57 protein-coding genes and 2 tRNA genes (2 of these 59 cut by a window edge) are annotated in these 55789 nt (G+C 64.0%); 27 read left to right on the top strand and 32 right to left on the bottom strand.

The window, feature by feature from the left end; all coding sequences use genetic code 11:
* Positions 1-37: the 3' portion of a hypothetical protein gene (locus QQS38_RS14775; protein WP_479646113.1), read on the top strand. The gene continues 200 nt to the left of window position 1, outside the view; the window shows 37 of its 237 coding nt (coding positions 201-237); its start codon lies beyond the left edge, outside the window; it ends in the stop codon at positions 35-37.
* Between the two features lie 71 nt (positions 38-108).
* Here QQS38_RS14775 and QQS38_RS14770 read toward each other — a convergent pair whose 3' ends face one another.
* Entirely contained in the window at positions 109-843 is a 735-nt protein-coding gene (locus tag QQS38_RS14770) for a Crp/Fnr family transcriptional regulator (protein WP_479646112.1), read from the bottom strand.
* 1129 nt (positions 844-1972) lie between these two features.
* Here QQS38_RS14770 and QQS38_RS14765 point away from each other — a divergent pair.
* The 3 genes from QQS38_RS14765 to lepB all read left to right on the top strand — a co-directional run bounded on the left by QQS38_RS14765 (position 1973) and on the right by lepB (position 4732).
* Complete coding sequence (locus QQS38_RS14765; RefSeq protein ID WP_479646111.1) at positions 1973-2689, top strand: FadR/GntR family transcriptional regulator; 717 nt, start codon at positions 1973-1975, stop codon at positions 2687-2689.
* Between the two features lie 242 nt (positions 2690-2931).
* Complete coding sequence (locus QQS38_RS14760; protein ID WP_479646110.1) at positions 2932-3909, top strand: Gfo/Idh/MocA family protein; 978 nt, start codon at positions 2932-2934, stop codon at positions 3907-3909.
* Between the two features lie 127 nt (positions 3910-4036).
* Positions 4037-4732 (top strand): signal peptidase I, encoded by a 696-nt coding sequence (lepB, locus tag QQS38_RS14755; protein WP_479646109.1) that lies wholly within the window; start codon positions 4037-4039, stop codon positions 4730-4732.
* Positions 4733-4782: 50 nt separating this feature from the next.
* Here lepB and QQS38_RS14750 read toward each other — a convergent pair whose 3' ends face one another.
* From QQS38_RS14750 to QQS38_RS14710, 9 genes are all read right to left on the bottom strand, one after another.
* Complete coding sequence (locus QQS38_RS14750; RefSeq protein ID WP_479646108.1) at positions 4783-5442, bottom strand: amino acid ABC transporter permease; 660 nt, start codon at positions 5440-5442, stop codon at positions 4783-4785.
* Between the two features lie 190 nt (positions 5443-5632).
* Positions 5633-6433, bottom strand: a complete 801-nt coding sequence (locus QQS38_RS14745; RefSeq protein ID WP_479646107.1) for a transporter substrate-binding domain-containing protein — start codon at positions 6431-6433, stop codon at positions 5633-5635.
* A gap of 97 nt (positions 6434-6530) precedes the next feature.
* On the bottom strand, positions 6531-7568 hold the full coding sequence (locus QQS38_RS14740; protein WP_479646106.1) for a quinone-dependent dihydroorotate dehydrogenase: 1038 nt from the start codon (positions 7566-7568) through the stop codon (positions 6531-6533).
* Positions 7569-7710: 142 nt separating this feature from the next.
* Positions 7711-8496, bottom strand: a complete 786-nt coding sequence (locus QQS38_RS14735) for an arginyltransferase (protein WP_479646105.1) — start codon at positions 8494-8496, stop codon at positions 7711-7713.
* A 67-nt stretch (positions 8497-8563) separates the two neighbouring features.
* Entirely contained in the window at positions 8564-9301 is a 738-nt protein-coding gene (gene aat, locus QQS38_RS14730) for a leucyl/phenylalanyl-tRNA--protein transferase (protein ID WP_479646104.1), read from the bottom strand.
* A gap of 19 nt (positions 9302-9320) precedes the next feature.
* Positions 9321-9866 (bottom strand): NUDIX hydrolase, encoded by a 546-nt coding sequence (locus QQS38_RS14725; RefSeq protein ID WP_479646103.1) that lies wholly within the window; start codon positions 9864-9866, stop codon positions 9321-9323.
* A gap of 151 nt (positions 9867-10017) precedes the next feature.
* A complete protein-coding gene (locus tag QQS38_RS14720; protein ID WP_479646102.1) occupies positions 10018-10149 on the bottom strand; it encodes an MFS transporter small subunit in 132 nt (43 codons plus the stop codon).
* Positions 10150-10158: 9 nt separating this feature from the next.
* Positions 10159-11559 carry an L-lactate MFS transporter gene (locus tag QQS38_RS14715; protein ID WP_479646101.1) on the bottom strand — a complete coding sequence of 467 codons (1401 nt, stop codon included), beginning with the start codon at positions 11557-11559 and terminating at the stop codon, positions 10159-10161.
* A 425-nt stretch (positions 11560-11984) separates the two neighbouring features.
* Positions 11985-12061, bottom strand: a tRNA-Met gene (locus QQS38_RS14710).
* Between the two features lie 294 nt (positions 12062-12355).
* Between QQS38_RS14710 and QQS38_RS14705 the strand changes: the two genes are divergently transcribed.
* The 3 genes from QQS38_RS14705 (at position 12356) to QQS38_RS14695 (ending at position 14450) form a co-directional block, all read left to right on the top strand.
* Complete coding sequence (locus tag QQS38_RS14705) at positions 12356-12853, top strand: heme-degrading domain-containing protein (protein ID WP_479646100.1); 498 nt, start codon at positions 12356-12358, stop codon at positions 12851-12853.
* Between the two features lie 3 nt (positions 12854-12856).
* Positions 12857-13195, top strand: a complete 339-nt coding sequence (locus tag QQS38_RS14700; protein WP_479646099.1) for a DMT family transporter — start codon at positions 12857-12859, stop codon at positions 13193-13195.
* A 94-nt stretch (positions 13196-13289) separates the two neighbouring features.
* Positions 13290-14450: an enoyl-CoA hydratase/isomerase family protein gene (locus tag QQS38_RS14695; RefSeq protein WP_479646098.1), complete on the top strand. Its 1161-nt coding sequence runs from the start codon at positions 13290-13292 to the stop codon at positions 14448-14450.
* Positions 14451-14473: 23 nt separating this feature from the next.
* On the opposite strand, the gene QQS38_RS14690 is transcribed toward QQS38_RS14695, so the two are convergent.
* A complete protein-coding gene (locus QQS38_RS14690; protein ID WP_479646097.1) occupies positions 14474-14902 on the bottom strand; it encodes a hypothetical protein in 429 nt (142 codons plus the stop codon).
* A gap of 222 nt (positions 14903-15124) precedes the next feature.
* Here QQS38_RS14690 and QQS38_RS14685 point away from each other — a divergent pair, with 222 nt between their 5' ends.
* Positions 15125-15322 (top strand): hypothetical protein, encoded by a 198-nt coding sequence (locus tag QQS38_RS14685; RefSeq protein ID WP_479646096.1) that lies wholly within the window; start codon positions 15125-15127, stop codon positions 15320-15322.
* A gap of 45 nt (positions 15323-15367) precedes the next feature.
* Positions 15368-15628 carry a hypothetical protein gene (locus QQS38_RS14680; RefSeq protein ID WP_479646095.1) on the top strand — a complete coding sequence of 87 codons (261 nt, stop codon included), beginning with the start codon at positions 15368-15370 and terminating at the stop codon, positions 15626-15628.
* A gap of 102 nt (positions 15629-15730) precedes the next feature.
* Here QQS38_RS14680 and QQS38_RS14675 read toward each other — a convergent pair whose 3' ends face one another.
* Both QQS38_RS14675 and QQS38_RS14670 read right to left on the bottom strand, forming a co-directional pair.
* Positions 15731-16978, bottom strand: coding sequence for an MFS transporter (locus QQS38_RS14675; RefSeq protein ID WP_479646094.1), 1248 nt, complete (start codon positions 16976-16978; stop codon positions 15731-15733).
* Between the two features lie 11 nt (positions 16979-16989).
* Positions 16990-17967: a PRC-barrel domain-containing protein gene (locus QQS38_RS14670; RefSeq protein WP_479646093.1), complete on the bottom strand. Its 978-nt coding sequence runs from the start codon at positions 17965-17967 to the stop codon at positions 16990-16992.
* A 237-nt stretch (positions 17968-18204) separates the two neighbouring features.
* On the opposite strand from QQS38_RS14670, the gene dusA reads away from it, so the two are divergent.
* The 4 genes from dusA to QQS38_RS14650 all read left to right on the top strand — a co-directional run bounded on the left by dusA (position 18205) and on the right by QQS38_RS14650 (position 21128).
* Positions 18205-19203 carry a tRNA dihydrouridine(20/20a) synthase DusA gene (gene dusA / locus QQS38_RS14665; protein WP_479646092.1) on the top strand — a complete coding sequence of 333 codons (999 nt, stop codon included), beginning with the start codon at positions 18205-18207 and terminating at the stop codon, positions 19201-19203.
* 82 nt (positions 19204-19285) lie between these two features.
* Positions 19286-19361, top strand: a tRNA-His gene (locus QQS38_RS14660).
* Positions 19362-19534: 173 nt separating this feature from the next.
* The gene (locus tag QQS38_RS14655; RefSeq protein WP_479646091.1) at positions 19535-20566 is read left to right on the top strand and encodes a hypothetical protein; all 1032 of its coding nucleotides are present in this window, start codon (positions 19535-19537) and stop codon (positions 20564-20566) included.
* A gap of 139 nt (positions 20567-20705) precedes the next feature.
* Positions 20706-21128 (top strand): hypothetical protein, encoded by a 423-nt coding sequence (locus QQS38_RS14650; RefSeq protein WP_479646090.1) that lies wholly within the window; start codon positions 20706-20708, stop codon positions 21126-21128.
* A 48-nt stretch (positions 21129-21176) separates the two neighbouring features.
* Here the strand turns inward: QQS38_RS14650 and QQS38_RS14645 are convergent, their stop codons facing one another.
* On the bottom strand, positions 21177-22022 hold the full coding sequence (locus tag QQS38_RS14645) for an ABC transporter permease (RefSeq protein WP_479646089.1): 846 nt from the start codon (positions 22020-22022) through the stop codon (positions 21177-21179).
* A gap of 136 nt (positions 22023-22158) precedes the next feature.
* Positions 22159-23073, bottom strand: a complete 915-nt coding sequence (nodI, locus tag QQS38_RS14640; protein ID WP_479646088.1) for a nodulation factor ABC transporter ATP-binding protein NodI — start codon at positions 23071-23073, stop codon at positions 22159-22161.
* Between the two features lie 248 nt (positions 23074-23321).
* On the opposite strand from nodI, the gene QQS38_RS14635 reads away from it, so the two are divergent.
* Positions 23322-23816, top strand: coding sequence for a universal stress protein (locus tag QQS38_RS14635; RefSeq protein ID WP_479646087.1), 495 nt, complete (start codon positions 23322-23324; stop codon positions 23814-23816).
* A 125-nt stretch (positions 23817-23941) separates the two neighbouring features.
* Here QQS38_RS14635 and QQS38_RS14630 read toward each other — a convergent pair whose 3' ends face one another.
* From QQS38_RS14630 to lexA, 3 genes are all read right to left on the bottom strand, one after another.
* Positions 23942-24583 carry a DUF2939 domain-containing protein gene (locus QQS38_RS14630; protein WP_479646086.1) on the bottom strand — a complete coding sequence of 214 codons (642 nt, stop codon included), beginning with the start codon at positions 24581-24583 and terminating at the stop codon, positions 23942-23944.
* Positions 24584-24677: 94 nt separating this feature from the next.
* Positions 24678-25007, bottom strand: coding sequence for a hypothetical protein (locus QQS38_RS14625; RefSeq protein ID WP_479646085.1), 330 nt, complete (start codon positions 25005-25007; stop codon positions 24678-24680).
* A 31-nt stretch (positions 25008-25038) separates the two neighbouring features.
* Positions 25039-25686 (bottom strand): transcriptional repressor LexA, encoded by a 648-nt coding sequence (gene lexA, locus QQS38_RS14620; protein ID WP_479646084.1) that lies wholly within the window; start codon positions 25684-25686, stop codon positions 25039-25041.
* A 388-nt stretch (positions 25687-26074) separates the two neighbouring features.
* On the opposite strand from lexA, the gene QQS38_RS14615 reads away from it, so the two are divergent.
* Complete coding sequence (locus QQS38_RS14615; RefSeq protein ID WP_479646083.1) at positions 26075-27001, top strand: CysB family HTH-type transcriptional regulator; 927 nt, start codon at positions 26075-26077, stop codon at positions 26999-27001.
* 105 nt (positions 27002-27106) lie between these two features.
* Positions 27107-28138, top strand: coding sequence for an asparaginase (locus QQS38_RS14610; protein WP_479646082.1), 1032 nt, complete (start codon positions 27107-27109; stop codon positions 28136-28138).
* A gap of 483 nt (positions 28139-28621) precedes the next feature.
* On the opposite strand, the gene QQS38_RS14605 is transcribed toward QQS38_RS14610, so the two are convergent.
* From QQS38_RS14605 to gcl, 3 genes are all read right to left on the bottom strand, one after another.
* The gene (locus tag QQS38_RS14605) at positions 28622-29539 is read right to left on the bottom strand and encodes a 2-hydroxy-3-oxopropionate reductase (RefSeq protein WP_479646081.1); all 918 of its coding nucleotides are present in this window, start codon (positions 29537-29539) and stop codon (positions 28622-28624) included.
* A 79-nt stretch (positions 29540-29618) separates the two neighbouring features.
* The gene (gene hyi / locus QQS38_RS14600; RefSeq protein WP_479646080.1) at positions 29619-30413 is read right to left on the bottom strand and encodes a hydroxypyruvate isomerase; all 795 of its coding nucleotides are present in this window, start codon (positions 30411-30413) and stop codon (positions 29619-29621) included.
* A gap of 113 nt (positions 30414-30526) precedes the next feature.
* A complete protein-coding gene (gene gcl / locus QQS38_RS14595) occupies positions 30527-32302 on the bottom strand; it encodes a glyoxylate carboligase (protein WP_479646079.1) in 1776 nt (591 codons plus the stop codon).
* A 241-nt stretch (positions 32303-32543) separates the two neighbouring features.
* On the opposite strand from gcl, the gene QQS38_RS14590 reads away from it, so the two are divergent.
* From QQS38_RS14590 to QQS38_RS14555, 8 genes are all read left to right on the top strand, one after another.
* Positions 32544-33455, top strand: a complete 912-nt coding sequence (locus QQS38_RS14590) for a substrate binding domain-containing protein (RefSeq protein ID WP_479646078.1) — start codon at positions 32544-32546, stop codon at positions 33453-33455.
* A gap of 220 nt (positions 33456-33675) precedes the next feature.
* Positions 33676-34053, top strand: a complete 378-nt coding sequence (gene rpsF, locus QQS38_RS14585) for a 30S ribosomal protein S6 (RefSeq protein ID WP_277426961.1) — start codon at positions 33676-33678, stop codon at positions 34051-34053.
* A gap of 47 nt (positions 34054-34100) precedes the next feature.
* Entirely contained in the window at positions 34101-34400 is a 300-nt protein-coding gene (priB, locus tag QQS38_RS14580) for a primosomal replication protein N (RefSeq protein ID WP_277426962.1), read from the top strand.
* A gap of 2 nt (positions 34401-34402) precedes the next feature.
* Positions 34403-34678, top strand: coding sequence for a 30S ribosomal protein S18 (gene rpsR / locus QQS38_RS14575; protein WP_277426963.1), 276 nt, complete (start codon positions 34403-34405; stop codon positions 34676-34678).
* A gap of 27 nt (positions 34679-34705) precedes the next feature.
* Entirely contained in the window at positions 34706-35158 is a 453-nt protein-coding gene (gene rplI, locus QQS38_RS14570; RefSeq protein ID WP_479646077.1) for a 50S ribosomal protein L9, read from the top strand.
* Positions 35159-35315: 157 nt separating this feature from the next.
* Positions 35316-37751, top strand: a complete 2436-nt coding sequence (gene dnaB / locus QQS38_RS14565; RefSeq protein WP_479646076.1) for a replicative DNA helicase — start codon at positions 35316-35318, stop codon at positions 37749-37751.
* A 223-nt stretch (positions 37752-37974) separates the two neighbouring features.
* Positions 37975-38601, top strand: a complete 627-nt coding sequence (locus QQS38_RS14560) for a DUF47 domain-containing protein (RefSeq protein WP_277426966.1) — start codon at positions 37975-37977, stop codon at positions 38599-38601.
* 18 nt (positions 38602-38619) lie between these two features.
* Complete coding sequence (locus QQS38_RS14555; protein WP_479646075.1) at positions 38620-39630, top strand: inorganic phosphate transporter; 1011 nt, start codon at positions 38620-38622, stop codon at positions 39628-39630.
* Between the two features lie 98 nt (positions 39631-39728).
* Here QQS38_RS14555 and QQS38_RS14550 read toward each other — a convergent pair whose 3' ends face one another.
* The 11 genes from QQS38_RS14550 to QQS38_RS14500 all read right to left on the bottom strand — a co-directional run bounded on the left by QQS38_RS14550 (position 39729) and on the right by QQS38_RS14500 (position 51844).
* Complete coding sequence (locus QQS38_RS14550; RefSeq protein WP_479646203.1) at positions 39729-40856, bottom strand: C40 family peptidase; 1128 nt, start codon at positions 40854-40856, stop codon at positions 39729-39731.
* A 334-nt stretch (positions 40857-41190) separates the two neighbouring features.
* Positions 41191-42999 (bottom strand): PhoH family protein, encoded by a 1809-nt coding sequence (locus QQS38_RS14545; RefSeq protein ID WP_479646074.1) that lies wholly within the window; start codon positions 42997-42999, stop codon positions 41191-41193.
* Positions 43000-43329: 330 nt separating this feature from the next.
* Positions 43330-43791 (bottom strand): peroxiredoxin, encoded by a 462-nt coding sequence (locus QQS38_RS14540; RefSeq protein ID WP_479646073.1) that lies wholly within the window; start codon positions 43789-43791, stop codon positions 43330-43332.
* A 96-nt stretch (positions 43792-43887) separates the two neighbouring features.
* The gene (locus tag QQS38_RS14535; RefSeq protein ID WP_479646072.1) at positions 43888-44784 is read right to left on the bottom strand and encodes a polysaccharide deacetylase family protein; all 897 of its coding nucleotides are present in this window, start codon (positions 44782-44784) and stop codon (positions 43888-43890) included.
* 42 nt (positions 44785-44826) lie between these two features.
* A complete protein-coding gene (locus QQS38_RS14530) occupies positions 44827-45903 on the bottom strand; it encodes a bifunctional UDP-4-keto-pentose/UDP-xylose synthase (protein ID WP_479646071.1) in 1077 nt (358 codons plus the stop codon).
* Positions 45900-46847 carry a formyltransferase gene (locus QQS38_RS14525; protein ID WP_479646070.1) on the bottom strand — a complete coding sequence of 316 codons (948 nt, stop codon included), beginning with the start codon at positions 46845-46847 and terminating at the stop codon, positions 45900-45902. Before QQS38_RS14525 ends, QQS38_RS14530 begins: the two co-directional genes overlap by 4 nt.
* Positions 46844-47893, bottom strand: coding sequence for a glycosyltransferase (locus QQS38_RS14520; protein ID WP_479646069.1), 1050 nt, complete (start codon positions 47891-47893; stop codon positions 46844-46846). Before QQS38_RS14520 ends, QQS38_RS14525 begins: the two co-directional genes overlap by 4 nt.
* Before the next feature lie 6 nt (positions 47894-47899).
* Positions 47900-49054: a DegT/DnrJ/EryC1/StrS family aminotransferase gene (locus QQS38_RS14515; RefSeq protein WP_479646068.1), complete on the bottom strand. Its 1155-nt coding sequence runs from the start codon at positions 49052-49054 to the stop codon at positions 47900-47902.
* 122 nt (positions 49055-49176) lie between these two features.
* A complete protein-coding gene (locus QQS38_RS14510) occupies positions 49177-49548 on the bottom strand; it encodes an SMR family transporter (protein ID WP_479646067.1) in 372 nt (123 codons plus the stop codon).
* Positions 49549-49598: 50 nt separating this feature from the next.
* Complete coding sequence (locus tag QQS38_RS14505) at positions 49599-51227, bottom strand: glycosyltransferase family 39 protein (protein WP_479646202.1); 1629 nt, start codon at positions 51225-51227, stop codon at positions 49599-49601.
* Positions 51228-51469: 242 nt separating this feature from the next.
* Positions 51470-51844: an Mth938-like domain-containing protein gene (locus tag QQS38_RS14500; protein ID WP_479646066.1), complete on the bottom strand. Its 375-nt coding sequence runs from the start codon at positions 51842-51844 to the stop codon at positions 51470-51472.
* 347 nt (positions 51845-52191) lie between these two features.
* Here QQS38_RS14500 and QQS38_RS14495 point away from each other — a divergent pair, with 347 nt between their 5' ends.
* From QQS38_RS14495 to thrC, 3 genes are all read left to right on the top strand, one after another.
* Positions 52192-53439: a pyridoxal phosphate-dependent aminotransferase gene (locus QQS38_RS14495; RefSeq protein WP_479646065.1), complete on the top strand. Its 1248-nt coding sequence runs from the start codon at positions 52192-52194 to the stop codon at positions 53437-53439.
* An 83-nt stretch (positions 53440-53522) separates the two neighbouring features.
* Positions 53523-54848 carry a homoserine dehydrogenase gene (locus tag QQS38_RS14490; protein ID WP_479646064.1) on the top strand — a complete coding sequence of 442 codons (1326 nt, stop codon included), beginning with the start codon at positions 53523-53525 and terminating at the stop codon, positions 54846-54848.
* Between the two features lie 34 nt (positions 54849-54882).
* Positions 54883-55789, top strand: partial view of a threonine synthase gene (gene thrC / locus QQS38_RS14485; RefSeq protein WP_479646063.1) — the 5' portion only. 545 nt of this gene lie beyond the right edge of the window; 907 of the gene's 1452 nt are visible here — the first part of the coding sequence; its start codon is at positions 54883-54885; its stop codon lies beyond the right edge, outside the window.

Here is a 55789-nt window from a genome sequence, read left to right as displayed (position 1 = left end):
CCGAGCGCGAATAAGAAGCGAACTGAACGCCCGCTGAAGTCGATCGGGCGGAAAATGCTTAGTTGTCCGAAGCATTCGGCGCTCGCCCGCGCCGAATGAGCGCCGCGTTCAACTGATCGAATGGGTCTGGCGTAGGCTCGGCAACAGGCGGTCGAACTCGCGCTTCACGAGCCCGTAGCACTCGCAGGCGCGCGATTCGAGACCCTTGCGATCGAGCACCTTGATATGGCCGCGGCTGTGGTGGATCAACCCTTGATCGTGCAGCCTGCCCGCGGCTTCCGTGATGCCTTCGCGGCGCACCCCGAGCATGTCGGCGATCAGTTGTTGCGTGACGGCCAGATCGTCCGTCGCTGCGCGATCGATTTCGATCAAGAGCCACCGGCACAACTGCTTGCTGAGCGAATGATGGCGGTTGCATGCAGCCGTTTGCGCGACTTGCGTCAGCAGCGCTTGCATATAGAGCAACATCAAGCGGCGCAGCAAGTCCGAGCGCGCGATCTCTTGCTTGAGCTGCTGCGCGCTCATCCGATAGGCGAAGCCCGAGCATTGCACTTGCACGCGGCTTGGCATCGTCTCGCCGCCCGTCAGCACTTGAACGCCCGTCATGCCTTCGCGCCCGACTGCGGCGAGCTCGACCGAGCCGCCGTCTTCCATCATCGAGAGCACGGAGATGATGGCGGTTGTCGGGAAGTAGACGTGGTGGATTTTGTGGCCGCAATCGCAGAGCAATTGTTCGGTGCGCAGATGGACCAACTCGAGGTGCGGGGTCAGCGCTTGCCATTCGTGCGGCGGCAATGCACCGAGCAAGTGATTGCCGTGGAGGTCGGATTGTAGCGTCAACATGATCGGTCCTCGTTTGGTTGCCGCGTCGTGCGATGCTCGCGCGACCTGTTGCGGCTTTTCGTTGCTGGGCCGGTTATCTCTTGCATCGACATGAGGTACGGATACCCGATGCTTCACTCGTCGTGGTCTCGATGCAGCGTCCCGGCGTCGTCTTGGTCCTTCTCCCTGGCCGTGGCAGCTTCTGTGCGGAAGCGCTCGGTTGCGCCCAACACTGCGAGGATCATGCCAAGCGCTGTTGCGTGGGGCCTTGACGCCGCCCGTTCCGTGTTGCAGCGCACTTGCTTTGCGCCACCTCATCTTTTTGTTTCAAATCTGCAAAATCTAATGTGCCCTCGCACTCCTTTCGAATCACTTTCAAATGTTCGCTTTAACTCATTGATCGAGTTGGCGTTTGGGCGGGAGGAGGCACTCTGACCGCACGTGCGTGCTCACGCTGAACGACGCGTCGCTAGCTTGCGGCGTTGCGGGAAATCGATTCAATTGTGTTGCACGCTGGGTTGTGCGCGCTCGCGCTGTCTTGTCCGGGGCGCCCCGCTGTCGCCCAACGGCGGCGGGTTCGCGGCACAGAGCGTTTAAAACGGAACGCTTGCCTGGGCCGCGAGAGGCCGATGACATCGCGGCGATACCGGCCTCTCGGCTTTCCGGTCGCGAGCACAAAGCAAGCTTGTCGAAAATGACTCATTGTTGAGACATCGCCGCGCGCGCGTACCGCTGAGTAGTTACCCCAACGTCGCGTGAACACTTCAGCCTCGGTGCGATGCCGAACAGTCATACCGTTGCGCGCGACGTACCGTGCATCCATGGCGATTCGTCGTACGTTGTTTCGGACACCGAAACGATTCGCTCATGGTCGAAGCAATACGAAGTGCGGTGCTGTACGGGTCGTAAGCGGCGTTCGTATGAAATTGCGTAGGCGTCCAAAGCAATTGCCGGCGGTCGGCAAGCGCTGGGCGGGCGGCCATACGTGCGCGAAGCTCGCATCCGTTTCATCAGAGGGATAACCCTGTTCAGGCGTTTCCCAATGGCGCGCCGCGGCGGAACCAAGCACCGTATCGTTTGCCGGCTGCGGTTGGCGGGCGGTGCGCAATGAAACAGGCAAAGGAGCGTCGGACGGCGCATCGGGGGAGTTATGGAGCAGGGCAAAGACCGTTCGCTGGTGAGCAAGGTGATGGATGGGCTCGTTAGCGGCATCGTCGAAGAGAAGTACGGCGCGATTCTGCCGCCGCAAGACGTGCTGTCCAAGGAGTTCGACGTCAGCCGCACGGTCATGCGCGAAGCGCTTTCCATGCTGCTTGCCCGCGACATGCTCGATGTCAGGCCGAAGGTGGGCACCCGCATCAGGCCGATGCGCGACTGGCGCATGATCGACGAGGACGTCGTCAACTGGCGCTTTCGAGCCAAGGCCGATCCGCAGTTCATGCGCGACGTGATCGAGTTCCGGATGCTGATCGAGCCGCGCGCGGCTGCGCAGGCGGCAGCGCGCGCCAGCGTGTCGGAAGTGGCAGCGATTCGCGAGGCCTTCGAGGTGTTTAAAACGCTGGCGCCGGGCGATGCAGGCTATCAAGCGGCCGACGAAATGTTGCATACGCGCATCGTTCACGCAAGCGGCAACCAATTCTTCCAGCAGATGGCCGCGATCATTCGCGGCGCATTGGCGGCCACTCACCCAATGCTCAGTCAAAAGCCGGGCGCCTGGGAGATCTCGGTGCGCACGCACGAGCGGCTCGTCGAAGCCATCGAGCGCCGCGATCCCAAGGAGGCGGAAGCTGCAGCGCTAGCGGTCATCGACTTCGCCGCCGACGAGATCAGCCGGGAGTTTTCGGTGGAAATGCCCAACCGCCGGTAACGAGGCGTTCATCGGATGAAAGAGCCGGCGGCATGATCGCGCCGGTATTTGCATTCGATGGAAGGAATGCGCCGATGATTTCGCCGCCCACACATTTTCATCCATTGCCTCCGCACTTCGAGCATGTAGTGCGAACCGAACGCATTTCTCCGCGCGGCGTCTTATGATCGCGGGAGATCGATCGCACCTAACGTCGGCCGCGATCGATTTCTCTCTCCGTCACGTCGACAAGGAATGCGGCCATGAATGAGCTGGGAACCATCGGCTGGGGCATCGTGGGCGCGGGGCATATCGCGCGCCGCTTTGCCCAAGGCTTGATGCACGTGCGCGATGCACGGATCGTGCGGACGTGGTCGCGGCGTCCCGAGAGCGTCGATGCGTTCGTGCAGCGCTTTGGCGGCGCCGCGTGCGCTACCTTCGAGCAAGTGCTGGCCAGCGATGTCGATGCGATCTACATCGCCACCCTCAACGATACTCACGCTCAGTTCGCTCGTGCGGCGCTCGCGGCGGGCAAGCACGTTCTCTGCGAAAAGCCGGCGACGTTGAACGTGCGCGAGCTCGACGCGGTGCTCGCGACGGCGCGCGCCGCCGGGCGGCTCTTCATGGAGGCGATGAAGCCTCCTTTCTTCCCGCTCTATCGCAAGCTGCGCGAACATCTCGCGAGCGACCCGATCGGTCCGGTGGGCCTCGTGCGTGCCGGTTGTTCGGTTGCCAACGTGCCGGCCGATCATCCGTCGTTCTCGTTGGCGCAAGGCGGCGGCGCGTTGCTCGATATCGGCATCTACGAAATGTTCCTCGCCGTCGACTGGCTCGGCGCGCCGCTGGAGGTCCAAACCTTCGGGCGCCTCGGCGCTTCGGGCGTCGATACGTTCGCGAGCGTGCATAGCCGTCACGAGGCGGGCATCGCACAGCTTTTTTGCGGGCTGGACTTGGATGGCAAAGGCGACGCATTGCTGGCGGGACCGCTCGGACACGTCACGATTCACGAGAAATGGTGGAATCCCGTGCGTGCGATCGTCAGTTATAGCGATGGCCGCGTGGTCGAATTGCACGAGCCGTTCGAAGGCGGCGGGCTGAACTACGAGACCGAGCACTTTTGCCAATTGATACGCGAGGGCACGCTCGAAAGCCCGATCATGACGCACGCGAAGTCGCGCCAAATGATCTCGATGACCGATGCGGCGCGCGCCTCGCTTGGGCTGAAGTTCCCGGGCGAGTAGCGGCCGCAGTGTTACGATGCGGCGTTGCGCCGAAGGCAGCGCGCCCGAGTGCGGCGGCGTCGGGTGTCACCGCGGCACGGCTGCCCGCGGCGACAGGTGCAAGATCGTCCAATGAGGAGCGGCTCGTATGTCCAAGCATCTCGCCAGCCTATGGCGCTCGAACAAGAACCTGGTGGCGTTTTTGTTTTTGATGGTGCTGTTTCGCAGCGCCATCGCCGATTGGAATGTCGTTCCGACCGGTTCGATGTTGCCGACGATCCGCATCGGCGATCGCATCTTCGTCGACAAGATGGCGTATGACCTGCGCGTGCCGCTCACGCACATCGCCATCGCGCATCTGGGCGACCCGCAGCGCGGCGACATCGTCACGATCGATTCTGCCGCCGCGCACGAACTGCTCGTCAAGCGCGTGGTCGGCGTGCCCGGCGATACCGTCGCCTTGCGCGAGAACGTGTTGTATGTCAACGGCGTGCGGGCCGACTATCGACCTCTCGCAAGCGCGCCGATGCCCGATGCCGCTTCCGGCGACGTGCGTTATTTGACGGAGCGTTTCGACGGCGTTTCGCACATCGTGCGGTTATCGGAGACGGCGCCGAGCCCGGTCAGCTCGTTCGGGCCCGTGACCGTGCCGGCGGGCCAATATCTCATGCTCGGGGATAACCGCGACGACAGCGCCGATTCTCGCTACTTCGGCTTCGTGCCGCGCAAAGAGGTGATGGGTCGCGCGCGCCACGTAGCGTTTTCTCTCGATCCGACGCGGCTTTACTTGCCGCGCCTGGGCCGCTTCGGCGCGGCGCTCGACCAGCCGCTCGCCGCGAACTGATTGGCGGGCTGCGACGGCGCCGCGGCTCGACCGCGCCGTGGCCCCGTTGGTCAGTGCCGGGTCGGCAAGGCGAGGCGCCGCTCGTAACCGCGCTGCACCCATTCGAGCACCTGGCACAGCACCCAATAGACGGCAGCCGCGGCCAGATACAGCGGTAGCGGCTGATAGGTCGATGCGATGATTTCCTGTGCGCTGCGCAACAGCTCGGTGACGGTGATCACCGATACGAGCGACGTATCCTTGATGAGGCTGATCAGGCTGTTCGACAGGCTCGGCACGGCGATGCGCAACGCTTGCGGGCCGATCACATAGCGCAGCGTTTGGCGACGCGAGAGCCCCAGGCTATATGCCGCGAGCCATTGGCCTCGATGGATGCCGTTGATGGCGCCACGCATGCTTTCCGACAGATACGCCGCCACGTTCGCCGACAGCGCGATCACGCCGGCAGGCGTCGGATCCAGGGAAATCCCGACGCTAGGCAGCCCGTAGTACACCACGAAGATCTGTACTAGCAGCGGGGTGCCGCGCATCAAGCTCACGTAGGCGCGCGCCGTCCAATTGAGCGGCTTGCTGTGGCTGATGCCCATCAGTGCAAGGATGACGGCGGCGATGAGCCCGAAGATCATCGACAGCACGGCGAACTTGACCGTCAAGACGGCGCCCTGCGCGAGCACGGGCATCGATTGGACGAGCAGGGTGGTGGTGGACATGATTTTTTGTTAGTAAGGACCGCTAACGAGTCGACCGGCACGCTGGGCGTGCGCGAGCGCACATGATATACGGGACGAAAACAGCGTGTTGGATCGCTGCACGCGTTCTCGCCGCGCCAAAGCAAAGGGCGGCATCTGTGCGATGCCGCCCTCGTGCGAGCGCTCGTACGGCGTGTGCCTGATATGGGTGTTACTTGCTAGCAGGCTTGGTGACGTCGATGCCGAACCACTTGTCCGAGATCTTCGCGAACGTGCCGTCCGCTTCGAGTTGCGTCATGGCTTCGTCGATGGCTTTCGCGAACTTCGGATTGCCCTTCTTGAACGGGATCGCCGAGGGGTTGCCCGTGCCGACCATCGAGCCGGCGCGAAGCGGCAACTGCGAATTCTTCATCAGGTAGGCCAGCATGAGCTTGTCGTTCAACGCGGCGTCGAGGCGTCCGGCGGCGAGATCGCGCAGATACTCGGGCGCACCGGGATAGGTCTTGACGTCGATGCCGGCCACCGATTTCGCCATATCCATGTAGTTCGTGCCGAGACCCACGCCAAGCTTCTTGCCCTTCAAATCTTCGAGCGACTTGAACTGCCGGTCATCGTCCTTGCGCTGAATCAACTCGGCGCCCGAATAGGTGTAAGCCGGCGAAAAGTCGAGCACTTGCTTGCGCGCATCGGTCACGCCCACCTGATTGACGATCACGTCGAACTTGCCCGCTTGCAAACCGGCGATGATGCCGCTCCATTCCGTCGTGATGAACTCCGGCTTCACGCCGAGCTTGGCCGCGACTGCCTTGGCGATATCGACATCGAAGCCGACCAGTTCGCCCGTCTTCGCATCCTTCGAGTTGAACGGCGGGAACGTCCCCTCCAGGCCGATGCGCAGCGTGCCGCGCGCTTTGACTTGATCGAGCAGGTCTTCGGCGTGCGCCGTGGCCACGAAGCAGGTCAAGCCGATCAGGCCGGCCGTGAGGATCTTTTTCAGCGATGCGAACTTCATGGTTTTGGTTCTCCTTTGAAAGCTCCCCGATGGGCTTTCACGCGTGCAGCAATGATAGCGAAACACCAATCGCCCTAAAAATACCGTTTGTTCATGTCTATATGCGCGCCGCATGCGCGATGGTGTCGATGCATTCGCCGACGAGCGCCGGGCCGCGATAGATGAAACCCGTATAGACCTGCACGAGCGAAGCGCCGGCCGCGAGCTTGGCGAGCGCATCTTTGCCCGAGAACACGCCGCCCACGCCGATGATCGCGACTGCCTCGCCCACTTGCGCGCGCAATTTGGCGATCACAGCGTTGGACGCGTCGAAGACGGGCTTGCCCGATAACCCGCCCGTCTCATCCGCATGAGCCATGCCCGCGACAGCCGCGCGCGAGAGCGTCGTATTGGTCGCGATCACGCCTTCTATGCCGTGGCGCAGCAGCGTGTCGGCGATCGCTTTGATTTGCTCGTCGTCGAGATCCGGCGCTATCTTCAGCGCGAGCGGCACGAGCTTGCCGTGCAGATCGGCCAAGCGCTGCTGCTTCTCCTTCAATGCACCGATCAGCGCATCGAGTTCGTCGGCGCCTTGCAACTGCCGTAAGTTCTTCGTATTGGGCGACGAGATGTTGATCGTCACGTAGCTTGCGAAGGGGTAGACCCGTTCAAGACAGTAGAGATAGTCGTCGGCCGCGCGTTCGATCGGCGTATCGGCGTTCTTGCCGATGTTCAGGCCGAGCGGGCCGCGATAGCGCGCCGCTTGGACGTTCTTGACGAACTGATCGACGCCGCCGTTGTTGAAGCCCATTCGATTGATCAGCGCGCCGGCCTCGGGCAGCCGAAAGATGCGCGGACGCGGATTGCCCGGCTGCGCGCGCGGCGTGACCGTGCCCACTTCGATGAAGCCGAAGCCGAGCGCCGCGAGACCGTCGATGCAGGCGCCATCCTTGTCGAGCCCTGCGGCGAGACCGATCGGATTGCGAAAGGCGATGCCCATGACCGTGCGCGGCAGCTCCGGCACGTGTGGCGCAAGCAAGCGGGCGAGGCCGGTGCGGCCGGCGGCGCCGAGCACGCCGAGCGTGAGATGGTGGGCGTCTTCCGCATCCATGCGAAAGAGGCCGGCGCGCACGAGCGGATAGAGGGAACTGAGCACGGATGGGGTCGGTGGGAAAATGAGAACCCGCTATTTTAGCGGGTTCGGCGAGTCCGGTCGCCGTGAGCACCGCCGGCCGGTGCGCGCGGCGCAATCGACGCGCGGGCCGGACCAACCTCACGGGATCGGTGTCGAGCGTGCATCAAGTTCCGGCAACGCCCGCGGCGGGAGATGGAGCCGGCAGTGGCGCCCAATCTCCGTCCACGAGCCCTTCGAGCGGCCGGAAGTTCGCCTTGTAGGTCATCTTCGCGCTCTCTCGAATCCAATATCCGAGGTAGACATGCGGAAGCCCCAAGCTCTTCGCTTGCTCGATTTGCCACAGGATGTTGTACGTGCCGTAGCTCGCACGGCCCGCTTCGGGTTCGAAGAACGTATAGACCGACGACAGGCCGTCGCCCAGGATGTCGATCATGCTGACCATGCGCAGCACGCCGGCGTCGTGCGCCGCGTCGAGCGGCTCGCGAAATTCGACGAGCCGCGAATTGATTCGGCTGTGGAGCAGGAATTGCTCGTATTGGTCGCGGCTGTCGCGATCCATGCCGCCACCGGCATGCCGCGCCGCTTGGTAACGCATATAGAGCACGTAGTGCTCTTCCTCGTAATGCAAGGGCGCGACTGTCGCGACGAGCGTTGCGTGCCGCTTCCAGACGCGCCGCTGCGTGCGGTTCGGCTTGAACGCCGCGACGGGCACGCGCACGGGCACGCACGCGCGGCAGCCCTCGCAGTACGGCCGGTAAGTGAATACGCCGGAGCGCCGAAAGCCGGCTTTGACCAGTTCGGTATAGACGTCGGAATTGATGAGATGGCTCGGCGTCGCGACCTGCGAGCGAGCGATGCGGCCTTCCAAATAGCTGCAGGGGTAGGGCGCGGTCGCGTAGAACTGCAGTGCGGAAAGCGGTGAAAGCGGCAGCTCATTCGGGTGAGTCATTGGCGGCTCTCAAAGCATTGTTTCTTGCATGCCGCATCGATCGTGGGCGAGCGGTGCGAGCGTCCTTCTACGCCGCATGCGGCAAGACTTCGACGAGCGCCGTTTTGTCGAAGCGCCACGGAATCGGGGCTGCGCTCACAGCCCTGCGCACGTGTGCGACGAACGTCTTGCGCGCGATTTCGCGCCCGCCAAGGGAAGCCAAATGCGGCGTATTCTGCTGGCAGTCTATCATTTCTATTTCGTGACGGCGCAGGTGCCCGACGAGCGCGGCCAGTGCTATTTTCGATGCGTCGCTCACGTGCGCGAACATCGATTCGCCGAAGAACATTGCGCCCAGCGACACCCCATACAGGCCGCCCACGCGCTCGCCATCGAGCCACGTTTCGACGCTGTGGGCATGGCCCGCGCGGTGCAAGGATGCGTAGGCATCGACGATCTCCGCCGTGATCCAGGTGCCGCGTTGGCCGCGGCGGGGCGCCTGCGCGCAACTGCGCATGACGGCCGAGAAATCGGCGTCGACGCGAACTTCCCAGCGCGGATCGCTCAGCACGCGCTTGAGCGTTTTGCGAAACGAGGGCGATACCTTGAACTCGCGCGGCAGCAATACCATGCGCGGGTCGGGGCTCCACCAAAGCACGGGCTGGCCGTCCGAGTACCACGGGAAGATGCCTTGCCGGTATGCATCGACCACTCGCCAGGGCAGCAAGTCGGAGCTTGCGGCGAGCAAGCCGGGCGCGCCGCTTTCGTGGCCGAGCGCACGCTCGACGGGCGGGAAGGGGTCGTCGGGGCCGAGCCAGGGGACCATGCGAGGGGCTTGGGCGCGGTTAGCCGTCGCGCAGCGACCGGAAAATGTCGCCCGTATGCAGCCCGTAATTGCCGGCGGAGCGGTCGGCAAAGAAAAAGCGCAACGTCTGGCCAACCGTCGGGAATGCGATGTTTTCCCACGGAATTTCGCTCTCGTCGAACAGGCGCACTTCGAGACTCTCTTCCCCGGCCGCGATGTCGATGTCGAGCAGCCGTGCGAGATAGAACAGATGCACTTGATGGACGTGAGGCACGTTCAAGAGGGAGAACAAGTGCTGAACTTCGACGCGGGCGCCAGCCTCTTCGAGCGTTTCGCGCGCGGCAGCTTCGGCCGTCGTTTCGCCCATCTCCATGAAACCGGCGGGCAGGGTCCAGTAGCCGTAGCGCGGTTCGATCGCTCGCCGGCACAGCAGCACCTTGTCTTCCCAAACGGGCACCGTGCCCACGACGTTGCGAGGATTCTGATAATGCACGGCGCCGCAGCTTTCGCAGACGAATCGCTCGCGGTTGTCGCCGGGCGGAATGCGTAAGCTCACTGCTTGACCGCAGACGGAACAGAATTTCATAGGAAGCGCGCGGAACGGAGTGATGCGAGTGTATCACCGGGCGCAGGCGATGCTGAGCGCGGCGCAATCTTCGGACGCTGCGCCGTCTTGGGCGCAAGAAAAAGCCGGGCGCTAGGCCCGGCTCGCGATGCAAAGGGCTGCTCGGCAGCGCTCATGTGAACAGTTTCATCGCCTGACGCAGCGTGTTGACGACGCCCCAGGTCAACGGAATGAGCACATAGGCCCAAAAGACGACGAGGCTGACGGCGCTCGTTCGGCGCGGGGTTTGCGTAGCGTGTTCCATGAGGTCTCCTTAGCGCTCCGCCGCGACTTGCGCATCGCTCATGTGATGCTTCGCGTCGACGCGTTTGACGAGCAGATTGCAGACGAAGCCGACGACCAGCAGCGCCGTCATGATGTGCACCGTCATCGTGTAGGCATCGGCCTTGGCCACGCCGTGCGCCACTTCATAGGCGCGGATGTAGTTGACGAGCACGGGACCCGCCACGCCCGCGGCGGCCCAGGCCGTCAACAGCCGTCCGTGAATGCCGCCCACGAAAGCGGTGCCGAACAAATCGGCCAGATAGGCCGGCACCGTCGAAAAGCCGCCGCCGTACATCGACAGAATCACGCAGTAGGACAGCACGAAGAGCGCGATATTGCCCGAGGTCGCGAAGCTCGGCACGAGGTAATACAGGACGGCGCCGAGCACGAAGAACACGGAGTAGGTGTTCTTGCGTCCGAGCTTATCGGACGACGATGCCCAGACGAACCGCCCGCCCATATTGAACAGCGAGAGTAGGCCGACGAAGCCCGCGGCGGCGGCCGGCGTCACCGTATTCTTGAAGCTTTCCTGAATCATGACCGACGCCTGGCCCAGAATCCCGATGCCCGCCGTCACGTTCAAGAACAGCACGAGCCATACGAGATAGAACTGGGGCGTAGTCAGTGCGCGATCGATGTGAACGTGATTGCGCGTGATCATCTTGTGCGACGTGTCGGGCGGCACCCAGCCGGCCGGCTTCCAACCGGGCGCGGGCACCCGGATGGCCAGCGCGCCGATCGTCATCGAGATGAAATAGGCGATGCCGAGCACGACGAACGTCTCCGCCACGCCCACGCTCGTTGCGCTCTTGAAGTGGTTCATCAGCGCGACGGAAAGGGGCGCGGCGATCATCGCGCCGCCGCCGAAGCCCATGATCGCCATGCCGGTCGCCATGCCGCGGCGATCGGGAAACCAGCGGATCAGCGTCGAAACCGGCGAGACGTAGCCGAGCCCGAGCCCGATGCCGCCGATGACCCCGTAGCCCAGATACAGCAGCACGATTTGATGCAGCCAGACGCCGAGCGCCGAGATCAAGAAGCCGCCGCCGAAGCAGCACGCCGCGGTAAACATCGTGCGGCGCGGGCCCACATGCTCGAGCCACTTTCCTGCAAACGCCGCCGATAGGCCGAGGAAGACGATCGCGAGCGAAAAGATCCAGCCGAGCGTCGTCAGCGACCAGTCGCCGGGCGCCGATTGGGTGATGCCGATGACTTTCGTCAGCGGGCCGTTGAATACCGAGAATGCATAAGCTTGGCCGATACACAGATGCACGGCCAGCGCCGCGGGAGGGACCATCCAGCGCGAGAACCCGGGCGCGGCGACAGTCGCTTGCTTCGAAAAAAACGGCGGCGAGCCGGCGAAGCCGGTCGATTCGGTCGTGCTGCTCACTGAGGTCTCCAAGTCGTGTCGTTATCGCTGATCGGCAGCCGGCAAGGCGAGCTGCCCGATCCCTGCGCGGCCATTTATCTTACTTTTCGGATACCGCGGGCTCAACGATATGAGCGCCGCCCAGGGCGTGCAATAGGAAAGGCGAATGCATAAGGGTTGCGACGGATGCGCGCCGATAAATGGGATGCGTCCGATAGGGCGAGGCCGGGGGGCGTGGGCGAGTAGGCCTTGCTATGTGCGGCACGTGCAAAACAAAAAGCCCGATCCAGGGATCGGGCTTCGATGTGCTGCCGTTTACTACGGACTACGGTGTTCTTCTTACGCAGACGACGAAGACTTCTGTACACCCATCGTCGATATTCCTACTACTTGGCGTGTTTCGGCGCTGCGTTCTCGCTGCTGCTCTTCAACGACGCTAGGCGCTTTGGTTGCGGGGGTAGGATTTGAACCTACGACCTTCGGGTTATGAGCCCGACGAGCTGCCAGACTGCTCCACCCCGCGTCCGTCGAAAAATGAAATTATAGGGGAAACCATAACCGCGTGCAACCGATATCGTCGGCTGGGGCCAAACATGCGGCGTGTTGGCGGAAGCTCCGGCGGCGCGCGTACGCTAGAATCGGCTCGCAGTTGCCTTCCCGTGCGCAGTTCCAACGCCAACGGGGTGCCCCGGTCTGCCGCGCGGCTGCGTCCGTGCGAACGGAGAATGCGACGCACTCTCGGTCGGCTCGATGCGTGCGGGCGATGCGCTCCTCGTGCGTCTTCTCTTCCTTCGTTCTTTTTTTCGTTTCCGTGCCTATGAATTTCGATCACGATCTGCAAGCCATCGCCAAACAGGAACATCAGCTCGTCTTCCCGCGATTCGACGCCGGGCGGGCGTGGCAGCTCGGGACGTTTCTGCGCGAGTTGGCCATTGCGCGCGGCCATGCGGTCGCCATCGACGTTCGCACGTTCGGGATGCCGCTATTTTTCAGCGCGCTCGACGGCACCGCACCGGACAATTCGGCCTGGGTGCGGCGCAAGAGCGGCGTCGTTGCGCATTTCCGGCGCAGCTCGTATGCCGTCGGCCTGCGCTTGCAGCAGAGCGGTTCGACCTTGGCGGACAAATATGGCTTGCCGCCCGCCGAATATGTCGCGGCCGGCGGCTCGTTTCCGATCACCCTGGCGGGCCTAGGCGTCATCGGCTCGGTGACGGTGTCGGGTTTGACGCAACGCGCCGATCACGAACTCGTCGTCGAAGCGCTGTGCGCCGAGCTCGAACACGATTTCGCCGATCTCGCGCTCGATAAGGTCTGATCGATGGGCGGCTCGGCATACATTTGGCTGGCGGTGGCGATCATCGCCGAAGTGGTCGGCACCTCCGCGCTCCGCGCCTCGGAGGGTTTCACCCGCCTTGCGCCGGCGCTCGTCGTCGCGCTCGGATACGGGCTCGCATTCTATTGCCTGTCGATGACCTTGAAGACCATGCCCGTCGGTATCGTCTATGCGATCTGGTCGGGGGTCGGCATCGTGCTGATCACGCTCGTGGCGATGGTTCTTTATCGCCAAGTGCCCGACCTCGCGGCGGTGGCGGGACTGTCGCTGATCGTCGCCGGGGTGGTCGTGCTCAACCTCTTTTCGGATATGAAGGCGCACTGAGCGCGCGGCTCGTCGTGCGCGGGGGCGATCGTCGCACCGCGCGCCGCGAGCGCGTGCTACCTTGTGCGCTTCTCGACTCTCTCGTACGTCGCTCATGCCCACGCCCGAACCGATGCCCGTCGATATCGACGAAGTGCGCACTCGTGTCGAAAATCGGATTGGCTTCATCGAACTGAATCGACCGCAAGCGCTCAACGCACTGTCTCTGCCGATGATTCGAGCCATGCAGGCTGCGCTCGACGCTTGGCGCGACGATCCGCGCGTGTTGACCGTCGTCGTGCGCAGCCTGCATTCGCGCGCGTTCTGCGCCGGCGGCGACGTACGCTACTTCTATGAAGCGGGGCGGCGGGGCGATGTCGCGGGGCGCGATGCCTTCTTCATTGGCGAATACACGCTCGATCACACCATCTTCACTTACGGCAAGCCCTACATTGCTCTGATGGAAGGCGTGGTCATGGGCGGCGGCATGGGCATCTCGCAAGGCGCGCATCGCACGGGCGGGCTGCGCATCGTCACCGAGACGACCAAGATGGCGATGCCCGAGACGCGGATCGGCCTGTTCCCCGATGTCGGTGCAGGCTGGTTCCTCGCGCGCACGCCGGGCGCGATCGGCCGCTATCTCGCGGTCACCGGGGCGACGATCGACGCCGCGGATGCGCTCTACGCCGGTCTGGCCGATGCCTACCTCGATACGGCGGCGATACCGCAGCTCATCGCAGCGTTGGCAACGACGCACTTCGAGGAAAAACGCGACGTGCTCGCTTGCGTCGAGCGCTTCGCGAGCGCCAGCGCACCGGCTGCGTCCGCCGAGCGAGCGGCGCCGGCTGGCGCAGCCAGTACGCTTTCGCTGGCCGCGCTGCGGCCCTGGATCGACCGGCATTTCGGCCACGCCGACGTGGCGAGCATCATCGCGTCGCTCGAAGCCGAGAGCGAGAGCGACGCGCGCAAGTGGGCGCAAGAGACGATCGGCGCGATGCGCGAGCGCTCGCCGCTATCGATGGCCGTGTCGCTCGAGGTCGTCGCGCGCGCGGAGGGGCCGATGTCCGATTGCTTGCGGCGCGACCTCGATTTGACTCGCTCGATGTTCGACTACGGCGACGTCGTGGAAGGCGTACGCGCGCGTATCGTCGACAAGGACAATCGCCCCGTATGGCGTATTGCGAACATCGAGGATGTCACCCGCGCGGAAGTGGAGCATATGTTCCTGAGCCCTTGGACGCCCGAGACGCATCCGTTGCGCCATCTCATCGGGTGAGGGCCGGGCCGCTTCGCTCGGCCTCAACTTTCGTCCAGCGGCGAGCTCATGAAGGCGCGCATGAACACGAGCGCGCCCCAGCCCCACACCGCATTCGCTGCAAAGCCCACGGCCAGGCGCGGCAACATGTTGCCGCTCGGCCAGATGCCGCGCGCCGGGTCGACCATGAAGACGCGCGCTGCCGTCAACACGATGCCGCCGAAGACGAACGCTTGCACCCACGGGGCGGCGCGTTCTGGGCCGACGCCCAGCAGCCACGCCATCAGCACCGCACAGGCTGCGCTCCAAATGGCATTCGCGATGAATTCGGGCATGCCGAGCGGCATGAAGGGCTCTGTCGAAAAGCCCGTGGCATCGATCAAGCCCGCGGCGTGCAGCAAGGCGAGTGTCGCTTCGCGAAAAAAGAGCGCGGCGAGAAATCCTGAAACGAACGGCAGAATGATTTTTTGCATGGAGTGCGGGGCGAGGGCTCGGCGGCGGATCGCGCAACGGGGCGCGGCTCACGCGAGCGGGCGCTCGCGAAATCTGGAACGAGCGACATTATAGGCGGACGCGCCCGCAACCCAGGTGGCGCTAGGCGCTAGGCGCAAGCGAGGCGAGGCGAGGCGTACGTGCGGCGAACCGCTGGGAAAGTGCTAATCTGAATTGCGATAGCCAGCGAAAAGGAGCGGGCGATGTCCAAATCCTTGAGTCCGGAAGCCATCGAAGCGTTGCGGCGTTTGAACGAGGTCGGCATAGGCCAAGCGCCGCCGCTCGTTTCGACATCGATTGCCGCCGAGTTGCTGGGCGCGGGGCTTGCCGACGAAAACGGCAACGGCGCCATCGAGATCACGTGCGACGGCCGAAAGTATTTGTCCGGGGATTGCGATTAGCGAAGCCGGCGGCGGGCAGTGCGCGCCAGTGATTTGGAGGGCACGATGGAATCGAATGGGGTCGACATGGGCGACTACGTCGAGCGCTACCGCTCGTTTACGCTCGAAGTCGCCGTCGAGCAGGTCATGACCGGGCTCAAATCGCACTATCGGGTGTGGCGGGACGACGAGGTGGCGTTGGATTGGCGCCTCGTGGCCATCGACGATACCTGGCCGACCGAGCGACATGCCGCGCAGCACGCGCTCGAGGCGGCGCGCGCGGCCGTCGAGGCGGAGCTCGCCTGCGCGTGGCCGCGCCGGCAGTAAAGCGCGTTTGCGGGCGATGCTGCCGGTCGCATCCCGGCGCTGCCCCGGTTCCTCCGCGGTTCGCGCCGCATCGGGCGGGCCGTTGCGGCCGGGTGGGGCGAATTAGGTCGTCGAGGGCTTGTGCGCCGGCTCTGCCGCTTCGTCATCGATCGTCTCGCGCGTCTCCGGCAAAGCCGTCCAAACGAGCACCACCGCGAGTGCGCCCGCTACGGCGAGGCCGATGAAGCTGACCGTGTTGCCGAAACGGTCGGCCACGAAGCCGGCCGCGAGTGTGCTCAGTGTCGCGCCGATACCGGCCGTGAGCCCGAACAGCCCGATGCACAGGTTGTAGTGGCCCTTGCCGCCGGCGACATCGGCCGCGATCAACGGCAACATGACGCCGAAGACCGCTGCGCTGATGCCGTCGAACAGTTGTACGGGCGCGAGCAGGTAGGGGCTCGAGACGCCCGCGAACAATAGGGCTCGGACGGGCAATGCGGCAAATCCCATGATGAGAAGCGGGCGCCGCCCCCAGCGCTCGGCCGAGCGCCCTACCCATGGCGAGAGCGCCGCGACCACCATTTGCGGCACGATGATGCAGGCCGCAATCACGAGCTGAACGTTATCGCTCATATGCGCCGTGACTTCGCCGGCAGCCAGGTTGAGCATCGCCGCATTCGACAGGTGAAAGAGTGCGATGCAAGCGGCGAATACGATCACGCGCCGATCGCGCAGCAACGAGGCGATGCTTTCTCGATGCGGGTCGGCGAGCGGGGGCGGCGCCCCGGCGCGCTCGCGCGCGGCGGTGATCGCGGCCCGGCCGGTATCTTCGATCATCGACAGCGCGATGATGGCCGGCACCGTCAGCGCCGCTGTCAGCCAGAAGACGGCGCGCGCGGACGAATATTCCCCGAACGCGCCCATAGCCGCAGCCGCGAAAGCGCTGCCGATCGAGGCAAAGCGCGCATTGCGGCCGAGCCGATCGCCCAGTGCCCTGTGACCGACGAGCGCGAACGAGATGGCTGCAATGGCCGGTGTGAGCATGCAACTGGCGAAGCCGTGAAAAAGTTCGGCGGCGAGCACGGGCAGCAGCGTGGGGCTCGCCGCGAGCAGCAATGCGCAGGCGGCGATCGCAATGATCGCGGCGGCGCCCGCCGCTTTCTTGTTGCGCAGCGCATCGATGAGCGCCCCGGCCGGCACCTGGCTCAACATGGCCGTGGCGGTGCCCACGCTCAAGGCGACGCCGATTTCGCCTTGGGTCCACTTGTTGGCCGTCAAATACGACGCGATGAATGGCCCGAACCCTGTCTGCACATTGGCGAGAAAGAAGTTCAACCAGTCGAGCGCGCGAAGACTTCGAGAAATTGCCATCTGCGCGTTGGTCATCGAGTGGGGTGAGCGGCGGAAGCGGCCGCAGCGGCCGGAGCCGGTGCGACCGCCCGCGCCGGTTGATTCGGCAGATAGGGGGGCGCCGCGTCGACTTGTGCGTCGGACAGGTCCGTTTGCAGCGAAAGCTCGTCGCCCTTGGCGACGACGCGCAGGGCCGCCCAGTCCGCGGCGATGCTGCGGCGTTCATGGATCAGACTGCCGACGTCGACCACGGCCGCTTGCGGCTCGCCATGGTTGTCGATCAGTACGTCGATGACCCGTCCCACGCGCGCACCATTGCCGCGCTCGGCCGTCGCATCGATCACACCGAGCAAGTGCGCATCGTTCGCGCCCGCTGCGGCGGCTTTGCCGGTTGCTTTGTCCTTGGGCTTGGACGATGCTGCCGCCGGCGGTTCGCCGCGCGGAATCGAGAGCGTGATCGGCGCTTTTTTCTGGGCGGCATCGAATTTGAAGTCCGTCCAAGGGAAGCGCATTTTGCGATCGCCGATGCCCAGGAACCCCGCAAGATTGACGAGCATTTCCCGCGGCTTGCCGGCTGCGTCGACGAACATGTCGATGGCGTGGCCGATGACTTTGCCGTCGGGACGCTGCACGCGAGCGTCGAGCAAGCTGTGCGTATCGGCGGCTGCGAGGGTGCGCGTCGTGATCAACGGCGGCTGCACGGGCGGCGGCGTTTGCGGCGGCGGCGGTGCGGGGCGAGGCTTGGGCGGCGCCCTATAAACGGGCTTGGGCGCGATATGTTTGGGTTCCGTCGTTTCGTGCGGCGGCGCGGCGACGACGGGAGCCGAGGCCTGCGCTTCGGATGCCGGGGCGGGCGGTGCTTCCTCGACGGGCGCGGGCTCGGGCACGGGCTGCTCGGTTTGCGTGGCCGGGGGCGGCGCGAACCAGGTGCTACAACCGGCGAGCGAGGACAGCAACAAAGCGAGGAGGACGCGCCCCGTGAGGCACTGACGGGACGATCCGTCGTTCATCGACTCGAGCTCCTTATCCGTGGCCGGCGCGGCAGTGTCGTGACGCGCCGCGAGGTTTCGCGGGCCTCCATTCTAGCCGGGACGCTTGCGTAGGCGTTGGCAGAATCGGCGAGCCGACTCGGCGTTGCCCGAGACCCTCGGCGCGCAAGGCGGCCCGCGTCACCGGGCCGATGCGGTAAAATTGCGAACTTGCCGTTTGAGCCGCCGATGCCGTTCCAGCCGTCTTTCATTTCCGCCATGTCGCTTGCCCTCCGCCCCAGTCCGCGCCGCGTTTGCGTCGCCCCTATGATGGACTGGACCGATCGTCACTGTCGTTACTTCCATCGGCTCATCTCGCGCCATACTTGGCTTTACACCGAGATGGTGACGACCGGGGCGCTCTTGTTCGGCGACGTCGGACGCCACCTTGCGTTCACCGCCGAGGAAGCGCCCGTCGCGCTGCAACTGGGCGGCAGCGAGCCCGACGATCTCGCGCGCGCGGCCAAGCTGGGCCAAGCGTGGGGCTACGACGAAATCAACTTGAACTGCGGATGCCCGTCGGAGCGGGTGCAGCGCGGGGCGTTCGGCGCGTGTTTGATGAACGAGCCGCAGCTCGTCGCCGATTGCGTGCGCGCGATGCGCGACGCCGTTTCCGTTCCCGTCACGGTCAAGCATCGGATCGGTGTGGATGCCGTCGAGGATTACGCGTTCGTTCGCGATTTCGTCGGTAGCATCGCCGAGGCCGGTTGCGAAGTGTTCATCGTGCACGCGCGCAACGCCATTTTGAAAGGATTGTCGCCGAAAGAGAACCGCGAAATTCCGCCGCTCAAGTACGACTATGCGTATCGACTCAAGCGCGATTTTCCCGCGCTCGAAATCGTCATCAACGGCGGCGTCAAAACGCTCGACGAGGTCGAGCTTCATTTGCAGCACGTCGACGGTGTGATGCTGGGGCGCGAGGCCTATCACAACCCGTTCCTGCTCGCCGAGGTCGATGCGCGGTTCTATGGCGGCGCTGCGGCGCCAACGCGTGACGAAGTGGAAACGGCGCTGATCGAATACTGTGGGCGGGAGTTGGCGCGTGGGACGCCGCTTGGGGCGGTCACGCGCCACGCGCTCGGGCTTTATCGCGGTGCTGCTGGCGCGCGCGGCTGGCGGCGCGTGCTTTCCGACAACAAGCGCCTTGCGGCCGGCGATCTGGCGATTTTCGATGAAGCGCGCCGCTACTTGCGCGAACCGTCGGAAATAATCGGCTGAGGGGGCTAGGCAAGCAGCATTTCTGTTCGTATAATCTCGCTTCTTCGTTGGTCACGCCGGCGCAAGAACGTGTCGTACAGTGGTGGCTGTAGCTCAGTTGGTAGAGTCCAGGATTGTGATTCCTGTCGTCGTGGGTTCGAGTCCCATCAGCCACCCCAAGCCAAATTTCGCCAAAAGCCCAGTTCTTCGGACTGGGCTTTTGGCTTTTTGGCGCCGCACGGATACGCGCCGGCAGCTTGGGGATAAAGTGACGATGCGCGCGGCGCTGGGCTCGCGCAACGTAGCGCGCAGCGCCGGGATCGATCGCGACGCACGCCCTCTGGAGCCGCCGATGGCCCATACGCATGCCGGTCAGTTCCCCGAGCGCCTCGGTGCAACGCCGCGGCATACGGCTGCCCGAACGGCCGGCGCTCCATCGCGGGTGCGCTCGGTGCTGCGCTCGTTTGCTCGCATGTTCTGGCAACGCGGCCGTTACACCGTGGCGAGCCCTTATCCGCAAAACGGAACGCTTTCCGAAGACGGTCAATTCCAATCGTTGGGCTTGCACCCGCGCGAAGCCGTCGTATTTCAATCCCTTGCCGATCGGCATCGCTACGAGATTTTCGTCCGAACGGGACATGTCTCGCGCGCGGCGAACGTCGGCCGCCCAGGCCTGCGGCCCAAACCGGCCGGTGTATATCAGAAGACCAGCAAGGAGAACCGCTTCCCTGGATTGGTCGTTTATCGCGATAACGAACTGGTCAAGGCGAAGCGCGATCTGCTCGCAATCGACCATCCGGACCCGCGCCATGCATCGCGTTCGCTGCGCGTCCTGGCGACCGAGGGATTGCGATTACGGCCGCTGACGGACGCGCTGCACGGCTTGCGCGATGCGGCAGGCAACTTCCTTTACGGCGACATCGATATTCACGGCGTCTACCGACGCGTGGCCGACGATCAGGCGGAACGCATCGGTGCCGGTACGTTCGTGCCGCTGTTCAACGCAGATCTCACCGCGACCGGGTTGCATGCCGCAAGCTTGCTCGAGTACCGCACCCCGATGCACGAAAAAGAGTTCGGCGTCTTGCCGCATTCGCCGGTTCAGCATGGCGCGCACGACGAGTGGAGCGAGCGCAACGACGCCGCCTATGCCGGTGGCGTCAATATGGGGCCGCTGCCGGGCGTCATCCATTTCCGGCCCGGCGTGAAGCCGCATCACGTCGCCACCGTGACGCACTATCGGGACATCCTTGCTTCGCTGGGGCAGAAGGGCGTCTACACGTCGGCGGCATGGACGAATGGACGCAACCGGCTGGCCGCGGTTCGCTATTTGCGACGCGATTCCGCGCCGCCGCCCGAATCGCCCATTTCGACACGCCTTTGAAGCTGGGGCTATCGCCGCGTGCAACGTCGCCGACATGCGGACCGGCGCAGCGCAGGTGGTACGATTCGTCAATTGGGGCGGCGCGCCTACGGAGCGCCGGCGACGAACAACCAAGCATCGAGCAAATCACGACTTCATTATGGGCAAACAGAAGACCCACCCGAAACTCGAACAGGCGCTGACACGCGGCGATCTCGCAATCCGCCAAGCGAATTCCGTGCGCGCCACCACCGTGCTCCAGGCGCTAGGCAAAATGGTGGTCGATGCCTGCGCGACGATCGGGGTGGAGGCATTCACTTCCATTCCCGATGGCGACCGCATCTATGATCCCGACGGGGGCATTTGGCCGCAGACGCTATTGATTTCGCTCGACGGTCCGGTCGAGGAAGCCGATCCGGACGAGATTCGCAAGGTTTGGCTGCTGGCGGACACGCCCTCCGTGGTCTTTCGCGTCGAATGGCAGCGGGCCGACGGCAAGATCGGTCGCCACGAGGCGCAGCCGTTCGCTACCGTGGCGTTTCTGAGCGATGTCGAGATTCCTTGGAGCGACGACGAGGAGTGAGGCGATGGGGCGCCGAGGTCGGCGGGGCGCCCGCTCGCTTCCGCGCTTTCAGCGCATGAGCCGGCGTCTGAACAACCAGGCACAGACGAAGAACGGTGCGATCGCATAAGCGATCAACACGGCCACGTGCGATGCGGCATCGACGATCGGCCGCCCCAGCATGGCGGCGCGGATCAGTTCGACGGCATGTGCGAGCGGCAATGCCATCGCAGCGTGGCGCACGCCCGCGGGTAGTTGCCCCAGCGGGAAAAACACGCCCGAGAGCAGGAGCATCGGCGTGAGCACGAGCGTCTGATAGAACATGAAGAAGTCATATGAAGACGCGAGCGCCGTCACGATCATCGCGAGGCTCGCAAACGCGAGACCGGCCAGTGCAACGACGGGCAGGGCGAGCAGCATCGAGGGAAACCTCGCGTAGCCGAGCAGGCCCGCGACGAGCATGATCGCGGCCCCCGACAAGACCGCCTTGCTGGCCGCCCAAACGATCTCGCCCACGACGATGTCGCCGAGCGTCAAGGGCGTATGCATGATCGCTTCCCAAGTACGCTGTACATGCATGCGCGAGAAGGCCGAATACATCGACTCGAACGAAGCGGACATCATCACGCTCGAGCCGACGGTGCCGGCCGCCAAGAACGCGATGTACGAGACCCCGTCGACATGGCCCACCATCAAGCCGAGACCGAAGCCGAGCCCGAAGAGGTAAATCATCGGATCGGCTAGGTTGCCGAGCATCGATGCGGCCGCGAGCTTACGCCAGACCAAGTAGTTGCGTCGCCAAACCGCCACCCAGTTCGTTGCATTGGCTGGCAGCGCGAGCTTCCAGCGCCGGCCTCGATGGGGCGACGCGGTGTCACGCGTGCGCACCTGCGTATCGTAAGGAGGAGCATCCATCTTGCGTTGCCTTCGAGTCTGAAAGTCTAAATGAGGGCGCGGCCACCGGCGCGGCGCAGCTATCCTCGGTTTCGCGCTTGGTTCCGGTTTCGGCGGTGCTCCCGAATTCGCCACGGGCGGCCGCCGCAAAAGCCGTTCAATCCTGCATTTCTCGTCCGGTCAGCCGCAAGAAGACATCTTCGAGATTCGCCGGCCGATGCAGATAGCGCAGGCCCGCGCGACCCGCCAGCCGCGCGTGTATGGGCTCTGGATCGCGCACGTAGCAAAACAGCGTGTCGCCGCTGATTTCCGTGCGCATTGCCAGCGGTGCTAGCTCGTCGCGCAATGCGGCCGGCGCTGCGCCGTATACCTCGATCACATCGCATCCGATCTCGCTTGCCACGAGCTCGCTCGGCGCCCCTTCGGCGATTTTGCGGCCTTCTTCGATGATGCACAGCCTGTGGCAAAGGCGTTCGGCTTCCTCCATGAAATGCGTCGTCAGCAAAATCGTTTTGCCTCTTGCCAACAGCGAGCGCAAGCGGTCCCAGATCAGGTGGCGCGCTTGCGGGTCCAAACCCGTCGTCGGTTCGTCGAGAATTAGCACGTCGGGATCGTTGATCAACGAGCGCGCCAGCGTCAGCCGGCGTTTCATCCCGCCCGATAGCTCGCCGACTCGCGCGTCCGCCTTATTTTCGAGCCGGGCGAATTCGAGCAGCTCGGGCACCATGGCGCGTGTCTTGCTGGCAGACAGGCCGAAGTAGCGGCCAAACACGAGCAGATTTTCTCGGACGCTGAAGTCGGGGTCGAGATTGTCGAATTGCGGCACGACGCCAACGCGCTGGCGCGCAAAGCGCGCGCCCGACGCCACGCGGTGGCCGCATAGCGAGACGACACCCGCGTCGGGTTCGGCCAGCCCGAGCAGCATCTTGATCGTGGTGGTTTTCCCCGCGCCATTGGGGCCGAGCAAGCCGAAGCACTCGCCCGCGCGGACATGAAATGACAAGCCGTCGACGACGTTTTTGTCACCGTAGCGCTTGAGCACTTCGCACAATTCGATGGTGTTGTTGGACATGAAAACAAACGAGCGTAGCCACACATGTTTGAAGCGGACGGCGCCTCATTCTATTGCATCGCGCACCGACGCCTCGCCCCCGCGCGTAGCACGCTGGTGGTGCAATGCAGCGTCAGCAGGGGGCACCGCGGCTACGGATCGATATCCAGAAGTGCGACGCGTAGGCGTTTTCCTAGCCTTGCAAGACCCAGTGCATCGCACCATGATGAAAAGGCGAACCGCGATCGGCGCGGATTGGGAGGCCAACGATGGCAAGCTACAAAAAATTTCTGTTGTGCTATGACGGCACACGCGAGGGGCGTAAAGCGCTGCGCTGCGGGGCGGATCTCGCGCTCGATCTGAAGGCGGAGACGCACTTGCTGTCCGTCGTCGATATGCGTACGAGCATTGCGCAAAGCGCAGGGCTGTTGACCGACGTTGCGTGCGGGCGCTTCGAGGACGCCGCCCGCGAGATACTGCAAGAAGGGGTGGACTGGCTAACCGAGCGTGGCGTGCAAGCGCACGGTCACTTTGCGTTCGGTCATCCGATCGACGAAATCGCCAATCTTGCGGAGGAACTCGCTGTCGATCTCGTCGTTGTGGGCCATCGCTCACGTAGTGGGCTGTCGCGATGGTGGATGGGCTCGGGCAATACGCCTTTGCTCGACCGGGTCTCTTGCAGCATCCTGGTGGCTGTCTCCACACGCAACGAGCAGGAGGCGCCTTCGATGACGCCGGCCGCGCCAAGCGGCGCCGTGACGTAACCTTGGGCGCCCCATAGCCCTTCGCAGCGAGTAGTGCCATGAGCAAAAGCCGCTGCGCAGGGGACTGCGTGCATAGGCTCTTGCATGGCGTATGTCGCTAGGTCACTGCGGCGCCGCCAGGTGGCCTACGAGGGCAATTCGACGGCGTCGATCTGCCAAGAAAACCAGCCGCGGCGATGAAAGACGACACTGTACGCGGGGCGTTCGCCGCCGCCGGCATAGCTGACGGCGAACGTGTTCATATCGCGATAACCGGCGCTGCCTCTTGCGCGCGGCGCTTGCGGCGTAGCGGAAGACCCGGCAGAGGGCGGCGCCTCGGACTGTTGCGACGCCGGTTCGGATTGCTGAGCGATAACGGGCGGCGGCGCCTCGCCGGGCTCGCCCCGCGGCGGCAAGCCGGCGAGCAGGGCCGCTACGCCGTCCGGCGTAGCGTAGGCGTCTACGAGTGGATCGACGAGCGCCATGCCGACGAGCGCACCGAGCGCTGCGAGCGGATGCTGCAATTTTTGCGTTTGAACTCGTCGGCTCAGCATTTCCGTGACTTGCTGCTTCAAGCTCGCACGGAGCGCCGGGTAGTCGACATAACGATTAATCATTTGAGCGTCGCGCTGCTGCACCGCGTCACGCACCCGGCTCAGCACCAGATAGGGCGATGCGTAAACTAAGACGACGAGCACCAGCACCACGATCGCAACGCCCGTCACAACGGCGGCAGCGAGGGGTTTTCGGGTTGCCGTGCGGTTCGCTTGTGTCTTCTCTTGTGTCATAAGGGGTCGGTCTTTGTCGAGGTCCAAGCCTTAGAGACAACGACCGCGCCGAAACGATCCCTAACGAGCGTGGCGAAACCCACGATGGGTTGCATTATGTGGTTGCCGCAGCGCGTTCGTCCGCAATGCACCGGTCGATCATTTTGCAAACGGCGTCGATCGTGCCGACGAGAATGACGCGCGACGCGCCGTGGTAGACCCGCACGGGCGCCCGCCGAGCCGGCTCGGCATGCAATGCGTTGTTGAGCGACACGCGCGCGAACGCCGGTAGCGCGGAAGGTTGCATGCGGGCGCACGGATCCTCCTCGCGTTGATGTGCGGCATTTGCGCGAACCGTCTCGAGCGGCGGGCACGGAATGAGGCTGCGCAAGTGACGCAGGCGGCCGAAAGCGCGAAAAGGCATGAGGCGAGCAAGGCGATCCATGGCGTCTCCTAAGCGTGTGGCGTGTTCAGAGTCAAAATTCGGTGGGGCGGATGAGCCCCACCGCGATGCCTTCGAGCGCGAAATCGGCGCTGCCGGCTTGGACGAAGATGTTCTCGTAATCGGGATTCTCGGCGATCAGTTCGATGCCGTTCGGCCGCCGTTTCAGCCGTTTGACCGTTACATCGTCGCCCAGCCGCGCGACGATGATTTGTCCGTCCTTCGCTTCGCTGCGCTTTTGCACGGCGAGCAAATCCCCATCGAGGATGCCGGCGTCGCGCATCGATAGCCCGCGCACCTTGAGCAGGTAATCGGGCTTACTCGAAAAGAGCGCGGGGTCGCAGGCATAGTGTTGCGCAATGTGTTCCTGGGCGAGGATGGGGCTGCCGGCCGCCACACGCCCGACGAGCGGCAACGACAACTGCATCAACGCCGGATGCGGCAACGACAATTGATGCGGCATGTCCTCGAACGCCAGCAGCCGGATGCCGCGCGATGCCCCGGCGGCCAATTCGATGACGCCTTTGCGCGCGAGCGCCCTCAGATGCTCTTCGGCCGAATTCGCCGAAGAGAAGCCGAGCGCGGCCGCGATCTCCGCCCGCGTGGGCGGAAACCCGCTGTGTTCGATCGATTGCCGGATCAGATCGTAAACCTGCTGTTGCCGTGCGGTAAGTTTGGTCATAGCGCCACTGTATGGATAGACAGTCGCTGTATTTTTATACAGTACTCGCCGGAACACAAGTGCTATGTTGCGACCCCGCAGTGGGCGCTTAGCAGAAAAAGGAATTAAGGAATGATGATTTATTTGTTTTCGGAATAAGCAGGAGTGCATAGACTGGCCGCTCCGAGCCTGCCCGGCCCGGAGCCGGACGTGGCAGGGGGGTGCCGCTGAGCGCCTGAACGCGCGGCCCGAAGTCCTTGGGCGAAGATCGCAACGGTCGTTGGGACGCGGCGGCCGCCGATGATTCTTGCGCCCTCATGTAGGCGTCCTGGGGCGAGCGGTGCGTGAGCGCGACCCGGCCGTTCGCATCGATCGATTACAACACTCGCGCTTTGTCGAAGAGGTCAGCATGAACTTCCAGCAACTACGCTTCGTGCGCGAAGCGGTACGCCGCAACTTGAACCTGACCGAGGTGGCCAACTCCCTTTTCACCTCCCAATCGGGCGTGTCCAAGCAAATCAAGGATTTGGAAGACGAGCTGGGCGTCGATATCTTCGTGCGCCGCGGTAAGCGGCTCACCGGCTTGACCGAGCCAGGCAAAGCCGTGCATCAGTTGATCGAGCGCATGTTGCTCGATGCGGAGAACATGCGCCGCGTCGCGCGGCAATTCGCCGACGAGGACACGGGGCACCTCGTCGTCGCGACGACGCACACTCAGGCGCGCTACGCGTTGCCCAAGGTCGTGCGCGAGTTCACTCAGGTCTTTCCGAAGGTGCAGCTCGCGTTGCGCCAGGGCAACCCGCGGCAAATCGCGCAAATGCTCATCGACGGCGATGCGGACATCGCCATTTCCACCGAGGCGCTCGATCGCTTCGCCGACATCGTCACGTTTCCGTGCTATTCGTGGCATCACGTCGTCGTCGTGCCGAAACACCATCCGCTCGTCGGGCGGGCCGACGTTTCGTTGGAGGAGGTCGCCGAGTACCCCATCATCACTTACGATCGCGATTTCACCGGCCGCTCGCATATCGACGAGTCGTTCGCGAGAGCGGGCGTCCTGCCCGACGTCGTGCTGACGGCGATCGATGCCGATGTCATCAAGACCTATGTCGAGCTGGGGATGGGCGTGGGGATCGTCGCGGCGATGGCGCACGATCCCAAGCGCGATGCGGAACTCGTCGCGCTCGACTCGCAACACCTGTTCGAAGGCAGCACGACGCGGGTGGGGTTGCGCAAAGGGGCGTTCATGCGCGCTTTCGCCTATCGCTTCATCGAAATGTTCGCGCCGCACCTTTCCGAGAGCGACATCGCCGGGCAGTTGCGCGAGGCGGCATAAACGCCGAGTGGCGCGGCGGCGCTTGCATTGGCCGCGTCGCGAACGCAAAGCGCATTCTCAACGCGCATTCAACGCGCATTTATTCGGGCGAGCGGCACGGTTAGAATGGCGCCCATGATTACGACCCATACCTCCGCTTCCCCCTCGGCGCTGCCGCGCATCGCCGTACTCGCCACGGGCGGCACGATCGCCGGCTCCGCTGCCGATGCCGCTCAGACTTCCGGCTATCAAGCCGGCGTCGTCGGCGTCGATCGGCTATTGGCCGCCGTGCCGGCGCTGTCGCAGGTGGCGCGCGTCCAGGCCGAACAGGTCGCGAGCATCGACAGCAAGGATCTGGACGTCGCCTTGTGGACCACGCTCGCTGCGCGCATCGCCGAACTCGCCGCGCGCGAGGACATCGACGGCATCGTCGTCACGCATGGCACCGATACGCTCGAAGAAACCGCGTACGCGCTGCATTTGACGCTCAAAACCGACAAGCCGGTGGTGCTGACGGCCGCAATGCGGCCTTCGTCGGCCCTTTCCGCGGACGGCCCGCTGAACTTGCTCGGCGCCGTGACCGTCGCCGGTTCGCAGGCTGCGCGGGGGCGGGGCGTCCTGGTCGCCTTCAACAATCGGATTCACTGCGCGCGCGATGTCGTCAAGACGAGCACCTACGCCGTCGATGCCTTTCATTCACCTGAGATCGGCGCGCTCGGCTGGGTGCAAGACGGCCGCGTGGAGTTTCAGCGCGCCGCGCTGCGGCCACATACCAGCGCGACGCCATTCGTGCTCGGCGCATCGTGGCCGGATGTCGAAGTCGTCGCGAGCTACGCGGGCGCGTCGCGCACGGCCGTCGACGCGCTCGTTGCAGCCGGTGTGCGGGGCATCGTCGTCGCTGGGACCGGCAACGGTTCGATCCATGCAACGGTCCAAGCAGCGCTTGGGGAGGCGCGCGCAGCGGGCATCGCAGTGGTGCGTGCCTCGCGCGTCGGCTCCGGCCACGTCATGCGCAACGGCGCCGCTCCCGACGATGCACTCGGTTTCGTCAGCGCCGGCACGCTCAACCCCTATAAGGCGCGGGTGCTGCTGATGCTTGCGCTCTCGGCGGGCGAGGGTGAGCCGGCCGCGCTGCAGCAGATCTTCGATACGTATTGATTCGGCTCCGGGACGCCGCGGCAGCGAGCGGCTCCACTGCTGCGGGCAGGGCCGAGCGGCGAAACGCAATTTTCGGCACGTATCGATTCCGCTTCGGGCAGCCGTGCCAGATAGTGGCTCGGCCGCTACTGGCCAGCGCCGAGCGGCGAAATGCCGGCCTGAAGGCATGCGCTCCGAACGAGTGAACGTGCTGGCGATGAATCGAATGGTTGGCAATCCGACAGACGGACACCCGACGACGACGTCTGACCGACCAAGGCTTCCCCGGCGCCGCCGGGTGCCGCTGCGGACCCCACTGCCGCTCTCAGCCCGAAAGCGGCTTTTGCTTCCCCTGCCGCTTGCGGCTCGGCTTGTTCGGCCTGCGCCGCGCATCGACGATGCGCAACGGAGCCGAGCCTTGCCACGCCCGAAAGGGGAAGCGCCCCACGTGCCGGCCGTTCGCGCGCGCCTCCCGAACGGCCGAATCCTCCTTGACCTGTAGCCTCAGCGCGCCGGTGCGGCGCTCTGCGTTTGCCCCGGCGCTTCGGCGATCTCGAACCCCGACATGATTTCGAGCGCGCGCAAGAGCGCCGAATGATCCCAATTGCCGCCGTCATGGGCCGCGCAGACGCTGAACAACTGCTGGGCGCTGGCCGTGTGCGGCAGCGCAATGCCGAGTTTGCGCGCGCCGTCCAGCGCGAGGTTCAGGTCCTTGCGGTGCAAGTCGATACGGAAACCCGGCTTGAACGCGCGCTGGGTCATCCGCTCGCCATGGACTTCGAGAATGCGCGAGGACGCAAAACCGCCCATCAGCGCCCGGCGCACGCGCTCGGGATCGGCGCCCGAGCGCGCCGCGAATAGGAGCGCCTCGGCCACGGCTTCGATGTTCAGTGCGACGATGATCTGATTGGCGACCTTGCAGGTCTGGCCCGCGCCGTTGTCGCCGACGTGCGTGATGTTCTTCCCCATGAGCTCGAACAGCGGCTTCGCGCGCTCGAATGCGCCAACGGGTCCGCCCACCATGATCGAGAGCGTCGCCTCGCGCGCGCCGACCTCGCCGCCCGACACCGGCGCGTCGAGATAGTCGCAGCCGAGCGCGTTGATGCGTTCGGCGAAGTCGCGTGTATCGAGCGGCGAGATGGAACTCATATCGATGACGAGCTTGCCGCCCGAGAGGCCCTTTGCCACGCCGTCGTCGCCGAACAGGACTTTCGCGACATCGGGTGTGTCCGGCACCATCGAGATGACGATGTCCGCTTCGCGCGCCACGGCGGTCGAGTCGGCCGCGAGATGCGCGCGTTCGCGCAAGTCGTCGGGCACCGGATAGGCGCCGTTGACGTACAGCGTATGACCGCCTTGGAGAAGATTGCGCGCCATATGGGCGCCCATGATGCCGAGGCCGATGAAACCGATCTTTGCCATGTCGATGTTTTCCGTTTTTGCGATTCGTCGTGTCGTGGGAAAGCGAGGCGCCGCTTTGGGACATCCCCGCAGGGCCGCGCTATCGCGCGCCATGTACGTTGGCGATGTCACGCAACCAGGTGAGGCCTTCGAGCGTCGTCGTGCGCGGCTTGTACTCGCAGCCGATGTAGCCGCTATAGCCGAGCCGGTCGAGCCAGTCGAAGAGGAATGCGTAGTTGATCTCGCCGGTGCCGGGCTCGTTCCGGCCGGGGTTGTCTGCAAGCTGAATATGCGCGATGCGCGGTAGTTGCCGCTGCAGTGTCGCCGCGAGTTCGCCCTCCATGCGCTGCATGTGATAGATGTCGTACTGCAGATAGAGGTTGTCGGAGCCCACGTCGCGCATGACGTCCAGCGCCTCGCTCGAGCGGTTCAGTGCGAAGCCCGGGATGTCGTACGAATTGCACGGCTCCACGAGCAGGCGGATGTGTTCCTTTGCGAGTGCGGCTGCGGCGAAGCGCAGGTTCTCGACGATCGTTGCGCGGGCGCGCTCGGCGCTGACGTCGCGACTCGGGATGCCGACGAGGCAATTGAGCTGCGGCACGCGCAGCGCTTTCGCGTATTCGATCGCGCGGCCCACGCCGTCGCGGAATTCGGCAATGCGCTCGGGCAAACACGCGATGCCGCGCTCGCCGGCTTCCCAGTTGCCGGCCGGCAGGTTATGCAGCACCAGGTGCAAACGGTTCGTCTCGAGCCGTTCGGCCAGTTCGGCAGCCGAGTACGGGTACGGGAACAGAAATTCGACGGCGGAGAAACCCGCGCGTGCCGCGGCCTCGAAACGCTCGAGGAACGGCACTTCGTTGAACAGCATGGTTAGATTGGCAGCAAATTTGGGCATGATGCGCTCGCGGATTGGTCGGTCGGTGATTCATTCACGAGAGAGGCGATCGCCGCTTTCCCGGCGATCGTCCGCTCGCTCGACGATGGGGTAAGCGGCACGGCGGGCGAGGCTCAATCGAGCAGAGAAATGGCCGTCGGCGCGTCGTCCCGCGAGTCGGCGAGCGGCTCGAATTCGTTGACGGCGTCGATCTCCGTGCCCATCGCAATGTTGGTTACGCGCTCGAGAATCACCTCCACGACGACGGGCACCTGGAACTCGGCCGCCATCGCTTGCGCCTTTTGCAAGGCGGGCGCGATGTCATCGGGTTCGAACACTCGCAGCGCTTTGCAACCCAAACCCTCGGCCACCGCGACGTGATCGACGCCATAGCCGTTCAGTTCGGGGGCGTTGACGTTGTCGAACGAGAGTTGCACGCAGTAGTCCATGTCGAAGCCGCGCTGTGCCTGCCGGATCAGGCCCAAGTACGCATTGTTGACCACGACATGGACGTAAGGCAGCTTGAACTGCGCGCCGGCGGCCAACTCTTCGATCATGAATTGGAAGTCGTAATCGCCCGAGAGCGCGACGATCGGACGGCTCGGGTCCGCCACTCGCACGCCGAGCGCGGCTGGAATCGTCCACCCGAGCGGGCCTGCTTGTCCGCAGTTGATCCAGTTGCGCGCCGCGTACACGTGTAGAAACTGCGCCGCGGCGATTTGCGACAGCCCGATCGTGCTCACGTAGCACGTGTCGCGGCCGAACGCTTTGTTCATCTCTTCGTACACGCGTTGCGGTTTGATCGGCACATCGTCGAAGTGCGTTTTGCGCTGCATGGTGCGCTTGCGTTCGCGACAGGCTTCGCTCCACGCGCCGCGCTCTTTGAGCTTGCCTGCCGCTTTCCACTCGCGCGCCACCTCGACGAACAGCTCCAACGCGGCTTTGGCATCGGAGACGATCCCGAGATCGGGCCCGAAGACGCGGCCGATTTGCGTCGGCTCGATATCGACGTGCACGAATTTGCGGCCCTTTGTGTAGACCTCGATGCTGCCCGTATGTCGATTGGCCCAGCGGTTGCCGATGCCGAGGACGAAATCGGATGCGAGCATCGTCGCGTTGCCGTAGCGGTGGGACGTCTGCAGGCCCACCATGCCGGCCATCAGAGGATGGTCGTCTGCTATCGCACCCCACGACATGAGCGTGGGCACGACCGGCACGCCCGTGGTTTCGGCGAATTGAACGAGCAGCGCTTCGGCGTTGGCGTTGATCACGCCGCCACCCGACACGATGAGCGGGCGCTCGGCCGCATCGAGCAAGGCAAGCGCGGCTTCGACTTGCTTGCGCGAGGCCTTGGGCTTGTAGACGGGCAGCGGCTCGTACGTGTCGATGTCGAACTCGATTTCGGCCAGTTGCACATCGATCGGCAAATCGATCAACACGGGGCCGGGGCGGCCCGAACGCATCAGATGGAACGCTTGCTGGAACACGCGCGGCACGAGCGCGCTCTCGCGCACCGTGACGGCCCATTTGGTCACGGGCTTGGCGATCGATTCGATGTCGACTGCCTGGAAGTCTTCCTTGTACAACCGGGCGCGAGGCGCTTGACCTGTGATAGCGAGAATAGGAATCGAGTCGGCCCAAGCCGAATAAAGTCCGGTGATCATGTCGGTGCCGGCGGGGCCGGACGTGCCGATACATACGCCGATGTTGCCCGGCGCGGCGCGCGTGTAGCCCTCGGCCATGTGCGAAGCGCCTTCGACATGGCGCGCGAGGACATGGCTGATGCCTCCTGCTCGGCGCAGCGCCGAGTAAAGCGGGTTGATCGCGGCGCCGGGCACGCCGAACGCCGTATCGACGCCTTCTTTTTCCAGCACCAGTACGGCGGCGTCGATGGCTCTCATCTTCGGCATGGGTCTCTCCTCATCCTGTTCGTCAGTGCGTTCGGTCGCGGGTTAGGAGCACTGTAGAACCACAGAAAAAGTTTGATAAGATCGCGATAAGTTCTTTGATCCGATACAAAATGTATTGAATGGCGGTGCCGAACAAGGCAGCGGGCAGGGGACGCTCGGATCGCGGTCGATTCCGCCGCCGCAATAGGACGCCGAGCCGGTCCGCTCAGGCGTGGAGAGGGGTGCAGCGAGGGGATTGACGATGGATCGCTTCAAGCAGATCGAAACATTCGTGCGAGTGGCCGAAGCCGGCAGCTTGGCGGCGGCCGCGCTCGAAGAAGGGGTCTCGCCGGTCATCCTCGGTCGGCGCATCGATGCGCTCGAAAAACGGCTCGGTGTGAAACTGATGTACCGCTCCACGCGCAGGCTCGTGGTGAGCGAAGCGGGCGCCGCGTTTCTCGAACGTTGCAAAGGGCTACTGACGGATTGGGAGCAGGCCGAGAACGAATTGGCCGTGGGGCGGCAGGCCGTGAGCGGGCACCTTATCGTCTCGGCGCCGGCCGCTTTTGGCCGCAAGCACGTTGCGCCGCTTGCGCCGGCCTTCTTGGCCGACAAACCGGGGTTGCAGATGTCGTTCAATTTGACCGATCGCGTCGTCGATCTCGTCCGCGAGGGCTACGATTTGTCGATCCGCATCGGCGGCGCCGTGGATCCGAACTTCGTCGCCGTCAAGCTCGCGACGAACCGGCGCGTCGTTTGCGGCACGCCGGGGTACTTCGCGCGGCATGGGCGCCCGCGTGCATTGGAGGACTTGCCCGCTCACAATTGCCTCGCCTTCAATTTGCAAGGCGGCCAAAACCGCGGCTGGTACTTCTTGCGCGGGGGCAAGCGCGTGACGATGCGCGTGAGCGGCACGCTCGATTGCAACGACGGCGAACTGCTGCACCGGTGGGTCTCGGAAGGACTGGGCCTGGGTTGGCGCTCCACGTGGGAAATCGCCGAGCAACTCGCGCGCGGCGAACTCGAGACGGTGCTGGACGAGTTCGCGCTGCCCGAGTACGACATCCTTGCCGTGTACCCGCAGCAGCGTTACGTGCCGGCCAAGGTGCGGTACTTCATCGATTATCTGAAGCAGGTGTACACGCGGCCGAGGTATTGGGGCGAGGGGGCATAGCCAGTATCGGCCTAAGCGGCCCGCACGATGCGGCGCCGGCGGCGCAACGCTCGAGGGCGAGCCCGCGGCGGCCGGCGGTTCGCCGCGGGCAAATAGGCGCAAATTGCGTTCTTTGACTAGTTGGGTTAAAATGCCCGGCTTCTCACTTGCCACACCGGTTGGTCCGATCAACGAATCGGACCATTGACGCCCGGGTGGCTTCAATCCACAAGGAGTGTGTATGCGTCATTACGAAATCGTCTTTGTCGTACACCCCGATCAAAGCGAGCAAGTGCCCGCGATGATCGAGCGGTACAAATCCACGATTAGCGCGCGCGGCGGCAACATCCACCGCATCGAAGACTGGGGCCGTCGCCAGTTGGCCTACATGATCGAGAAACTCGCTAAGGCTCACTACGTCTGCATGAACATCGAATGCGACCAAGCCACGCTCGAAGAACTCGAACACGCGTTCAAGTTCAACGACGCCGTGCTGCGTCACCTCATCGTCAAGATGAAGAAGGCCGAAACCGGTCCGTCGCCGATGATGAAGGAAGTGCAGCGCGAAGAAGCCAAGAAGGCGGCCGCCTCGTCGCAGCCGTCCGAAGCGCAGGCTTAACGGTACTCACGGTTTAAGCCACCAAGGATTCAGGTTTTTTCGCCCCCGTGAACCGGCTGCAACTCACGGCCAGCGTCATCGAACGCGAGCCGCTGCGCTATACGCCGGCCGGTGTGCCGATCGCAAGCTGTACGCTGCAGCATCGCGGGGAAGTCGTCGAAGCCGGCGTCGTGCGGCAAATCGAATTGACGATGCCCGCGCTAGCCGCGGGCGCGGCGAGCGGGAAGCTCGAAACGTGTGAAATGGGCGTCGAAACGCTCTTCACCGGCTTCCTGGCGAAAAAAAGCCGCAACGCGAGAACCTTGGTGTTTCACATCACAGAATTGCAGGACATTGGAAAGGACTGAACATGGCCCGCCCCACTGGTAAGAAATTCGACAAGCGCCGTCAGCAACAAAACCCGCTGTTCAAGCGCAAGAAGTTTTGCCGCTTCACGGCTGCTGGCGTCGAGTACATCGACTACAAAGACCTCGACACGCTGAAGGACTTCATCGGCGAAAACGGCAAGATCACGCCGGCTCGTCTGACGGGTACGAAGGCCCATTATCAACGCCAGCTCGATACGGCCATCAAGCGCGCGCGCTTCCTCGCGCTGTTGCCGTACACCGACCTGCACAAGGCCTAATCAGACGACGCGATAAGGAGAATCCGAATGCAAATCATTCTTTTGGAAAAAGTCGTCAACGTGGGCAACCTCGGCGACGTGGTGAAGGTCAAGGACGGCTACGCCCGTAATTTCCTGATCCCGCAAAAGCTCGCACGCCGCGCCACGAAGGAGGCCGTTGCCGAATTCGAAGTGCGCCGCGCCGACCTCGAAAAGGCCGCGGCCGAGAAGCTCGCCGCCGCGCAAGCGCAGGGCGAGAAGATGTCTGGCCTGACGGTCCAGATCGGCCAGAAGGCTGGCGTCGACGGCCGTCTGTTCGGCTCGGTCACGAACGCCGATATCGCCGAAGCGCTGACCAAGCAAGGCTTCAAGGCGGAAAAGGCGCAAGTGCGCATGCCGACGGGTCCGCTCAAGATGGTGGGCGATCACCCCGTGCAAGTGTCGCTGCACACCGATGTCGTGGTCGACATCACCGTGTCGGTGCTCGGCGAGCACGCGTAAGCATCGCGACGCAATACCGGCCGTTCCGGGTGTAGTTTCCGGTTCGGCTCACAATCTCGAAGAGGGCAGGAGCCGGAACACCGGGTCCTGCCTTTTTTGTTTTGGCCTCGTTTTGCCTGCTGGCTAAGCCGCGGCCATTTCGCGATAATGCCTCCCCATGAACGCACCGTCGAACGATCCGCAACTCGAATCGCTGAAAGTCCCGCCGCATTCGATCGAGGCCGAGCAATCGGTGCTCGGCGGCTTGCTGCTCGACAACGCAGCATGGGACCGCATTGCCGATTTCTTGTCCCAGAGCGATTTTTACCGGTACGACCACCGGATCATCTACGAGCACATCGGGCGGCTCATTGCCGCGACGCGGCCCGCCGACGTGGTCACGGTGTACGAAGCGCTGACGACGTCGGGCAAAGCCGAGGATGTCGGCGGGTTGTCGTACCTGAACGCGCTGGCCCAGAACACGCCGAGCGCGGCGAACATTCGACGCTACGCCGAAATCGTCCGCGATCGAGCAGTGTTGCGCCGGCTCGTCTCCGTCGCCGATGAAATTTCCGCCGATGCTTTCAACCCGCAAGGCAAGGAAGTCCGGCAACTGTTGGACGAGGCCGAATCGAAGGTGTTTTCGATTGCCGAGGAAGGCTCGCGCGGCACGCAAGGCTTCCTCGAAATCGGCCCGTTGCTCACGCAGGTGGTCGAGCGCATCGATACGCTGTATCACACGGCCAATCCCAGTGATGTCACGGGCACGCCCACGGGCTTCGTCGATCTCGACCGGATGACCTCCGGCATGCACGGCGGCGAGCTCATCATCGTGGCGGGACGCCCGTCGATGGGTAAGGCGCAGCCGCTCGATGCGCGGGTCAAAACGCTCTCGGGCTGGAAACGCATGGGCGAATTGCAGCTCGGCGATGCGTTGGCGTCGGTGGATGGGGCACCGTCCAGGGTGACGGGCATCTATCCGCAAGGCGATCGGCAGGTCTATCGCGTTCGATTTTCGGATGGCCGCTCGGCCGAATGCTGCGACGAGCACCTTTGGCGCGTGCATTGCCGCGATTGGTTAGCGCCACGTGTGGTCGACACCGCTCACTTGCGCGCCTTGCTGAGTCGCAAGCAGTATCGAAATCGCTTGTCGATCGATGTGCCGAGCGGTGAGTTCGGCCATGGGCAAGCGCTACCGCTCGATCCTTGGGTGCTCGGCGCGTTGCTCGGCGACAGAGCGATCGGCGCAGGATCCATACGGTTCGGCGGCAAAACCCTCGAAGCGTTCGAGCGCATGCGGGCGGGCGTGCGCGCCGCGGCGGCAGTGCAGTGCGACGACTGGCGTGCGGTTGATCGGGGAACCGAGCGCCGCGGCCAATGCGAGCAGGGCCCAGGCCTCGACGTCGACCCGATCGAACAGGCGCTCGAGCGCCTCAGGCTCTGGGGTTGCACGAGCCATGACAAATTCATTCCGCGCGCGTACTTGGACGCCGCGAGACCCGAGCGCCGGGATTTGCTCAGCGGGCTGCTTGACACCGGCGGGCACATCGACGCCTCGGGCACGCTGCGCTATTGCACGGCAAGCCCGCGGCTCGCAAACGATGTCTGCGAACTCGTGCGCTCGCTTGGGGGCTGGTGCTCCGTTGCGGAAGAACCGGCGAGCTCGATCGGGGGCGGGCGGCCCGATCGGGGTGCAACGACTTACCATTGCACGATCCGCCACCCGGATCCGCAAAGCCTGTTTCTCTTCGATGGCAATTGCGAGCGCCTTGGGCGCGACTCACGCGCGAGCAGTGAGCCCATCCTGATCTCGATCGAGCCGACTCGGCGTGCGCCAACGCAATGTATCTCGGTATCCCATCCGTCGCGTCTGTATGTGACCGACGACTACGTCGTGACGCACAACACGGCGTTTTCGATGAACATCGGCGAATACGTTGCCGTCGAATATGGGTTGCCTGTCGCCGTGTTCTCGATGGAGATGCCCGGCACGCAGCTCGTCATGCGGATGCTCGGCTCGGTCGGCCGCCTCGACCAACATAGAATGCGCACGGGGCGCTTGACCGACGAAGACTGGCCCAAGCTCACTCATGCCGTGCAAAAAATGAGCGAGGCCCAGTTGTTCATCGACGAGACGGGCGGCTTGAATCCGATGGAACTGCGCTCGCGCGCGCGTCGCTTGGCGCGTCAATGCGGCAAGCTCGGCCTCATCATCGTCGATTACTTGCAACTGATGTCGGGCTCGTCGTCCGGAGAGAACCGCGCAACGGAAATCTCCGAGATCTCGCGCTCGCTCAAAAGCCTGGCCAAGGAACTGGACGTGCCCGTCATCGCGCTGTCGCAGTTGAACCGTGGCTTGGAGCAGCGCCCGAACAAACGCCCGGTCATGTCGGACCTGCGCGAGTCCGGCGCAATCGAACAGGACGCGGACGTCATCCTCTTTATTTACCGCGACGAAGTGTACAACCCCGACAGCCCCGACAAGGGCACGGCCGAGATCATCATCGGCAAGCAGCGTAACGGTCCCATCGGGCCTGTACGGCTCACGTTCATGGGGCAATACACGAAGTTCGATAATTTTGCCGGTGCGCAGTCGTTCTACGGGGGCGAGTAGGCGTAGTGCCCCAGCGTGGGGCGCGGCTGTTGCATTCTCATGCGAAGGTGCAACCAGGCGTTGGGCGCACCCGCATGACCCGGTACAATGTTGCAGTTTCATGTCAGCCCCGAGAATCGCTGTGCGTTAGCGCGGATCGCTTCGCAGCGGATTCGTTTTCGGCCCAGCGGTATCTACCGCCGCGGAGTTGGGGCGCCCAATATGACCACCTATCGGGATCTCAATGTTCGGTCGCTTCATGCCCACCGAGGGCAAGTTCTTTGAAATCTTCAACGAGCACGCGAAGTGCATCGTCTCCGCGAGCGAGGAGCTCGAACGGCTAGTCGATAATCTCGGCGAAGCCGAAGTGCATAAGCAGCGCGTGCAGGCCAATGAGAAGGCCGCCGACAAGCTGACGCACGAAACGATCGACCTGCTGCACAAGACGTTCATCACGCCGCTCGATCGCGACGAAATCCATAAGCTGATCACGACGATGGACGACATCCTCGATTTGATGGAGGACGTCGCCACGGCCGTCTCGCTCTACGACGTGCGCGTGATGCCGTCGGAGGCCAGCCAGCTCGCGCATATCTGCACGCAAACGGCGAAGTACGTGCAACAAGCGGTCAACATGCTGTCGGACATGCGGCAGGCGCGCCAGATTCTCTCGGCGTGCGAGGAGATCGATCGCTTGGAGTCGGAAGCCGACCGCGTGCTGCGCTCCGCCATGTCGAAGCTGTTCCGCGAGGAAGACGATGTCAAGACGTTGATCAAGCTGAAGGCGGTCTACGAACTGCTCGAATCGATTACCGACAAGTGCGAGGATGTCGCGAACATCATCGAAGGCATCGTGCTGGAAAACGCGTAAAGCGAGCGGACAAAACCGATGCAATCGATCCAGATCGCCCTTTGGGTGCTCGCGACGTTAATCGCCGTCGCGCTCGTCTTCGACTTCATGAACGGCTTCCATGACGCCGCGAATTCGATCGCGACCGTCGTCTCCACCGGCGTGCTCAAGCCACAGCAGGCGGTCGCTTTCGCCGCCGCCTGCAATGTCATCGCCTATTTCATCTTTCACCTGAAGGTCGCCTCGACCGTCGGCAAAGGCACGATCGATCCGAAAATCGTCGATCACTACGTGGTGTTCGGCGCGCTGTTCGGCGCGATCATTTGGAACATTCTGACCTGGCGCTTCGGCATCCCGTCCAGTTCGTCGCACGCGTTGATCGGCGGGCTCGTGGGCGCCGCGCTCGCCAAATCGGGATGGTGGGCGTTGAACATCGACGGCATCATGAAGACCGTCGCCTTCATCTTCATTTCGCCGCTGCTCGGCTTCGTGTTGGGCTCTTTCTTCATGACCGCGGTGTCGTGGATCTACTTTCGCACGCCACCCAGCAAGGTCGATCGGCGCTTCCGGCGCTTGCAACTGATTTCGGCAGGCCTTTATAGCCTCGGGCACGGCGGCAACGATGCGCAAAAAACGATCGGCATCATCTGGATGCTGCTGATCGCGACCGGCTTCGCCTCGGTCACTGCCGACGCGCCGCCGGTGTGGGTGATCGGCGCGTGTTACATGTCGATGGGGCTAGGCACGCTGTTCGGCGGCTGGCGCATCGTCCGCACGATGGGCCAAAAGATCACGAAGCTCAAACCGGTCGGCGGTTTCTGCGCGGAAGCGGGCGGTGCGATTACGCTGTTCGTCGCGTCTGCCATGGGTGTGCCCGTTTCCACGACGCACACGATCACGGGCGCCATCGTCGGTGTCGGCGCCACCCAAAAACTGTCGGCGGTGCGTTGGGGCGTGGCGGGCAGTATCGTTTGGGCCTGGGTGTTGACCATTCCCGCGTCGGCGTTGCTGGCGGCAGCCGGCTGGTGGCTGGGACATCGGCTTCTGTAGCCGCACGACTGCTGCGTGAACCCGCAGCTTCTTGACAGCGATGCGCCGCCTCTCGGCGTTCGCTCGCCCATGGCAGCTCGCGCGTTCGTCGTATTGCGTCAGTCGCGGCCGTTCGCGAATTGGGCGATCGGATCGTCGTTGGTCGAACGCGGCGCGTTTTGAATGCGCGGCATGGTCGAAGCGCGCATGATTTGCACGGTGGATTCGGGCGGCCCGGGCTGAATCGGCAATGCGCCGGCGCGCCTTGCTTGTCGCTCGGCTTGTGCCGCGGCAGGCGGCGGCTCGAACGCGTCCGCTACCGCATCGATTGGATCTTCGGCCGCTGGGGCGGGCACGGCCGCTTGGCGTGTGGCGGCATTCCCGGCGTTCCCAGCGTTCCCGGCGTTCCCAGCGTTCCCAGCGTTCCCAGCGTTCCCAGCGTTCCCAGCGATCGGCGAGGGTGTTGTCGAGCCGGTTCCGATCGATGCGGCCGGTGTGACCGCTTCGGATGCTTCGATGGACGAGACTCCCGACACGCCGGCGAGCGCCGGCGGCCGCGCAGCGGTTGGCCGTGTAGCCGCCGCCGGCACAGCGATCCCAGGCGCTGCGTTGGCTGCCGTTCCTGTCGCGGCCTCGACCGTCGGTTTCGCGGTGGGCGGCGCCTGCTGTCCCGCCAACCGGGTGGGGGCGTCGAATGGCGATGGCGGCTCGAGCGGAGCAGCGACGCGCCGAATGCCATCGAAGCGTTTCGCCCAGTACGGGTTCGTCAAATAATCGAGCCGGACGGTGCCCCCCGTCGACGGCGCGTTCACGAAGCGCAATTTGCCGACGTAAATTCCGACGTGCGAATGCGGCCGGCCCGTCGTGTTGAAGAAAATGAGATCGCCCGGCGCAATCTCGTCAGGCTCGACCGATTCCCCGCGATGGCTGATATCGGCGGTCGTGCGGGGCAACTCGACATCGGCTGCGCGCGCAACGACGTAGCGCACGAGCCCACTGCAATCGAAGCCGCTGTCGGGCGTGTTGCCGCCCCAGCGATACGGGACGCCGACTAGACTCATCGCTTGAATCGAGATTTCTTCGCGGCCAATGCTGTGGTCCACGAAGCGGGGCGAGCCCGGCGGCATCGTGCGCAGGGCATACTCGCCGCGAGAAGGGCTGCCGCCGGCGCGCGCGGTCTTCGGCGGCGCGCTCGAGCACGCAGCCAATGACAGCACGACGAGAAGAACCAGCCAGAATCGCAGCATGAACTCGGACACCGGTGCGGCCGATGCCAGCAAAGTCAGGTATATAGGACGCCGCATCGAAGTGGCGCCACATCGCGCGGTGCGCCGCTTGCGTCATGTTCGCGCGGGCCGCTGCGGCCGATGGTAGCCCTGGCGGCGGGCCTTCGGCAACAATTCTTCATCAATTACTTGAGGTTTTGCGCGCGTTCGTTGCCTGACCGATACGCCCGCCGATGCCCCGAGCCCTGCCCGAACAGGTCGAAAAAAACGCCCGGCGAACCGGGCGTTAAAAGCTAAGCGGTGAGAGCAGACACGCTAGAGAGTAAGCTTGAGCGCATCGTGCCCCATTACACGATCACAAGATGTCGGACGCGTAATCGGCCAGGCGCGAGCGCTCGCCGCGCGCAAGCGTGACATGACCGCTGTGCGCCCATCCTTTGAAGCGATCGACGACGTAGGTGAGGCCCGAACTGCCTTCGGTCAAATACGGCGTATCGATTTGCGCGATGTTGCCGAGGCAGACGATTTTCGTCCCGGGGCCCGCGCGCGTGACCAGTGTCTTCATTTGCTTGGGCGTGAGATTCTGCGCTTCGTCGATGATCAGGTATTTGTCGACGAAGGTGCGCCCACGCATGAAATTCATGCTCTTGACCTTCAGACGCGAGCGAATCAGCTCCTGCGTGGCGGCTCGCCCCCACTCGCCCGCGCTGTCGTCGGTCCGTTGCAGCACTTCGAGGTTGTCGTCGAACGCGCCCATCCACGGCTGCATCTTCTCTTCCTCGGTGCCGGGCAGGAAACCGATGTCTTCGCCCACCGGCACCGTCGCACGCGTGACGATGATTTCGTTGTACCGCTTCTCATCGAGCACTTGCGCAAGGCCGGCCGCCAGCGCGACGAGCGTCTTGCCGGTGCCCGCTTGCCCCAGTAGCGTCACGAAGTCGATGTCCGGATTCATGAGCAGGTTCAACGCGAAGTTCTGCTCGCGGTTGCGCGCCGTAATGCCCCAGACGTTGTTCTTGTTGTGGCTGTAGTCGCGCAGCGTCTGCAAGACGGCCGTCTTGCCGTTCAGTTCGCGCACGATGGCTTGGAAGGCAGGCTCGCCCGTCTGCGGTTCCAGGTAAAGGAATTCGTTCACGAGCAGCGACGGGCACAGCGGCCCGGTCACGCGGTAATAGGTCGTGCCGGTCTTGTTGTCCTGCCAACTTTCCATGCCCTTGGCATGTTTGGTCCAAAAGTCTTGCGGCAACGCGCGCACGCCCGAGAACAGCAGATCCTTGTCCTCGAGCACTTGATCGTTGAAGTAGTCCTCCGCCGGTAGACCCAGCGCGTGCGCCTTGATCCGCATGTTGATATCTTTCGACACCAGCACGACTTGCCGATCTTCGCGCTCGCGTTGCAGCGCGCGCACGACCCCCAGAATCTGGTTGTCGGCCTTGCCCTGAGGCAGTCCCTCGACCGGCTCGATGTCGGCCAGCTTCGTCTGGAAGTAGAGACGGCCCAGCGCCTCGCGGCTTCCAAGGCGGGCGAGCGGCAACCCCTCCGTGATCGGGCCCGCGTTGGCGACGAGCGCATCGAGGGTGCGGCTGACTTGCCGCGCATTGCGCGCGACTTCGGACATGCCTTTCTTGTGGTTATCGAGTTCTTCGAGCGTCATCATCGGCAGATAGACGTCGTGCTCCTCGAACCGGAACAGGGAGGTCGGATCATGCATGAGCACGTTCGTGTCGAGCACGAACAGCTTGCGCACGTCCACCTCGTCCGCGCCGGCTTTACGGCTGCGCGGCTTGACGGCGGGCGCAGCCTGCGCTTGCACGGCGGGCGTCGTGGCGGCGGGTGTTTGCGTGCGTGCTTGCACGGGGGCGGCCGTCGTGGCCGGTTGCAACAGGGCCGCTGTCTGCTTCGGCTTGCGGCCGCGGCCGCCGGGCGCTTGCTCGGCGATGGCGGGCGAAGGCGGCAGCGAACGCACCGCGGCGCCCGCATTGGCGGCAGGCCCCATCGGGGCGGCGACCGAAGCGGTGCCGCTCACCGCGTCATACTCGGTCGCGTCTGCTTGCTCCCCAATCGTGCCCTGTTTTTTGGCGGTGCGCGCCGGCCTGGCTTTGGCTTTGAATTCGTCGGGCGGCAAAAGACTGCCGAGTTTGCTGGGCGGGGTAGGCAAAGGCATGGTTTCCCTCTAAGAATCGGGTCGCATCTCATGCGCCGCCATGCAGAGACTGCCCGCGGTCCCGGGCCGGCCTGCTAGCGGCGCGTTTCAGGTTTCGGTTCGCCGGTTCGCCTAGATTTCGATCAGCTCCTTAGCAAAGGCCGACGGCCGAACAGCACGGGGCCGCCGAAAACAAAAAAGCCGCCGCTCCTGTTGTGATGGAGCAAGCGGCTCGATTGCGAGCGTCGCGCGGCGCCTGGCGCGTAAAACGTCTGCCATGGCGACGACGCCGGCGCGGCTGCGGACAAGACGAAGTGAACGGGAACTCATTGCAATGCAATATAACGCGCGTCAAAGTGCTTGTACAGCCTCGAGCGTTTCGTCGACGTGTCCGGGCACTTTCACCCCGCGCCACTCGCGCCTGAGCACGCCCTGAGCGTCGATCAGGAACGTGGAGCGCTCGATGCCGCGCACTTCCTTGCCATACATCTTTTTCATTTTGATGACGCCGAACAGCGAGCACAGCGATTCGTCGGTGTCCGAAATCAGGGGGAACGGCAGTTCGAGTTTCGCCTTGAAGTTTTCATGCGAGCGCAGACTGTCGCGCGATACCCCAACGATCTCGGCGCCCGCCTTTTGAAACTCAGGGTAGAGGTCGCGAAAGCGCAAACCCTCCGTGGTGCACCCGGGCGTGTTGTCCTTGGGATAGAAATACAGCACCAGCTTTTTACCGCGCAGGCCGGACACGCTGATCTCGCCGCCGGTCGCTGGCGCCGAAAAATCGGGGATGGGTTGGTCGACTGCAATAGGCACGTGGTTCTCCTGTTTTTATCGCGCAAATCGTCGAGTGGTTCGACACGGGCCGCACGGCCGCGCAAGCCGCCGATGTGGCGCCGAGCTGCCGGGCGATCAGTCCGGCTGGACGATCAACTCGCCCGAACGGCCGGGAATCGCGCCCCAGGCGACAGGGTACGATGGCAGCAGGCCAGGGTCCAGCGCAGCATGGTAATCGCCCATCGTCGCAAAGGTATGACCTTGTGCTTGCCAGCCGGCAAGCAAGCGCTCGAACACGGGGGCAAGCTTTTGCCCTTCGAGCTCGGCATGCAGCGTGAAGACTTGATCGTGAGCGCTGCGGGCCGTGGCGGCGAGTAGGCGCTCGGCGACGTTCGTTTCGTCGCACCCGTCGATGCCCAGCAATTCGTCCAGCGTGGGCAGCGTGGTGGGCAGTTGCACGTGCCGAAGCGTTTTACCGTGGACGACGGGACGGTACGGCGAGTGACCCCGCCCATCGGAGGAGTACGCCATGCCCCAAGCGTCGATCTGTTCGAAAGCGTGCTCGTTCATTTGCCAGCCGGCCGATCCGTGCGTGGCCGGCGGGGCGCCGAAAATATCGGCGAACCGCGCGAAGCTTTTTTGCATCTGCCCGACGGTCCAGTCCCGCCCGCGCGAGCGAACGTTATCCTGCCAGTAGACGTGGTCCCATGTGTGAATCCCGCATTCGAAGCCCGCTTCGTGGATCGCGCGCATATCGGCCACGGCGCGCCGGCCGATGTCGGGGCCAGGCAGCAGCACGCCGTACATGAGTTGCTTCACGCCGTAATGCTCGAGCACGGATGTGCGCGAGACCTTTTTCAGGAACCCCGGCCGCAGCACTCGGCGCAGCGCCCAGCCCGTGTGGTCGGGGCCGAGGCTGAACAGAAAGGTTGCGCGCGCCTTGAAGCGGTCGAGCATGCGCGCGAGATTGGGCACGCCTTCGCGTGTGCCGCGCAGCGTGTCGACGTCGATTTTCAGAACGATGCGGGGCAAAGACGGACCTCGAAATGTTGCATCGGCGCGGCCAAGGCGAACTTACTGCTGCTCGACGAGCGCGCGGGCGTCGGCAACGTGGCCGCGGTACGCTTCGAAGATTTTGCGCAGGGCGTCGTCGAAGGTGGCCGTGGGCGCCCAGCCGAGTTCAGCCATCGTATTGTCGATTTTCGGCACGCGATTTTGGACGTCCTGATAACCCTTGCCGTAGTAGGCGCCCGACGACGTTTCGACGAGTTGCACGGCCTTGGCCGACTCTGCGTATTCGGTGTATTCGGCCGCGAGCGCCAACATCTTGTGGGCGAGTTCGCGCACCGAGAAGTTGTTCCTGGGGTTGCCGATGTTATAGATCTTGCCCGAGGCGATGCCGTTCTTGTTCGCGATGATCTTCATCAGTGCGCTGATGCCATCGTCGATATCCGTGAACGCGCGCTTTTGCGAGCCGCCGTCGACGAGGCTGATGTTCTCTCCGCGCACGATATGCCCCAGGAACTGCGTCACCACCCGCGAGCTGCCTTCCTTCGGGGTGTAGATCGAATCGAGGCCCGGCCCGATCCAGTTGAACGGGCGGAACAGCGTGAAATTGAGGCCTTCTTGCATGCCGTAGCCCCAGATCACGCGGTCCATCAACTGCTTCGAGCAGGCGTAGATCCACCGCGGCTTGTTGATCGGGCCATAGGTGAGCGCCGATGCCTCGGGATCGAACTCGTCGTCGGCGCACATGCCGTAGACCTCGGACGTAGACGGAAACACGAGGTGCTTACGGTATTTGACCGCCGAGCGCACGATCGGCAGGTTCGCTTCGAAATCGAGTTCGAACACGCGCAGCGGCTGTTGCACGTAGGTAGCCGGCGTTGCGATCGCGACGAGCGGCAGGATCACGTCGCACTTCTTCACGTGGTACTCGACCCACTCCTTGTTGATCGTGATGTCGCCTTCGAAGAAGTGCATCCGCTCGTGCTTCGTCAGATCGCCCAGGCGGTCCGTTTGCATATCCATGCCGAACACTTCCCAGTCGGTCGTCTCGAGGATGCGCTTGGACAAATGGTGGCCGATGAAGCCATTGACGCCGAGAATCAGGACTTTCTTAGCGGAACGTTCGGTTTTGGCGGAATTCATGAATGACGGGAACGGTAAGTGAGCTGGGCGAACTGGGCGGGGGTGACGACGGTTTCTTGGCCGTCGCGCTGATGCCGCAGTTCGAAAATGGCGATCGCGCGCGCATCGCCGCATACGCCGAAACACGCATTATCGCTTACGTGCAGACCCGGGGGCAAATCGGCCAAATGGGCCTGGGCGATCGTTTCGAGCCCGGCTAGGCGCGCCCGCGCGATCACGAAGCGCTCGCCGGCAACTTCGGTGAACGCGCCAGGGTACGGCGGGGCGACCGCGCGCACGAGGTTGTAGACCTGTTGCGCGGGTTTGGACCAATCGATCCGGCCGTCCTCGGGCTTGCGCCCGCCGAAATAGCTGCCGCGCGCGAGATCGTTCGGCAGATGCGGCGCTTCGCCCGCGAGCAGGGCCGGCAGCACGCGCCAGAGCGTTTGTTCGGCCGCGACCGTCACTTTATCGAACACTTCCTGCGCGGTGTCGTCGGGCAGGATAGGCACGCTCGTTTGTCCGACGATCGCTCCGGCGTCGGGCTTGTGCGCCATCTCGTGCAACGTGGCGCCGGTTTCGGTTTCGCCGTTGAGCACGGCCCAGTTCGTCGGCACGCGGCCCCGGTACTTGGGCAGGAGCGATCCGTGCATGTTGTAGGCGCCGCGCGGCGCCAGCGCCAGCAGGTCCGCCGGCAGCATGTGGCGGTAGTAGAACGAGAAGATGAAATCGGGCCGGGCCCGCGTGAGCGCCTCGCGTAACGCCGCGCTCGTGGGATCGGCGGGCGTGATCGTCTCGATGCCGTGCTCGGCGGCAACTTGCGCGACGCTGCCGAACCAGATGCGTTCCGCGGGGTTGTCCTCATGGGTGACGACGAGCGCGACGTCCACGCCGCGCGCAAGCAGCACGCGCAAGCAGCGCACGCCGACGTTGTGGTATGCGAAGACAACGGCGCGCGGCTTCATCGGTCGCGCTCCTCGCTCGGCGCGGGTCGCGCCGCGTCTACGGCTCGCGCGGCATCTACGGCTCGCGCGGCGACGGGGAGCGTATCGCCCGGACGCCCTTCGAGCACCGTTTGCACGAGATAGCGAGGCCGTGCGCGAACCTGCTGATAGATGCGGCCGATATACTCGCCGAGCAGCCCCAGCGCGAAGATGATGACGCCGAGCATGAAGAACGTGATGGCGAACAGCGTGAACACGCCTTGAACCTCCGCGCCGATGACGAAGCGCCGAATGACGAGCAGCAGAAACAAACCGGCCGAGCCCATCGACAAGATGACGCCGATGAACGAAAGCCATTGCAGCGGCACGACGGAGAAGCCCGTCACGAGGTCGAAGTTCAGCCGGATCAAGCTGTAGAGCGAGTACTTCGATTCGCCTGCGAAGCGCTCTTCGTGCGCGACTTCGACTTCGATCGGATTTTGCGCGAACGTATAGGCAAGGGCGGGGATGAACGTGTTGACCTCGCCGCATCGATTGATCGTATCGATGATTTGCCGGTTGTAGGCGCGCAGCATGCAACCCTGATCGGTCATCTTGATGTGCGTGATGCGCTCGCGCAGGCGGTTCATCGCGCGCGAGGCTTTGCGCCGCCAGAGCGTGTCCTGACGCTGGATGCGGATCGAGCCGACGTAGTCGTATCCTTCGCGCATTTTGGCCACTAGCTTGCCGATCTCTTCGGGCGGGTTTTGCAAGTCGGCGTCGAGCGTGAGGACGATATCGCCGCGCGACTCCTCGAACCCGGCGAGGATCGCCATATGCTGCCCATAGTTGCCGTTGAGCAGCACGACGCGCGTCGTGTCGGGGCGCGCCCGGAACTGCTCGGCGAGCATCGCGGCCGATTTGTCGCGGCTGCCGTCGTTGATGAAGATGACTTCGTAGGTCGTGCCGAGCGCGTCGAGCGCCGGATACAAACGCGCAAACAGCGCGCGCAGCCCGGCCTCCTCGTTGTAGACGGGGATGACGATCGAGACTTCAGGGTGTGCCGAACGGTGTTCCGTATAGCTCATGTCCGCTTATTTCCCAAATTGTTCGCAGATCTCGTTGACGGCGTCGCACACGCGCGCCACGTCACGCTCGGTCATCAGCGTGAACATCGGCAGCGTGACCGTCGACGCGCCGAAGCGCTCGGCATGTGGAAACATGCCGAGCGCGAAACCGCGCGCGCGGTACAGCGTGAACAGGTGAATGGCCGGGTAATGCACGCCGGAGCCGATCCGGTAGTCGTCATGCAGCTTTTGCATGAACGCGGCGCGATCGATCGTCAGGCGTTCGAGCGGCAGCGTGACTTGGAACATGTGCCAATTGCCGTTTTCGAAGTCGGCCGGGGGCAAGCCCATGCCGATCTTCGCGGCCGCGCCGCCTTCGAACCCCGCGAAATAGGCGCGCGCCAGCTTCTTGCGTTGGGCCGTGAACCGTTCGATCTGCGCGAGTTGACCAAGGCCGACGCGCGCCGCCACGTCGGTTAGATTGTACTTGCCCCCGAGCACATCGCAGTCCATGCCGTCGTATCCCTTGCGGGTGATGCCCTGCAGCCGGTATTTGCGCGCCAGTTCGGCCTCTTGCTCGTCGTTGAGCACGAGTGCGCCGCCCTCGATCGACGTTAGGTTCTTGTTCGCGTGAAAGCTGAACGAGACTATATCGCCGAGTTTTCCAATGCGCTCGCCGCGCCAAGTTGCGCCGAATGCTTGAGCCGCGTCCTCGATCACGCGCAGCCTATAGGCGCGCGCAATTTCGTAGAGCCGGTCCATATCGACGGGCAACCCGCCCAGATAGACGGGAATGATCGCCTTGGTGCGCGGCGTGATCGCCTTTTCGAGCAAATTCAGATCGATGTTGCGCGTGACGGGGTCGATGTCGACGAAGACGGGTGTCGCTCCCACTTCCAGGATCACGTTCGCCGTCGATACCCAAGACGCCGGGGTCGTGATCACCTCGTCGCCCGCGCCCACGCCCGCGATGCGCAGCCCGATCTCGAGCGTCGCCGTGCCGGAATTGAACGTGCGCACCGGACGGCCGCCGCAATACGTCGACAGCGCCTGTTCGAACGCTTGGTTCTGCGGTCCGGTCGTGATCCAGCCGGAGCGCAGCACGTCGACGACGCCCGCGATCGTCTCCTCGTCGATTTCGGGGCGCACGAAAGGCAGGAAGGGAAGAGAGTCTTCAGTCATGGGCTTCGCTCGAGTACGAAAGTGTTGAGTTTGGGGCGGCGCTCGGGGCGCAGCCTTTTTTTATCGTCGATGTACAACCGAAGCGTCCTAGCCGCGGCTGGGGCGCTCAACCACGGGGCAGCTCAACTGCGTGCAAGCACGAGCACGCCGATCAGAATGATGCCGATGCCGATCAGCCGTTGCAGGCTCAGCGCTTCGCCGAACAAGTACCACGCCGCCACCGCGTTGACCACGTAGCCGAGCGAGAGCATCGGATAGGCGATCGACACGTCGACGCGCGAGAGCCCGACGATCCAGACGACGACGCTGACCACGTAGCAGGCGAGGCCGCCGATGATCGGCACTTGCATGGCGAGCTTCAGCCCGATCGGCAGAATGTTCGCACGGGTGAAATCGAAGTGTCCAACGGCGTTGACGCCGGCCTTGAGCAGCAATTGAGCGCAGGCGTTCAGTGCGACGCCCAACAGGATGCAAAAAAGCGAAATCGGGTTCATCGATGCTCGGACGGTTGGACTCTGTGGGCACAGGGGTGCATTCACGGTTCTCACGGTTTTTCCACGACGACGCGCCGTGTGTCGCGCGCCACGACGCGCATCGGCACGTGCCGGGCGGCTAGATCGTTATAGAGCTCCGGCCGCATGACGGCGAGCGCATGCGGGTCGTCCCGCCAGCGAACGATCCAGGCGTCGACGGTCGGCACCCATTTGGACGGCTCTTGGGCCACGCCGAAGCTCAGTTCGTCGGGGTTGGCGACCATGATCGTCGTGTGGCCGACGTAAAACGGCAGCGTGTGGTCCAGATAGCCGACCGCATAGAAAGGCGTGCCGGCGGGCGCACGTGCGAGGGCGGCTTTGACTGCCGGGGCGAGCAGGGCCCCCGAGCTTTGCCGGCCGAACACGTCGTGCCCCGTGCCGCCGATCGTGCAGAGCATGATCCAGCTCGCGGCGAAGACGACGGCGGACGCCAGCGTGCCGCGCTCGCTGCGCCGCAGCACGGCCAAGGCCGCCAACGTGAGGACCAGCGCCACCCCGAGTGCCGCGAACACCCATACGCGAAACTCGCGGTAGATCGCGTTCGGGGTGCGCGCGTCGCCGAAGCGGACCAGGAAAATGGCGCCCACGGCCGCGGCGACGAGCAATGCGGCATAGCCGAGCAGGTGCCGGCGCCACGCTTGCCGCGAGAGGCGCGGCAGATAGGCGCCGATGACGAGGGCAAGCGCCGGGGCGATCGGCAGCACGTACGAGACGAGCTTCGAGTGCGACGCGCTGAAGAACAGGAAGATGAAGCCGGACCACACGACGAGCAGCTTCCCGGGCGCGAATCCGTTCGGCTGGCGCGGCTGCAGCAGCGCATGGCGCACGCTTTGCCAGGCCAGCGAAAGCCACGGCAGGAAGCCGACCAACAGGACGCCCACGAAATAGTAGACCGGGCCCGGCCGGTTCTGCGCGGGCGTCAGGTACCGGTCGAACTGCTGGACGATAAAGAAGAAATTCAGGAACTCGGGGTTGCGCTGCTGCACGAGCACGAACCAGGGCGTGGCGATCGCGAAGAAGACGACGAGCCCGCTCGGCAGATAGAGCCGTTTCCACAGCGCCCAGTCGCGCGCGATGAGCGAGTAGAGCACGAGCACCGCGCCCGGCAGAATGACGCCCACGAGCCCCTTGGACAGCACCGCGAGGGCCATCGAGGCCCAGCATACCCACATCCACCGTCGCGCCGTGCTCGGCGCCACGTGGGGGCGCTGCGCCAGCAGCATCGCGCACAGCGTCAGCTCCATCCAAAACGAGAGGCCCATATCGAGGGTGTTGAAGTGACCCATCAACTCCCAATAAGGCGCTCCCGCGAGCACGAGTGCGGCGGCGAAGCCGGCCGCCGCGTTGAACACGCGAGCGCCCGTGTAGCCGGCCAGCAGGACGCCCGCGAAACCGGTCAGCGCCGTATAGAGCCGCGCTTGCCAGGCGCCGATGCCGAACCAGGCGAACGTCAACGCATTCATCCAAGTTTGGAGCGGCGGCTTCTCGAAATATTTGTAGCCGTTGTAGCGCGGCGTGATCCAATCGCCCGTGAGGAACATTTCACGCGCCATTTCGGCGTAGCGGCCTTCGTCGCTGGGCACGAGATGGCGCCATCCCAGCGGGACGAACCAGACGAGCGCGAGCGCAAGGACGAGCATGGCGATCGCGATGCCGCTGACGGGCCAAGCTGTCGCGGCGCCGTCCGCTTGCGGTGCGCCGGCGCTTCGAGCGGCGCCGACGGCGCGCGGGTAGCGTTGAAACGACATGGAATCGGTATCAGTGTCTGTTTAGGTGGGTCGAACGGATGGTGCGCAGCGAACCCGATGCTGAAACGGCGCCCTGCCGCGCGGGCAGCGCCCGCACGCGCGCGGCTTTGCGCAACGGCGCAGCGCGGCTGCGCTCATCGTTCGATGAGCAACGCCGCGGCGACGCGCCGGCCTTCGGCCATCAGAATGTTGTACGTACGGCAAGCGGCCATGAAATCCATCGTCTCCACGCCGATGCGGCGGGCATTGAGCGATGCCGTGAGCCGCGGATGCGGAAAGCGCAGCCGCGCGCCGCTGCCGAACACGACCACCTCGGGCGTTTGGCCCAGCAGCAGGTCGAAATGCGCGGGGTCGAGTGCGTCGAACGACGATACCGGCCAATCGATGACGGGCGTATCGGGCAGCAGCAAGATGCTGCTTTCATGACGAACGAGGTTGACGTCGACGTAATGGGCGCCGTAACCGGTCACGGTGTTCAGCGCACCGCTGGAGTCCTGGTGTAATTTCAAATCGGTTTCCGTAGTTCCGCCGGGCGCGGCAGGGCCGGCCGCAACCGCATCGTGGCTCGGCCGCTTGCCCGAAAGGGGCCTCTCGCGACGATTGTGCATTGCGAAAGTCGGCCGAAATCCGCTAAATTATAGCTTTTTAGCCGCCATGCGGCGGCCGGCATCGTGCATCCGCGCGAGCGAACTCCACTTATCGCCCCTGCGCGCGCCAAAAGCGCCGCCGTCGAGGACGGTCTGCTGCGCACGTTCGACCGGCACACTCAACGCTGCCCGGGCGCGACGCGCTTGATCGCGCCGAGCGCCGCTTGCTCGGCCACCGCTCCCCGTGTTTCGGCTCTCCCCAGGAAATAGTGCCCGCCGTGAAACCGATTCTAAAATCGAACAAGCTGCTCAACGTCTGTTACGACATCCGTGGCCCCGTGCTCGAGCACGCCAAGCGCCTCGAGGACGACGGGCACCGCATCATCAAGCTGAACATCGGCAATCTGGCGCCGTTCGGCTTCGATGCGCCCGACGAGATCATTCAAGACGTGATCCGCAATTTGCCGGCTTCCGCGGGGTATTCCGATTCGAAAGGGGTGTTCGCCGCGCGCAAGGCGATCATGCATTACTCGCAGCAAAAAGGCGTGCTGGGCGTCGAGCTCGACGACATCTATATCGGCAACGGCGCCTCCGAACTCATCGTGATGGCCATGCAGGCGTTGCTCAACGATGGCGACGAAGTGTTGCTGCCGGCGCCCGACTACCCGCTCTGGACCGCGGCGGTCAGCCTGTCGGGCGGCACGCCCGAGCACTATTTGTGCGATGAATCGAACGGCTGGATGCCCGATCTGGACGACTTGCGAGCCAAGATCACGCCGCGCACGCGCGCGCTCGTCGTCATCAATCCGAACAACCCCACGGGCGCGCTGTATTCCGACGAACTCTTGCTCGACTTGCTCGAGATCGCCCGCCAGCACGGCTTGGTCGTCTTTGCGGACGAGGTCTACGACAAGATCGTCTATGACGGCAAGAAGCATACTTCGCTTGCCGCGCTCTCCGACGACGTGCTCACCGTCACGTTCAACAGCCTGTCCAAAAGCTACCGCTCGTGCGGCTACCGCGCCGGTTGGATGTACGTCTCGGGCTTGACCGGCGAGAATCGCCGCCATGGCAAGGATTACTTCGAGGGGCTCGGCATCCTTGCCTCCATGCGGTTGTGCCCGAACGTGCCGGGGCAGTATGCAATTCAAACGGCGCTCGGCGGCTATCAAAGCATCAACGATCTGATCGCCCCGGGCGGGCGCCTGTACAAACAGCGGCAGGTCGCCTACGACATGCTCAATGCGATTCCCGGGGTGAGCTGCGTCAAGCCGGAAGCGGCGCTATATATGTTTCCTCGGCTCGACCCGGAGGTCTACCCGATCAAGGACGACCAGCAGTTCATCCTCGATCTGCTGCTCGAAGAACGCGTATTGCTCGTGCAAGGGACCGGCTTCAATTGGCCGCGGCCCGATCACTTCCGGGTCGTGTTTCTGCCGAACGTGGATGATTTGACCGATTCGATCAATCGGATCGGACGCTTTCTCGAAGGCTATCGCAAGCGCCACGGCGGCTAATCGCGGCACGGGCCGGGCCGCATCGGGCTCGGCGGGCGCCGCGCGCTTGCCTTTCAACGATTTATCTAACTAGAACACGCTGCATGGAATCGATCAAAGTTGGCTTGTTGGGCTTCGGCACGGTGGGCAGCGGCACCTTCACGGTGCTGCGCCGCAACCAGGAAGAGATCAAACGCCGCGCGGGCCGCGGGATCGAGGTATCCCGCATTGCCGTGCGCAATCCCGCGAAGACGCTCGCCGTGCTCGGCGATAGCGCGGGCAGCGTCGAAGTGGGCAGCGACTTTGCGGCCGTGGTCGACGATCCCTCCATCGCGATCATCGCCGAAATGATCGGCGGCACGGGCATCGCGCGCGAGCTCGTGCTGCGCGCCATCGCCCAGGGCAAGCATGTCGTGACGGCGAACAAGGCGTTGCTCGCCGTGCATGGCACCGAGATTTTCGAGGCGGCGCGGGCCAAGGGCGTGATGGTGGCGTTCGAGGCCGCGGTGGCGGGCGGCATTCCGATCATCAAGGCGTTGCGCGAGGGTTTGACGGCCAATCGCATCCAATCGATCACGGGCATCATCAACGGCACGACCAATTACATCTTGTCGGAGATGCGCGAGCGTGGGCTCGATTTCGCGACGGCGCTCAAGGGCGCGCAGGCGCTTGGCTATGCCGAAGCCGATCCGACCTTCGACGTCGAAGGCGTGGACGCCGCGCACAAGCTCACGATCATGAGCGCGATCGCGTTCGGCATTCCGATGCAATTCGACCGCGCCCATATCGAGGGCATCAGCAAGCTCGCGTCGATCGACATCAAATACGCCGAGGATCTCGGCTACCGCATCAAGCTGCTGGGCATCACGCGCCGCACCGATCGGGGCATCGAGCTGCGCGTGCATCCGACGCTGATCTCGGCCAAGCGCTTGCTCGCCAATGTCGAGGGCGCGATGAACGCCGTCGAGGTGCATGGCGACGCCGTGGGCGCCACGCTTTACTACGGCAAGGGCGCGGGTGCGGAGCCGACGGCTTCGGCCGTGGTCGCCGATCTGGTCGACGTGACGCGCCTCGATACGGCCGATCCGGGCCATCGCGTGCCGCATCTCGCGTTCCAACCGCAGAGCGTGTCCGATACCACCGTGCTGCCGATCGACGAAGTGACGAGCGGCTACTATCTGCGCCTGCGCGTGGCGGACGTCACGGGCGTGCTGGCCGATATCACGCGCATCTTGGCGGACGCGGGCATTTCCATCGACGCGCTGCTGCAAAAGGAATCGGAGCAGATCGCGGACAACGGCGAGACGGACGTCGTCATCATCACGCACACCACGCTCGAGAAGAACGTCGATGCGGCGATCGCGCGCATCGAAGCGCTTTCGACCGTCGTTTCGAGCGTGACGAAGCTGCGAATGGAAGCGGAATGCTGAGCCACTCACCGAAATCGAAGTCACGAAGCCGACTATGAACTACATCTCGACGCGAGGCGCCGGCATCGGCGAGCGCCATACGTTCTCCGATATTTTGCTCACGGGGCTCGCCAAAGACGGCGGACTCTATCTGCCGGCCGCGTATCCGCGCGTGAGTGCCGAGGAGCTTGCGCGTTGGCGCACGCTTGCGTACGCCGACCTGGCCTTCGAGGTGCTGCGCAAGTTCTGCGACGATATTCCCGCCGCCGACCTGCACGAGCTCACGCGCCGCACTTATCGCGCCGACGTCTACCGCAACGTGCGCGCCGGCGAGAACGCGAGCGACATTACGCCGCTCACGGCGCTGGGAGTCGAAGGTGGCGCGCAACTGTCCCTGCTTGCGTTGTCGAACGGGCCGACGCTCGCATTCAAGGATATGGCGATGCAGTTGCTCGGCAATTTGTTCGAGTACGCGCTCGCCAAGCATGGGCAAACACTCAATATTCTCGGCGCGACTTCGGGCGACACGGGCAGCGCGGCCGAGTACGCGATGCGCGGCAAGGCCGGCATCCGCGTCTTCATGCTGTCGCCGCACCGCAAGATGAGCGCCTTCCAAACGGCGCAGATGTACAGCTTGCAAGAGCCGAACATCTTCAATTTGGCGATCGAAGGCGTATTCGACGACTGCCAGGATATCGTCAAGGCCGTCTCGAACGATCACGCATTCAAGGCGCAGCATCGGATCGGCACGGTCAACTCGATCAACTGGGCGCGCGTCGTCGCGCAGGTCGTGTACTACTTCAAGGGCTACTTCGCGGCGACCCGCTCGAACGACGAGCGCGTGTCGTTCACGGTGCCCTCGGGCAACTTCGGCAATGTCTGCGCGGGGCACATCGCCCGGATGATGGGGTTGCCGATCGAAAAGCTCGTCGTCGCCACCAACGAGAACGACGTGCTCGACG

It is taken from the genome of Trinickia sp. Z7 (genome assembly GCF_056498045.1).
The sequence above is the reverse complement of the archived record's forward strand: the minus strand, read 5'-3'. Positions and strand labels throughout refer to the sequence as shown.

Bases quoted from the DNA above. Each gene is read 5' to 3' on its own strand.
- QQS38_RS14770 (WP_479646112.1), bottom strand. From the start codon at position 843: ATGTTGACGCTACAATCCGACCTCCACGGCAATCACTTGCTCGGTGCA.
- QQS38_RS14765 (WP_479646111.1), top strand. From the start codon at position 1,973: ATGGAGCAGGGCAAAGACCGTTCGCTGGTGAGCAAGGTGATGGATGGG.
- QQS38_RS14760 (WP_479646110.1), top strand. From the start codon at position 2,932: ATGAATGAGCTGGGAACCATCGGCTGGGGCATCGTGGGCGCGGGGCAT.
- lepB (WP_479646109.1), top strand. From the start codon at position 4,037: ATGTCCAAGCATCTCGCCAGCCTATGGCGCTCGAACAAGAACCTGGTG.
- QQS38_RS14750 (WP_479646108.1), bottom strand. From the start codon at position 5,442: ATGTCCACCACCACCCTGCTCGTCCAATCGATGCCCGTGCTCGCGCAG.
- QQS38_RS14745 (WP_479646107.1), bottom strand. From the start codon at position 6,433: ATGAAGTTCGCATCGCTGAAAAAGATCCTCACGGCCGGCCTGATCGGC.
- QQS38_RS14735 (WP_479646105.1), bottom strand. From the start codon at position 8,496: ATGACTCACCCGAATGAGCTGCCGCTTTCACCGCTTTCCGCACTGCAG.
- aat (WP_479646104.1), bottom strand. From the start codon at position 9,301: ATGGTCCCCTGGCTCGGCCCCGACGACCCCTTCCCGCCCGTCGAGCGT.
- QQS38_RS14725 (WP_479646103.1), bottom strand. From the start codon at position 9,866: ATGAAATTCTGTTCCGTCTGCGGTCAAGCAGTGAGCTTACGCATTCCG.
- QQS38_RS14720 (WP_479646102.1), bottom strand. From the start codon at position 10,149: ATGGAACACGCTACGCAAACCCCGCGCCGAACGAGCGCCGTCAGCCTC.
- QQS38_RS14705 (WP_479646100.1), top strand. From the start codon at position 12,356: ATGAATTTCGATCACGATCTGCAAGCCATCGCCAAACAGGAACATCAG.
- QQS38_RS14700 (WP_479646099.1), top strand. From the start codon at position 12,857: ATGGGCGGCTCGGCATACATTTGGCTGGCGGTGGCGATCATCGCCGAA.
- QQS38_RS14695 (WP_479646098.1), top strand. From the start codon at position 13,290: ATGCCCACGCCCGAACCGATGCCCGTCGATATCGACGAAGTGCGCACT.
- QQS38_RS14690 (WP_479646097.1), bottom strand. From the start codon at position 14,902: ATGCAAAAAATCATTCTGCCGTTCGTTTCAGGATTTCTCGCCGCGCTC.
- QQS38_RS14685 (WP_479646096.1), top strand. From the start codon at position 15,125: ATGTCCAAATCCTTGAGTCCGGAAGCCATCGAAGCGTTGCGGCGTTTG.
- QQS38_RS14680 (WP_479646095.1), top strand. From the start codon at position 15,368: ATGGAATCGAATGGGGTCGACATGGGCGACTACGTCGAGCGCTACCGC.
- QQS38_RS14675 (WP_479646094.1), bottom strand. From the start codon at position 16,978: ATGGCAATTTCTCGAAGTCTTCGCGCGCTCGACTGGTTGAACTTCTTT.
- QQS38_RS14670 (WP_479646093.1), bottom strand. From the start codon at position 17,967: ATGAACGACGGATCGTCCCGTCAGTGCCTCACGGGGCGCGTCCTCCTC.
- dusA (WP_479646092.1), top strand. From the start codon at position 18,205: ATGTCGCTTGCCCTCCGCCCCAGTCCGCGCCGCGTTTGCGTCGCCCCT.
- QQS38_RS14655 (WP_479646091.1), top strand. From the start codon at position 19,535: ATGGCCCATACGCATGCCGGTCAGTTCCCCGAGCGCCTCGGTGCAACG.
- QQS38_RS14650 (WP_479646090.1), top strand. From the start codon at position 20,706: ATGGGCAAACAGAAGACCCACCCGAAACTCGAACAGGCGCTGACACGC.
- QQS38_RS14645 (WP_479646089.1), bottom strand. From the start codon at position 22,022: ATGGATGCTCCTCCTTACGATACGCAGGTGCGCACGCGTGACACCGCG.
- nodI (WP_479646088.1), bottom strand. From the start codon at position 23,073: ATGTCCAACAACACCATCGAATTGTGCGAAGTGCTCAAGCGCTACGGT.
- QQS38_RS14635 (WP_479646087.1), top strand. From the start codon at position 23,322: ATGGCAAGCTACAAAAAATTTCTGTTGTGCTATGACGGCACACGCGAG.
- QQS38_RS14630 (WP_479646086.1), bottom strand. From the start codon at position 24,583: ATGACACAAGAGAAGACACAAGCGAACCGCACGGCAACCCGAAAACCC.
- QQS38_RS14625 (WP_479646085.1), bottom strand. From the start codon at position 25,007: ATGGATCGCCTTGCTCGCCTCATGCCTTTTCGCGCTTTCGGCCGCCTG.
- lexA (WP_479646084.1), bottom strand. From the start codon at position 25,686: ATGACCAAACTTACCGCACGGCAACAGCAGGTTTACGATCTGATCCGG.
- QQS38_RS14615 (WP_479646083.1), top strand. From the start codon at position 26,075: ATGAACTTCCAGCAACTACGCTTCGTGCGCGAAGCGGTACGCCGCAAC.
- QQS38_RS14610 (WP_479646082.1), top strand. From the start codon at position 27,107: ATGGCGCCCATGATTACGACCCATACCTCCGCTTCCCCCTCGGCGCTG.
- QQS38_RS14605 (WP_479646081.1), bottom strand. From the start codon at position 29,539: ATGGCAAAGATCGGTTTCATCGGCCTCGGCATCATGGGCGCCCATATG.
- hyi (WP_479646080.1), bottom strand. From the start codon at position 30,413: ATGCCCAAATTTGCTGCCAATCTAACCATGCTGTTCAACGAAGTGCCG.
- gcl (WP_479646079.1), bottom strand. From the start codon at position 32,302: ATGCCGAAGATGAGAGCCATCGACGCCGCCGTACTGGTGCTGGAAAAA.
- QQS38_RS14590 (WP_479646078.1), top strand. From the start codon at position 32,544: ATGGATCGCTTCAAGCAGATCGAAACATTCGTGCGAGTGGCCGAAGCC.
- rpsF (WP_277426961.1), top strand. From the start codon at position 33,676: ATGCGTCATTACGAAATCGTCTTTGTCGTACACCCCGATCAAAGCGAG.
- rpsR (WP_277426963.1), top strand. From the start codon at position 34,403: ATGGCCCGCCCCACTGGTAAGAAATTCGACAAGCGCCGTCAGCAACAA.
- rplI (WP_479646077.1), top strand. From the start codon at position 34,706: ATGCAAATCATTCTTTTGGAAAAAGTCGTCAACGTGGGCAACCTCGGC.
- dnaB (WP_479646076.1), top strand. From the start codon at position 35,316: ATGAACGCACCGTCGAACGATCCGCAACTCGAATCGCTGAAAGTCCCG.
- QQS38_RS14560 (WP_277426966.1), top strand. From the start codon at position 37,975: ATGTTCGGTCGCTTCATGCCCACCGAGGGCAAGTTCTTTGAAATCTTC.
- QQS38_RS14555 (WP_479646075.1), top strand. From the start codon at position 38,620: ATGCAATCGATCCAGATCGCCCTTTGGGTGCTCGCGACGTTAATCGCC.
- QQS38_RS14550 (WP_479646203.1), bottom strand. From the start codon at position 40,856: ATGCTGCGATTCTGGCTGGTTCTTCTCGTCGTGCTGTCATTGGCTGCG.
- QQS38_RS14545 (WP_479646074.1), bottom strand. From the start codon at position 42,999: ATGCCTTTGCCTACCCCGCCCAGCAAACTCGGCAGTCTTTTGCCGCCC.
- QQS38_RS14530 (WP_479646071.1), bottom strand. From the start codon at position 45,903: ATGAATTCCGCCAAAACCGAACGTTCCGCTAAGAAAGTCCTGATTCTC.
- QQS38_RS14525 (WP_479646070.1), bottom strand. From the start codon at position 46,847: ATGAAGCCGCGCGCCGTTGTCTTCGCATACCACAACGTCGGCGTGCGC.
- QQS38_RS14520 (WP_479646069.1), bottom strand. From the start codon at position 47,893: ATGAGCTATACGGAACACCGTTCGGCACACCCTGAAGTCTCGATCGTC.
- QQS38_RS14515 (WP_479646068.1), bottom strand. From the start codon at position 49,054: ATGACTGAAGACTCTCTTCCCTTCCTGCCTTTCGTGCGCCCCGAAATC.
- QQS38_RS14510 (WP_479646067.1), bottom strand. From the start codon at position 49,548: ATGAACCCGATTTCGCTTTTTTGCATCCTGTTGGGCGTCGCACTGAAC.
- QQS38_RS14505 (WP_479646202.1), bottom strand. From the start codon at position 51,227: ATGCTCGTCCTTGCGCTCGCGCTCGTCTGGTTCGTCCCGCTGGGATGG.
- QQS38_RS14490 (WP_479646064.1), top strand. From the start codon at position 53,523: ATGGAATCGATCAAAGTTGGCTTGTTGGGCTTCGGCACGGTGGGCAGC.